Origin of the sequence: Acinetobacter sp. ANC 3882 (assembly GCF_022549545.1) — a bacterium.
Classification (GTDB): Bacteria; Pseudomonadota; Gammaproteobacteria; order Pseudomonadales; family Moraxellaceae; genus Acinetobacter.
This window is the reverse complement of record NZ_JAKZGB010000014.1, coordinates 1-57,671: the sequence shown is the minus strand read 5'-3', so window position 1 is coordinate 57,671 and position 57,671 is coordinate 1. Positions and strand designations below refer to the sequence as shown.

General features: G+C 41.3%; 57 protein-coding genes (1 of these 57 running past the window's edge). 28 read left to right on the top strand and 29 right to left on the bottom strand.

What is annotated here, in order from left to right; genetic code table 11:
- Positions 1-6,692, bottom strand: the 5' portion of a protein-coding gene (locus tag MMO42_RS17645; RefSeq protein ID WP_241321520.1) for an ESPR-type extended signal peptide-containing protein. Its footprint begins 3,361 nt before the window's first position; only the first 6,692 of its 10,053 coding nucleotides appear in the window; the start codon lies at positions 6,690-6,692; the stop codon falls past the left edge of the window.
- Positions 6,693-6,955: 263 nt separating this feature from the next.
- On the opposite strand from MMO42_RS17645, the gene MMO42_RS17640 reads away from it, so the two are divergent.
- Positions 6,956-8,038 (top strand): AraC family transcriptional regulator, encoded by a 1,083-nt coding sequence (locus MMO42_RS17640; protein ID WP_241321519.1) that lies wholly within the window; start codon positions 6,956-6,958, stop codon positions 8,036-8,038.
- Between the two features lie 222 nt (positions 8,039-8,260).
- Here MMO42_RS17640 and arsB read toward each other — a convergent pair whose 3' ends face one another.
- From arsB to MMO42_RS17620, 4 genes are all read right to left on the bottom strand, one after another.
- Positions 8,261-9,301 carry an ACR3 family arsenite efflux transporter gene (gene arsB / locus MMO42_RS17635; protein ID WP_241321518.1) on the bottom strand — a complete coding sequence of 347 codons (1,041 nt, stop codon included), beginning with the start codon at positions 9,299-9,301 and terminating at the stop codon, positions 8,261-8,263.
- Positions 9,302-9,306: 5 nt separating this feature from the next.
- The gene (locus MMO42_RS17630; RefSeq protein ID WP_241321529.1) at positions 9,307-9,627 is read right to left on the bottom strand and encodes a metalloregulator ArsR/SmtB family transcription factor; all 321 of its coding nucleotides are present in this window, start codon (positions 9,625-9,627) and stop codon (positions 9,307-9,309) included.
- 44 nt (positions 9,628-9,671) lie between these two features.
- Positions 9,672-10,100, bottom strand: a complete 429-nt coding sequence (gene arsC, locus MMO42_RS17625; protein ID WP_241321517.1) for an arsenate reductase (glutaredoxin) — start codon at positions 10,098-10,100, stop codon at positions 9,672-9,674.
- 201 nt (positions 10,101-10,301) lie between these two features.
- Entirely contained in the window at positions 10,302-10,529 is a 228-nt protein-coding gene (locus MMO42_RS17620) for a hypothetical protein (protein ID WP_005291710.1), read from the bottom strand.
- Between the two features lie 228 nt (positions 10,530-10,757).
- Here MMO42_RS17620 and MMO42_RS17615 point away from each other — a divergent pair, with 228 nt between their 5' ends.
- Positions 10,758-10,991: a hypothetical protein gene (locus MMO42_RS17615; RefSeq protein WP_005291708.1), complete on the top strand. Its 234-nt coding sequence runs from the start codon at positions 10,758-10,760 to the stop codon at positions 10,989-10,991.
- Between the two features lie 110 nt (positions 10,992-11,101).
- On the top strand, positions 11,102-11,548 hold the full coding sequence (locus MMO42_RS17610; RefSeq protein ID WP_241321516.1) for a GNAT family N-acetyltransferase: 447 nt from the start codon (positions 11,102-11,104) through the stop codon (positions 11,546-11,548).
- On the opposite strand, the gene MMO42_RS17605 is transcribed toward MMO42_RS17610, so the two are convergent.
- Both MMO42_RS17605 and MMO42_RS17600 read right to left on the bottom strand, forming a co-directional pair.
- Positions 11,545-11,742 carry a helix-turn-helix transcriptional regulator gene (locus MMO42_RS17605; RefSeq protein WP_005291705.1) on the bottom strand — a complete coding sequence of 66 codons (198 nt, stop codon included), beginning with the start codon at positions 11,740-11,742 and terminating at the stop codon, positions 11,545-11,547. The genes MMO42_RS17610 and MMO42_RS17605 overlap by 4 nt on opposite strands.
- Positions 11,739-12,113 (bottom strand): hypothetical protein, encoded by a 375-nt coding sequence (locus tag MMO42_RS17600; RefSeq protein WP_241321515.1) that lies wholly within the window; start codon positions 12,111-12,113, stop codon positions 11,739-11,741. Before MMO42_RS17600 ends, MMO42_RS17605 begins: the two co-directional genes overlap by 4 nt.
- 220 nt (positions 12,114-12,333) lie before the next feature.
- On the opposite strand from MMO42_RS17600, the gene MMO42_RS17595 reads away from it, so the two are divergent.
- Positions 12,334-13,476: an alpha/beta fold hydrolase gene (locus MMO42_RS17595; RefSeq protein WP_241321514.1), complete on the top strand. Its 1,143-nt coding sequence runs from the start codon at positions 12,334-12,336 to the stop codon at positions 13,474-13,476.
- 62 nt (positions 13,477-13,538) lie between these two features.
- On the opposite strand, the gene MMO42_RS17590 is transcribed toward MMO42_RS17595, so the two are convergent.
- From MMO42_RS17590 to MMO42_RS17575, 4 genes are all read right to left on the bottom strand, one after another.
- Entirely contained in the window at positions 13,539-15,602 is a 2,064-nt protein-coding gene (locus tag MMO42_RS17590; RefSeq protein ID WP_241321513.1) for an EAL domain-containing protein, read from the bottom strand.
- A gap of 489 nt (positions 15,603-16,091) precedes the next feature.
- Positions 16,092-17,108, bottom strand: coding sequence for a ketol-acid reductoisomerase (gene ilvC, locus MMO42_RS17585; protein ID WP_241321512.1), 1,017 nt, complete (start codon positions 17,106-17,108; stop codon positions 16,092-16,094).
- Positions 17,109-17,231: 123 nt separating this feature from the next.
- Complete coding sequence (ilvN, locus tag MMO42_RS17580; RefSeq protein WP_004804329.1) at positions 17,232-17,723, bottom strand: acetolactate synthase small subunit; 492 nt, start codon at positions 17,721-17,723, stop codon at positions 17,232-17,234.
- A complete protein-coding gene (locus tag MMO42_RS17575) occupies positions 17,723-19,447 on the bottom strand; it encodes an acetolactate synthase 3 large subunit (RefSeq protein ID WP_241321511.1) in 1,725 nt (574 codons plus the stop codon). The genes ilvN and MMO42_RS17575 overlap by 1 nt, the downstream gene beginning before the upstream one ends.
- 509 nt (positions 19,448-19,956) lie before the next feature.
- On the opposite strand from MMO42_RS17575, the gene MMO42_RS17570 reads away from it, so the two are divergent.
- The 8 genes from MMO42_RS17570 to MMO42_RS17535 all read left to right on the top strand — a co-directional run bounded on the left by MMO42_RS17570 (position 19,957) and on the right by MMO42_RS17535 (position 30,652).
- Complete coding sequence (locus MMO42_RS17570) at positions 19,957-20,298, top strand: DUF4124 domain-containing protein (protein WP_241321510.1); 342 nt, start codon at positions 19,957-19,959, stop codon at positions 20,296-20,298.
- A gap of 144 nt (positions 20,299-20,442) precedes the next feature.
- Positions 20,443-23,067, top strand: a complete 2,625-nt coding sequence (gene leuS / locus MMO42_RS17565) for a leucine--tRNA ligase (protein ID WP_241321509.1) — start codon at positions 20,443-20,445, stop codon at positions 23,065-23,067.
- Between the two features lie 97 nt (positions 23,068-23,164).
- On the top strand, positions 23,165-23,674 hold the full coding sequence (gene lptE, locus MMO42_RS17560; RefSeq protein WP_005291689.1) for an LPS assembly lipoprotein LptE: 510 nt from the start codon (positions 23,165-23,167) through the stop codon (positions 23,672-23,674).
- Between the two features lie 9 nt (positions 23,675-23,683).
- Positions 23,684-24,679 (top strand): DNA polymerase III subunit delta, encoded by a 996-nt coding sequence (gene holA, locus MMO42_RS17555; protein WP_241321508.1) that lies wholly within the window; start codon positions 23,684-23,686, stop codon positions 24,677-24,679.
- Between the two features lie 38 nt (positions 24,680-24,717).
- Positions 24,718-25,548 carry a Sir2 family NAD-dependent protein deacetylase gene (locus MMO42_RS17550; protein WP_241321507.1) on the top strand — a complete coding sequence of 277 codons (831 nt, stop codon included), beginning with the start codon at positions 24,718-24,720 and terminating at the stop codon, positions 25,546-25,548.
- A gap of 108 nt (positions 25,549-25,656) precedes the next feature.
- Positions 25,657-27,000 (top strand): MacA family efflux pump subunit, encoded by a 1,344-nt coding sequence (locus MMO42_RS17545; RefSeq protein ID WP_241321506.1) that lies wholly within the window; start codon positions 25,657-25,659, stop codon positions 26,998-27,000.
- A gap of 1 nt (position 27,001) precedes the next feature.
- Entirely contained in the window at positions 27,002-28,993 is a 1,992-nt protein-coding gene (locus tag MMO42_RS17540; RefSeq protein ID WP_241321505.1) for a MacB family efflux pump subunit, read from the top strand.
- A gap of 258 nt (positions 28,994-29,251) precedes the next feature.
- Positions 29,252-30,652, top strand: a complete 1,401-nt coding sequence (locus MMO42_RS17535) for an efflux transporter outer membrane subunit (RefSeq protein ID WP_241321504.1) — start codon at positions 29,252-29,254, stop codon at positions 30,650-30,652.
- 24 nt (positions 30,653-30,676) lie between these two features.
- Here MMO42_RS17535 and MMO42_RS17530 read toward each other — a convergent pair whose 3' ends face one another.
- Positions 30,677-31,093 carry a hypothetical protein gene (locus tag MMO42_RS17530; protein ID WP_005291683.1) on the bottom strand — a complete coding sequence of 139 codons (417 nt, stop codon included), beginning with the start codon at positions 31,091-31,093 and terminating at the stop codon, positions 30,677-30,679.
- A 337-nt stretch (positions 31,094-31,430) separates the two neighbouring features.
- On the opposite strand from MMO42_RS17530, the gene MMO42_RS17525 reads away from it, so the two are divergent.
- Positions 31,431-32,408 carry a hypothetical protein gene (locus MMO42_RS17525; RefSeq protein WP_241321503.1) on the top strand — a complete coding sequence of 326 codons (978 nt, stop codon included), beginning with the start codon at positions 31,431-31,433 and terminating at the stop codon, positions 32,406-32,408.
- Between the two features lie 56 nt (positions 32,409-32,464).
- Here the strand turns inward: MMO42_RS17525 and MMO42_RS17520 are convergent, their stop codons facing one another.
- From MMO42_RS17520 to orn, 3 genes are all read right to left on the bottom strand, one after another.
- Positions 32,465-33,268, bottom strand: coding sequence for an enoyl-ACP reductase (locus MMO42_RS17520; protein ID WP_241321502.1), 804 nt, complete (start codon positions 33,266-33,268; stop codon positions 32,465-32,467).
- Positions 33,269-33,410: 142 nt separating this feature from the next.
- Positions 33,411-34,145, bottom strand: coding sequence for a Bax inhibitor-1/YccA family protein (locus tag MMO42_RS17515; protein ID WP_005291679.1), 735 nt, complete (start codon positions 34,143-34,145; stop codon positions 33,411-33,413).
- Between the two features lie 126 nt (positions 34,146-34,271).
- Positions 34,272-34,832, bottom strand: coding sequence for an oligoribonuclease (orn, locus tag MMO42_RS17510; protein ID WP_005291678.1), 561 nt, complete (start codon positions 34,830-34,832; stop codon positions 34,272-34,274).
- 124 nt (positions 34,833-34,956) lie between these two features.
- Between orn and rsgA the strand changes: the two genes are divergently transcribed.
- From rsgA to MMO42_RS17485, 5 genes are all read left to right on the top strand, one after another.
- Entirely contained in the window at positions 34,957-36,015 is a 1,059-nt protein-coding gene (rsgA, locus tag MMO42_RS17505; RefSeq protein ID WP_005291677.1) for a ribosome small subunit-dependent GTPase A, read from the top strand.
- Between the two features lie 94 nt (positions 36,016-36,109).
- Positions 36,110-36,526: a rhodanese-like domain-containing protein gene (locus MMO42_RS17500; RefSeq protein ID WP_241321501.1), complete on the top strand. Its 417-nt coding sequence runs from the start codon at positions 36,110-36,112 to the stop codon at positions 36,524-36,526.
- An 11-nt stretch (positions 36,527-36,537) separates the two neighbouring features.
- Positions 36,538-36,798, top strand: a complete 261-nt coding sequence (grxC, locus tag MMO42_RS17495) for a glutaredoxin 3 (RefSeq protein ID WP_004804307.1) — start codon at positions 36,538-36,540, stop codon at positions 36,796-36,798.
- Positions 36,799-36,830: 32 nt separating this feature from the next.
- The gene (gene secB / locus MMO42_RS17490; RefSeq protein WP_005146893.1) at positions 36,831-37,289 is read left to right on the top strand and encodes a protein-export chaperone SecB; all 459 of its coding nucleotides are present in this window, start codon (positions 36,831-36,833) and stop codon (positions 37,287-37,289) included.
- Between the two features lie 87 nt (positions 37,290-37,376).
- Positions 37,377-37,865 (top strand): hypothetical protein, encoded by a 489-nt coding sequence (locus MMO42_RS17485; RefSeq protein ID WP_241321500.1) that lies wholly within the window; start codon positions 37,377-37,379, stop codon positions 37,863-37,865.
- A 16-nt stretch (positions 37,866-37,881) separates the two neighbouring features.
- Here the strand turns inward: MMO42_RS17485 and MMO42_RS17480 are convergent, their stop codons facing one another.
- The 6 genes from MMO42_RS17480 to coaBC all read right to left on the bottom strand — a co-directional run bounded on the left by MMO42_RS17480 (position 37,882) and on the right by coaBC (position 42,252).
- Entirely contained in the window at positions 37,882-38,490 is a 609-nt protein-coding gene (locus MMO42_RS17480; RefSeq protein ID WP_241321499.1) for an alpha-ketoglutarate-dependent dioxygenase AlkB, read from the bottom strand.
- The gene (locus MMO42_RS17475) at positions 38,477-38,722 is read right to left on the bottom strand and encodes an Ada metal-binding domain-containing protein (RefSeq protein ID WP_241321498.1); all 246 of its coding nucleotides are present in this window, start codon (positions 38,720-38,722) and stop codon (positions 38,477-38,479) included. Before MMO42_RS17475 ends, MMO42_RS17480 begins: the two co-directional genes overlap by 14 nt.
- Positions 38,723-38,725: 3 nt before the next feature.
- Positions 38,726-39,463 (bottom strand): 2OG-Fe(II) oxygenase, encoded by a 738-nt coding sequence (locus MMO42_RS17470; RefSeq protein ID WP_241321497.1) that lies wholly within the window; start codon positions 39,461-39,463, stop codon positions 38,726-38,728.
- Positions 39,450-40,295: a methylated-DNA--[protein]-cysteine S-methyltransferase gene (locus MMO42_RS17465; RefSeq protein ID WP_241321496.1), complete on the bottom strand. Its 846-nt coding sequence runs from the start codon at positions 40,293-40,295 to the stop codon at positions 39,450-39,452. The genes MMO42_RS17470 and MMO42_RS17465 overlap by 14 nt, the downstream gene beginning before the upstream one ends.
- 168 nt (positions 40,296-40,463) lie before the next feature.
- Positions 40,464-40,841 (bottom strand): cytochrome b562, encoded by a 378-nt coding sequence (locus MMO42_RS17460; protein WP_241321495.1) that lies wholly within the window; start codon positions 40,839-40,841, stop codon positions 40,464-40,466.
- A 154-nt stretch (positions 40,842-40,995) separates the two neighbouring features.
- Complete coding sequence (gene coaBC, locus MMO42_RS17455) at positions 40,996-42,252, bottom strand: bifunctional phosphopantothenoylcysteine decarboxylase/phosphopantothenate--cysteine ligase CoaBC (RefSeq protein ID WP_241321494.1); 1,257 nt, start codon at positions 42,250-42,252, stop codon at positions 40,996-40,998.
- A gap of 196 nt (positions 42,253-42,448) precedes the next feature.
- On the opposite strand from coaBC, the gene radC reads away from it, so the two are divergent.
- Together radC and MMO42_RS17445 are read left to right on the top strand one after the other, a co-directional pair.
- Positions 42,449-43,171, top strand: a complete 723-nt coding sequence (gene radC, locus MMO42_RS17450; RefSeq protein WP_241321493.1) for a DNA repair protein RadC — start codon at positions 42,449-42,451, stop codon at positions 43,169-43,171.
- A gap of 44 nt (positions 43,172-43,215) precedes the next feature.
- Positions 43,216-44,127, top strand: a complete 912-nt coding sequence (locus tag MMO42_RS17445) for a bestrophin family protein (RefSeq protein ID WP_241321492.1) — start codon at positions 43,216-43,218, stop codon at positions 44,125-44,127.
- A gap of 46 nt (positions 44,128-44,173) precedes the next feature.
- Here the strand turns inward: MMO42_RS17445 and MMO42_RS17440 are convergent, their stop codons facing one another.
- Positions 44,174-45,220, bottom strand: a complete 1,047-nt coding sequence (locus MMO42_RS17440; RefSeq protein WP_241321491.1) for an aldo/keto reductase — start codon at positions 45,218-45,220, stop codon at positions 44,174-44,176.
- A 103-nt stretch (positions 45,221-45,323) separates the two neighbouring features.
- Here MMO42_RS17440 and MMO42_RS17435 point away from each other — a divergent pair, with 103 nt between their 5' ends.
- On the top strand, positions 45,324-46,220 hold the full coding sequence (locus MMO42_RS17435) for a LysR family transcriptional regulator (RefSeq protein ID WP_241321490.1): 897 nt from the start codon (positions 45,324-45,326) through the stop codon (positions 46,218-46,220).
- Positions 46,221-46,251: 31 nt separating this feature from the next.
- On the opposite strand, the gene MMO42_RS17430 is transcribed toward MMO42_RS17435, so the two are convergent.
- Complete coding sequence (locus tag MMO42_RS17430; protein WP_241321489.1) at positions 46,252-47,115, bottom strand: PHP domain-containing protein; 864 nt, start codon at positions 47,113-47,115, stop codon at positions 46,252-46,254.
- 45 nt (positions 47,116-47,160) lie between these two features.
- Here MMO42_RS17430 and MMO42_RS17425 point away from each other — a divergent pair, with 45 nt between their 5' ends.
- From MMO42_RS17425 to mnmC, 4 genes are read left to right on the top strand one after another with little or no spacing between them, the layout of a single operon-like run.
- The gene (locus MMO42_RS17425) at positions 47,161-47,772 is read left to right on the top strand and encodes a septation protein IspZ (RefSeq protein WP_005146929.1); all 612 of its coding nucleotides are present in this window, start codon (positions 47,161-47,163) and stop codon (positions 47,770-47,772) included.
- 24 nt (positions 47,773-47,796) lie between these two features.
- The gene (locus MMO42_RS17420) at positions 47,797-48,099 is read left to right on the top strand and encodes a YciI family protein (protein WP_005291664.1); all 303 of its coding nucleotides are present in this window, start codon (positions 47,797-47,799) and stop codon (positions 48,097-48,099) included.
- Between the two features lie 3 nt (positions 48,100-48,102).
- A complete protein-coding gene (locus tag MMO42_RS17415) occupies positions 48,103-48,561 on the top strand; it encodes a hypothetical protein (protein WP_241321488.1) in 459 nt (152 codons plus the stop codon).
- Between the two features lie 15 nt (positions 48,562-48,576).
- A complete protein-coding gene (mnmC, locus tag MMO42_RS17410) occupies positions 48,577-50,475 on the top strand; it encodes an FAD-dependent 5-carboxymethylaminomethyl-2-thiouridine(34) oxidoreductase MnmC (RefSeq protein WP_241321487.1) in 1,899 nt (632 codons plus the stop codon).
- 82 nt (positions 50,476-50,557) lie between these two features.
- Here the strand turns inward: mnmC and MMO42_RS17405 are convergent, their stop codons facing one another.
- Positions 50,558-50,872 (bottom strand): rhodanese-like domain-containing protein, encoded by a 315-nt coding sequence (locus MMO42_RS17405; RefSeq protein ID WP_241321486.1) that lies wholly within the window; start codon positions 50,870-50,872, stop codon positions 50,558-50,560.
- 90 nt (positions 50,873-50,962) lie between these two features.
- Between MMO42_RS17405 and MMO42_RS17400 the strand changes: the two genes are divergently transcribed.
- Together MMO42_RS17400 and MMO42_RS17395 are read left to right on the top strand one after the other, a co-directional pair.
- Complete coding sequence (locus tag MMO42_RS17400) at positions 50,963-51,451, top strand: YajQ family cyclic di-GMP-binding protein (RefSeq protein WP_241321485.1); 489 nt, start codon at positions 50,963-50,965, stop codon at positions 51,449-51,451.
- A 14-nt stretch (positions 51,452-51,465) separates the two neighbouring features.
- The gene (locus MMO42_RS17395) at positions 51,466-51,960 is read left to right on the top strand and encodes a DUF4442 domain-containing protein (RefSeq protein WP_005210426.1); all 495 of its coding nucleotides are present in this window, start codon (positions 51,466-51,468) and stop codon (positions 51,958-51,960) included.
- 59 nt (positions 51,961-52,019) lie between these two features.
- Here the strand turns inward: MMO42_RS17395 and MMO42_RS17390 are convergent, their stop codons facing one another.
- The 4 genes from MMO42_RS17390 to MMO42_RS17375 form a co-directional block, all read right to left on the bottom strand.
- Positions 52,020-52,499 (bottom strand): GAF domain-containing protein, encoded by a 480-nt coding sequence (locus MMO42_RS17390; RefSeq protein ID WP_241321484.1) that lies wholly within the window; start codon positions 52,497-52,499, stop codon positions 52,020-52,022.
- A gap of 61 nt (positions 52,500-52,560) precedes the next feature.
- Positions 52,561-52,977, bottom strand: a complete 417-nt coding sequence (locus MMO42_RS17385; RefSeq protein WP_005291658.1) for an acyl-CoA thioesterase — start codon at positions 52,975-52,977, stop codon at positions 52,561-52,563.
- Between the two features lies 1 nt (position 52,978).
- Positions 52,979-53,416, bottom strand: coding sequence for a thioredoxin TrxC (trxC, locus tag MMO42_RS17380; RefSeq protein ID WP_241321483.1), 438 nt, complete (start codon positions 53,414-53,416; stop codon positions 52,979-52,981).
- A complete protein-coding gene (locus MMO42_RS17375; protein ID WP_005291656.1) occupies positions 53,417-54,313 on the bottom strand; it encodes an alpha/beta fold hydrolase in 897 nt (298 codons plus the stop codon).
- Between the two features lie 122 nt (positions 54,314-54,435).
- Here MMO42_RS17375 and MMO42_RS17370 point away from each other — a divergent pair, with 122 nt between their 5' ends.
- A complete protein-coding gene (locus MMO42_RS17370; RefSeq protein WP_005291655.1) occupies positions 54,436-54,771 on the top strand; it encodes a TIGR01244 family sulfur transferase in 336 nt (111 codons plus the stop codon).
- Between the two features lie 348 nt (positions 54,772-55,119).
- Here MMO42_RS17370 and MMO42_RS17365 read toward each other — a convergent pair whose 3' ends face one another.
- A complete protein-coding gene (locus MMO42_RS17365; protein ID WP_241321482.1) occupies positions 55,120-57,162 on the bottom strand; it encodes an Ig-like domain-containing protein in 2,043 nt (680 codons plus the stop codon).
- Between the last annotated feature and the right edge of the window lie 509 nt (positions 57,163-57,671).

Here is a 57,671-nt window from a genome sequence, read left to right as displayed (position 1 = left end):
CCAGCAACCATCGTGGTTGAACTACCGACCGCATCTTTAACTTCTACACCACTGTTATCTAAACGAGTATTGCCTGCAGTCACACTGTCCACTTTCAAGTCACGGTTCAAGCTGTACTTAATATCGTTGCCTTCTTTCGCTACTTGTAAGTTTTCTTCGCCATCTGCTGTACCAATGTCAACCGTATCACCAGCTTTCACCGCACCTGCATTAGCGCCATTGCTTTGTAGGGTCCAACCTTTGTCCAATTCAGTAATTGCATCACCAACATTGTTCATATCGTTGCCATTCACTGTATAGTTTGGCGCACTGACTGTCCCATCTGGATTGACTGTTGAACCACCGCCCAAAGCATCAGAGACACTTTGCGCATTCTTCGCCAATTGACTACCGTTAATGGCATCTTTCGAATCAGGGTTGATATCACCATCTGTCACACCTGTGATCTTGCCAGTCGCACCATCAACCGTAACATCGCCAACTTTCACTGAATCAAACGTAACGTCCTTAGCAGTTGCAACTTCATAATTGGTACTACCATCAGCATTTTTAGATTCAGTCACAACAATGTTGTCACCTTCCGATACTGTAGTTTTTGCTTCTCTTGCTGCTTGACCTAGACTACCAATGGCATCATTGATATTGTCTTTGCCTGTACCGCCAATATCAGGGTTGGTGTATTTGCCTGTGTTTGGATCATAAGCAGTGTCGCCACCGATAATGTCTTTCACACCTTCGCCTTGGGCATGTAACTGACTACCGTTAATCGCATCAGTTGAGTCTGGGCTGACTGTACCAGGAGCAACACCTGTGATTTTCTTGTTGCCAGCATTAATGCCGTCTTTGGTGACACTTGGACCATCAACAATTGTGAGTCCATCATTGTTGATCACGGTATCGCCCGCAGTCACGCTGTCCACTTTCAAGTCACGGTTCAGGCTGTACTTGATATCGTTGCCTTCTTTCGCCACTTGTAAGTTTTCTTCGCCATCCGCAGTACCAATATCAACCGTATCGCCAGCTTTCACTGCCGCAGCATTCTCTCCATTGCTTTGTAGTGTCCAACCTTTATCTAATGCTGTGATTGCATCACCCACATTGTTTACATCCGCACCATTCACTGTGTAATTTGGTGCAGTCACTGTGCCGTCTGGATTCACTGTTGAACCACCGCCTAAAGCATCAGATACGCTTTGTGCATTCTTCGCTAATTGACTGCCATTGATCGCATCTTTCGAATCAGGGTTGATATCACCATCTGTCACACCTGTGATCTTGCCAGTCGCACCATCAACCATAACATCGCCAACTTTCACTGAATCAAACGTAACGTCCTTAGCAGTTGCAACTTCATAATTGGTACTACCATCAGCATTTTTAGATTCAGTCACAACAATGTTGTCACCGTCCGATACTGTAGTTTTTGCTTCTCTTGCTGCTTGACCTAGACTACCAATGGCATCATTGATATTGTCTTTGCCTGTACCGCCAATATCAGGGTTGGTGTATTTGCCTGTGTTTGGATCATAAGCAGTGTCGCCACCGATAATGTCTTTCACACCTTCGCCTTGGGCATGTAACTGACTACCATTGATCGCATCAGTTGAGTCTGGGCTGACTGTACCAGGAGCAACACCTGTGATTTTCTTGTTACCAGCATTAATGCCGTCTTTGGTGACACTTGGACCATCAACAATTGTGAGTCCATCATTGTTGATCACGGTATCGCCCGCAGTCACGCTGTCCACTTTCAAGTCACGGTTCAGGCTGTACTTGATGTCGTTGCCTTCTTTCGCTACTTGTAAGTTCTCTTCGCCATCTGCTGTACCGATATCAACCGTATCACCAGCTTTCACTGCCGCAGCATTTTCTCCATTGCTTTGTAGTGTCCAGCCTTTATCTAACTCAGTAATTGCATCTCCGACATTGTTCATATCGTTGCCATTCACCGTATAGTTTGGTGCAGTCACTGTACCATCTGGATTGACTGTTGAACCACCACCTAAAGCATCAGAGACACTTTGTGCATTCTTCGCCAATTGACTACCGTTAATGGCATCTTTCGAATCAGGGTTGATGTCACCATCTGTCACACCCGTAATTTTGCCAGTCGCACCATCAACCGTAACATCACCAACTTTGACTGAGTTAAACTCAACATCGTCTGCTGTCGCAACTTGGTAGATGGTTTGGCCGTCTGCACCAGTTCTGCTTTCAACGGTAACGTTTTTACCTGCTTCAACTTCAGTTTTTGCTTTAGCTGACTCACCTTTAATTGCATCAGCTACAGTGTCATAACCTTGGTCATTTACAGTAAATGGACCATTTAACTTACCGCCTTCATTGGTTACACCACCACCAAGAATATCGCCAGTTGAACCGACGCTGTCATTGAGTTGACCGCCATTGACTGCATCTTTAGAACCCGCAGCAACTTCACCATCAGCGACATTGGTAATTTTTTGATTGCCCGCATCGATACCTGATTTAGTCACGCTTGGACCGTTGGCAATCGTTAAGCCATCTGTATTCAGAACACTATCACCCGCCGTTACACTGTTTACATTCAAGTCTTTGGCAAGTTCAATTGCAACTTTTCCGTCTTGGACTTTGGTGGTGATATTTTCATCTGCACCCACAACATCAACCGCTTCACCCAGTTTTTTCTGAACAGTGGTGCCGTCTTGTGCAGTTAAGCCAAAGCCTTTATCGGTTAAGTCTTGTCCTGCTTTATCTAACTGATCTTTATTGACTGCATCTGTGCCTGCAACACCAGGACCCACATTGCTAATGGTGTTACCTGCTGCATCAATACCTGATTTAGTGATGCTTGGACCATTGGCAATCGTTAGACCATCATTGTTAATCACCGTATCGCCAGCAGTGACGCTGTCCACTTTCAAGTCTCGGTTCAGGCTGTATTTAATGTCATTGCCTTCTTTCGCCACCTGTAAGTTTTCTTCGCCATCCGCAGTACCGATATCAACCGTATCGCCAGCTTTCACTGCACCTGCATCTGCACCATTACTTTGTAAGGTCCAGCCTTTGTCTAACTCAGTTAAAGCATCACCAACATTGCTGACGTCAGTACCATTGATATTATAATTCGGTGCAGTCACTGTGCCATCTGGATTCACAGTTGAACCACCACCAAGTGCATCAGAGACGCTTTGTGCATTCTTCGCTAATTGACTACCGTTAATGGCATCTTTCGAGTCAGGATTCACATCACCATCAGTAACATTGGTAATTTTATTACCCGCAGCATCGATGCCTGATTTGGTTACACTTGGACCATCTGTAATCGATAGACCATCGTTATTCAGTACAGTATCTCCAGCAGTGACGCTGTCTACGACTAAGTCTTTGGCTGTCGCAACTTCATAATTGCTGCTGCCATCAGCATTTTTAGACTCAGTCACAACAATGTTGTCACCTTCAGTTACCGTGGTTTTCGCTGCCGCTGCCGCTGAATCTAACTGATCTTTATTGACTGCATCTGTACCTGCTACACCTGGACCTACATTGCTAATCGTGTTGCCTGCCGCATCAATACCAGATTTGGTGATGCTTGGACCATTGACAATGCTTAGACCATCATTATTAATCACCGTATCACCCGCAGTGACACTGTCCACTTTCAAGTCTCGGTTCAGGCTGTATTTGATATCATTGCCTTCTTTGGTTACTTGTAAGTTTTCTTCACCGTCTGCTGTGCCGATATCAACCGTATCACCAGCTTTCACTGCACCTGCATCTGTACCATTACTTTGCAAAGTCCAACCTTTGTCCAATGCGGTGATGGCATCACCCACATTGTTTACGTCAGTACCATTGATATTATAGTTCGGTGCAGTCATTGTGCCGTCTGGATTCACCGTCGAACCGCCACCTAAAGCATCAGATACGCTTTGTGCATTGTTCGCCAATTGGCTACCATTAATGGCATCTTTTGAGTCGGGATTTACATCACCATCAGCAACATTGGTAATTTTATTACCCGCAGCATCGATACCAGATTTGGTCACACTTGGACCATTGGCAATCGTTAAGCCATCTGTGTTCAGAACACTATCACCCGCAGTGACACTGTTTACATTCAGGTCTTTGGCAAGTTCAATTGCGACTTTCCCGTCTTGGACTTTGGTGGTGATATTTTCGTCTGCACCCACAACATCAACCGCTTCACCCAGTTTTTTCTGAACAGTGCTGCCATCTTGTGCAGTTAAGCCAAAGCCTTTATCGGTCAAGTCTTGTCCCGCTTTATCTAACTGATCTTTATTGACTGCATCTGTACCTGCAACACCAGGACCCACGTTGCTAATCGTGTTGCCTGCCGCATCAATACCGTCTTTAGTTACACTTGGGCCATTGGCAATACTTAGACCATCATTGTTAATCACCGTATCGCCAGCAGTGACGCTGTCTACTTTCAAGTCTCGGTTCAGGCTGTACTTGATGTCATTGCCTTCTTTGGTCACTTGTAGGTTTTCTTCGCCATCCGCAGTACCGATATCAACGACATCACCTTTATTGACATCACCGGCATTGGCACCATTGCTTTGTAAAGTCCAGCTACCACCCGCATTCGCCATGGCTTCATCTAACTGGCTCTTGTTCACAGCATCAGTATCATCTGTACCTGCTGCGACATTGCTGATTTTATTCCCTGCAGCATCGATACCTGATTTGGTCACGCTTGGACCATTGGCAATCGTTAGACCATCATTGTTGATTACCGTATCACCCGCAGTTACACTGTTTACATTCAGGTCTTTCGCAAGTTCAATTGCTACTTTTCCATCTTGTACTTTAGTGGTGATATTTTCATCTGCACCAACAACATCAACGGCTTCACCCAGTTTTTTCTGAACAGTGGTGCCATCTTGTGCGGTTAAGCCAAAGCCCTTATCCGTTAATTCTTGATTGCTTTGATCTAATTGATCTTTATTAACCGCATCCGTTCCTGCGACACCAGGACCCACATTGCTAATGGGGTTACCTGCTGCATCAATACCTGATTTGGTGATGCTTGGACCGTTAGCAATCGTGAGACCATCATTGTTAATCACCGTATCGCCAGCAGTGACGCTGTCCACTTTCAAGTCACGGTTCAGGCTGTATTTAATGTCATTGCCTTCTTTCGCCACCTGTAAGTTTTCTTCGCCATCCGCTGTGCCGATATCAACCGTATCGCCTGCTTTCACTGCACCTGCATCTGCGCCATTACTTTGCAAAGTCCAACCTTTGTCCAGTTCTGTCAGTGCATCACCTACATTATTAACCTCATTGCCATTAATGTTGTAGGTTGGATTAGAAACCGTTCCTGTCGTTGGATCGTAGGTTGAACCGCCACCCAAACCACCAGCCGTCGTTTCACCCTGTGCATCAACTACATCTTTTACGGTTTTTAATTGACGGACATTGACCGCATCTGTATCTGCTGCACCATCTGAGACATGTTGAATACGACGTTCGGCACCTGCTTTGCCTACTGATACCACAGAAGCCGGTGCTGCTGTACCTGTTAAATACCCCGTACCCGTTGCGGTAGACGTTTCGCTACCTGCACCTAAAGCAACATCATCTGCATTAGTTGCAATTGCATTCGCCCCTAGGGCAACACTCCGTGCAGCTTTTGATTGAGACTTATCACCCACTGCGACCGCAGAAGCACCTTGTGCATCCGCTTCATTGCCATACGCTGATGAATTATCCCCACCAGCCTTAGCCTGACGTCCAACAGCCGTTGTTTGATTACCCGCTGCTTTTGCACCGGTGCCAACAGCAACCGAGTCAGTCCCATCAGCATTTGGTGCTGTGGCTGCATCATACACATTAGTTCCATTGGTACTGCTACCAATCGCAATACCACGTGTGCCTTTGGTCGTTGCAGATTGCCCCATAGCTATACCACCGGTCGCTCCTTCGGCAACTGTTGCAGTACTTCCCAGCCCAATTCCATAGTTAGCGTCAACATAGGTTTGGCGCCCAATTGCAATGGCAGTATTACTGCGTGCTCGGTTATCTACACCAATTGCAACATTCGAGTTTCCACCATTGGCATCATTCCCAATCCCAAGCGCAGTATTATAACCTGCACCACCAAGACGGTTCCCTTGTCCCACGCCGACATTATGAAAGTTTGCAGTACCGTCTGAAATGTTTGAAGTACCGACAAGCGTCGCACCACCTGGGTTTGAAACTTTATTATTTTTGCCAATCGCAGTAGCAGATGGTCCTATAGAAGCCTCCCCTGTCGGATAATTATTTACACCTGCTCCTCGACGATTATTCAGCTGTTGGTTTGTACCTGTCAAAGCACCAACACTGGTTCCACAACCAATCGCCATTCCGTTGCTACCATTCACGGTTGCCTGCCCATCATTACCACACTGCTGTGCAGTTGGGGACATAGCTAGACTGTTGTTTCCGTTATTACTGACTGTACCACCACCTGTATTAGTTGCAGCAAAAGCACCACTGCTCAAAAAAATTGAACTAATGGTCAGTGCCATTAAGCTGGGTTTAAGCTGAGATTGTTTATAGTTTTCAGTAGAAGAAGAAGCGGCTGTTATAACGGATGTATTTGCCACAACATTACGTTTTTTTGTTACGCCGCGCGCATTTTCTGAAACGACTGTCCATAGACTTAAGCTTTTGTTCCAGACCAATCTGTATATTTTATTCATTAAATAAGTGCCTATAAAAAGGATTCAAGCACCTATAAAACTAAGCAAATAAAGTCACTATACACTTAACAATTAATACTCACTTTTAACAATTAGATCACTTTTTATCAAAAAACTATTGATCATTCCCCAAAAGAATATTAATAAACATTTATATCAATAAAACTTAACAAAATAGGACTTTTAACAGCGAATCCTTAAAAATATATTAGGCTGCTGTATAAATATTTTTAGATTAATATTTATTTTTTATCACGGAAAGCATGAAAAAACAACCACTTAGCATTTATAATGATTATCTAAAAATACTTGTAGATACCGCAACCACCTTCGGCGTTCCTAAAAGCGAAATCATTCGGTATTGTCAAATTCCGCTATCATTGCTAACCGACAACAACACCAACGATCGTATTTTTTTTGATCAATGGATCGATATCGTTACCCGTATGTTAGAGTTAATTCCTAACAAAGGGCTCGGCTATCAATTTGGGCTAAACTGTAAACTGACCGTGCATGGTGCACTTGGTTTTTTAATCATTAGTAATAGTACAATTGGTCGCGTTTTAATTGATATGCAGAAATATTATAGTATGCGTATTCATAAAATGGACCTATCGATTCTAAATAAAAATAATAAAATTATTCTACGACTTACCCCACTTTATCAACTCCCTGCTTATCTAAATGAGAGTAAAAAGAACCTCGTAAATAAATTTTTCTTAGAAAGTGCTTTAGTAGACATTACCACCAATTTGCAAATGATCACCAATTATAACCTGACAGGTGTCAATATCCATGCAGCATGGGAACAAGAAGATTATCATCTGCTTTATGAAAAACGCTTACCTATTATTCACTTCAACCAAGACCATAATCAAATTAGTTTCGACCTTAAATGTTTAGATCTTCCTCTAACCTTTAGCTCTACAAGTGCCTATGCCCTTGCAATGGAGCTCGTTAACAAGGAATATCTTTTTTACCAAGATCAAGACAATAAAATTATTTTAAAAGTGAATCAGCAACTCAAATTCACACCTGGGTTAGGTTTTCCGAGCTTAGTTGATGTGGCGAGCAAATTAAAAATATCCGAAAGAACGCTAAAAAGAGAGCTTGCCAATTCAAACACCACCTTCTCTTCACTGCTGCAATCCAAGAAGTTTGAACTTGCAAAAAAACTGATCGATTCTAATCGTAATATTCAAGAAATATCAGACCTGTTGGGGTATAGCCATATCAGTGCATTTTCAAGAGCATTTTTTGGCTGGACTGGAAAAAAACCGAGTGAGTATATGCGAGAACAAAGAATATCTGTAAAAAACTATTATCTTAATAAGTCTAAATATTAGGATTAATATATTTAATCTACCCTTTATTTTTTAGAAACATTTTAATCCTAAAAAATATACATTTTATGTATTTTTAACAAAAAACGTTCTATTATTAAAAAAACAGAGCTAGATTATAAAAAAGCTTTCCTCCTCAGTTGCTGATACCCCGATTAGGCAACTGAGGCTTTTTATTTTTAAATACTCTATTTATGAATATATTAAAGTGATTTAAGCTCTATATTATTCCATCTTATTATAAAAATACTTTTTCCTTAGCCATAACGACACACTCACCAAAGCAATTAATACAGGTACTTCAACCAGTGGTCCAATTACTGTGGTAAATGCCACAGGTGAGGCCAAACCAAAAGTTGCAATGGCGACTGCCAATGCGAGTTCAAAATTGTTGCCTGCCGCAGTAAAAGAAATGGCCGTGGTTTTAGCATAATCATTGCCCATCCATTTGCTCATAAAGAAACTGATAAAGAACATCACCACAAAGTAGATGGTCAGTGGTATCGCTATACGGATCACATCTAAAGGCAAGCTGACCACATCTCCACCTTTTAGACTAAACATCGCCACAATCGTAAACAGTAATGCAAGCAAACTTAATGGGCTGATCTTCGGTAGAAAAATATTGTTATACCAATCCAGACCTTTGGCTTTTACCAACACCAAACGGGTCATAAAACCCAGAAAAAATGGAATACCCAAATACACTAAGACCGCATGGCTAATGGTCCAGAAATCAACATGGATCACTTGTCCAGCAATACCAAAATACGGGGGTAGATACGTCAGAAACAGCCAGGCGTAACTACTAAAAAATAGAATCTGGAAAATACTGTTAAATGCCACCAATGCAGCAACATATTGGTTATCACCACAAGCTAAGCCATTCCAGACCAAGACCATAGCGATACAACGTGCTAAGCCGATCAAGATCAGTCCAGTCATATACTCTGGGTGGCTATGCAGAAAAATAACTGCCAGTGCAAACATTAAAACTGGCGCAATCACCCAGTTCTGCAGCAGTGATAAAGCCAAGGTTTTTTTGTCTTGGAATACTTTTGGCAATGCAGCATAGTCTACTTTGGCTAAAGGTGGATACATCATCAAAATCAAACCGATCGCAATCGGAATATTGACGGAATCCATACTCATTTTGTCTAAGGTAGCTGAGGCTTGCGGGAGAAAAGTACCAATCGCAATCCCCACACCCATCGCAATAAAAATCCACAGCGTTAGGTTGCGATCTAAGAAAGATAAAGTTTTCATCAATTTTATTCACAACAACTTTTTGTGGCTAGGCTTTGTCGCATTGGAAATACCGTCGAGTTTTGTGCATTTAACACGGCTAAAATCTCTGCACACCATGTCGGTAATTGGTCAGCAATATGATAATAAATCCATTGCCCTTGACGGCGATCCTGTAATAATCCTGAAGTTCGCAACAAAGCCAAATGTCGAGAAATTTTGGGTTGGCTCAACTGTAGTTTTTCCGTCAGATCACAGACACACAACTCCTGATGTTCTGCAACCAGCATGACAATATTCAGCCTTGTTTCATCAGATAGGCATTTAAAAAAATTGACAGCTTCCATCATTCACATTCCTCTCGTGGTCTTCATAGATCACCATTCTGTATTTAATCTCGAATCTGCTGGCCATTTTGATCGATGACCTGTTCACCATCTTCTTTGCTAAAAGCACCCTTTTGCGCGACAGGCAGAATCTCCAGTACCACTTCTGATGGGCGGCAGAGTCGTGTTCCTAATTCGGTCACCACAAAAGGACGATTGATCAAGATTGGATATTGCAGCATGAAGGCTATGAGCTGTTGCTCCGACCAGTCTTCGCGCTCTAGTTGCAAATCTTGGTAAGGTTCAACATTAGAACGAATAGCCTCTCTCACCGTTAAATTCGAAGCTCGAATTAAAGCAATTAACTCCTTCTCTGTAGGCGGTGTTACAAGGTATTCAATGATGGTTGGCTCCACGCCCGTATTTCGAATTAAAGCCAAAGTATTCCGAGAAGTGCTACACGCTGGATTGTGATAAATTTTGATGTCAGCCATTACAGTTGATCTTCAACAAATGATTTTGAACTTTATATATGAATATCCGTATATATGCAAATCCATATATTTATTAAATAAGATTCAATAAAAAATAAATTATGAATATCAAAATGATATGAAAGTTATTTTTAAGAGAGACAGCGATTCATTTTTAAAATCATACTTTTTATAAGAGTGGCTGATGACATCAACCGATGACTAAAATGTACTAAATCTTTCTAACTCACCCATAAGTTGTTTCTTCAAGTCATCATCATAAAGTTTGAATTTGAGTGTTGCAGTATAATTCTCTACAAAGATCAACCGACTAAACTCACTATTGACCAACCCCTTGGCAGTTAAGAAGGCTTGATAAGCTGAAACCAAGACACTCAGGCGATGATTCAGTGGTTTTTTATCTCGTACTGTATCCACTTTATTCTGCATATAAATAACTCCTTGATCTTTAGTTCCCCTCTCTAGCACTCACACCTTATTTCGATTAAGTTTTGATGAATTTTTATTACAGTTTTTATTTTATTATATAAATCACGATAATGTTTTTAAATGACACTTTTATGACAAGGAAATATTAAATAAATCAATCAATATCAGCTAGATAAGTTTTCCTATATCGACTACGCTACATAAGCCACTTAAAAGTGAAATACAGCAATGAGCGATACCTGTCCTTTAACTGAATTAAATCTCATGATTGATTATTATGTGACGAGAAATGGACAGCGACCAACTCGGATTATTCTAGGTTACAAGGCCTATACTGCATTGATGCAAGACCCAAACTTTTCGGAGGACGTACTAAACTCTGCGCTCGATCCGAATAAACGTAAATATAAGAAACTTAAAATTAAAGTAACCAAAGACGATCATCAAATCGAGCTTGAGTAAGTGGTACGCCTGCATACAGAAATATCCACAGCAGCACACAGCAAGCCTAGAAATTTCGGATGAAATGCTAGAAAATTGAGCATCTTAAAGATCTTTATCAAAGTGACTACATGATTATCAAAGCGACCCAACCAGACTATTCGATGTTATTGGAAATATGGGAAAAATCGGTGAGAGCCACACATGACTTTTTACCAGAAGCCATGATTGATCAATTGAAACCATTGATCATGAATGAATATTTTCATCATGTTGAGCTAAATAAATATGTGATTAATCATGAAATTGTAGGCTTTCTTGGGACCAGCGACGATAATATTGAAATGCTATTTATCTTGCCAGAATATCGAAGATTGGGGATTGGTCAGGCTTTGGTAAATTTTGCAGTTCAACAACTCAAAATCTTTAAGGTCGATGTCAATGAACAGAATTTACAAGCAGTCAACTTTTATCAAAAAATGGGATTTCAGACCATCAGCCGCTCAGAACTCGATGGACAAGGCCATCCTTACCCACTTTTACATTTACAGATCACGCCAACAGAGGAAGAACATTAATCTTCCTCATAGATGAAGACTTGTTCAATACTCAAACCAAATGCATTCGAAATTTTAAAAGCTAAAGATAGACTCGGATCATAACGTTCCTTTTCAATCGCATTGATGGTTTGTCTGGAAACATTGACATGTTCACCCAAATCGCTCTGCGACCAGCCTTTGTCTTTTCTTAAGTTTGGTACATTATTTTTCATCGATATTTCCAAGTTCCAACCGCAGTAGCAATTGACCAAAGCATTGCCATCATCGGCCAAATGATAAACATGGTTAATTTGGGAAATCCAACATTTTCTAGAAAACCATAACTAAAGGTAATCAAGGAAGTTCCCACAAAGCTAATCGCCAGAGCCTGCAATTGTATCTTTTGTTGCAGCTCATCAAAATGCTTGAATTGCTTAATAATCACCAAAGCAATCATCACTGCGGGCAACATTGGCAGCAATGAAATGACCACTTTAAGCCACTGTGTATCGACAACATTTAAAATTTTCAACGAGCCAATCAGTACCACGACATACAGTGCAATTGCAGCAATCAACTCAAATAAGTTCCGAAAGTTTTTCATAATCCACCATGTAAAGTAAACTTTACATCAATATATGAGTTTGTCCATATAATGTAAAGCTTACTTTACATTATTTTATTTATAGACAGTAATCTAGTTATCCCGTTTTAGCCGAATTGATCATTTTGGAAGTGAAGTTCAGCAAATGAGTCACTGAGCAAATTTATTTTTTCTTCTAATATGCGGCTATTGAATAGCAACCTTAGAGTTTTAGGTTCACATGACTCAATTGCCAAAAGTTAAACGTGGTTTTCTCAACTCGAAAACGGCGAAAAAAATGCTCAATAGTCGTAGCGGGCTTCAAGCACGACATATCCTCTCGAATGCGACCGATCGTATTTTACGTGGACAACAACTCGCGCTCTCTGGGCGAACACCTTTTGATATTGTTTACCAACGTGAAATTATCAGCTTACGCCATTACCCAACAACGAATACCGAAACCAAACACCGCATTCCTTTGGTCATCGTGCCACCTTTAGCAGCCAATATGCTGATTTATGATTTATTTCCAAATCGTAGTCTGGTGCGTTATTTTTTAGCACAAGGTTTTGATATTTATCTGATTGATTGGGGCACACCTAGCCTGCGCCAAGCCAAATATAATTTAGGAACCTATGTAAAAACCTTTATGCCTGACTTTATCGAAAAAATTCGTGAGCATAGCGGCCAACAACAACTTTCTCTTTATGGCTGGAGCTTAGGTGGCGTACTGTCGCTCTGCTATACCGCTTTATTTAAAGATAAAAACATCCAAAACCTAATGATTTTGGCATCGCCAATTAATACTCATAAATCAGGTTATATGGGTAAGTTTTACCAACGCCTTACGGCTCCTGCACAATGGATCCGTAGCAATACTAAATTCCGTTTCCATCAGGTACCAAGCCGCGTATTCCATATTCATGGTTGGCAAAATACCTTGGGTTTTAAATTGACCGATCCGATTGGTAACATTAAAAACTATTGGGAATTATTAAGAAACCTAAATGACCGCCAATTTGTGATTAATCATGCCACCTCTAGTTCCTTTGTCGACAATATGCTGGCTTATCCTGGTGGAGTCATGCGCGATATTATTCTACGTTTCTGGATCGACAATGAATTATCTACAGGTTCAGTTCAATTTGGCGAGCAAAGCGCGAATTTAAAAGACATCGATTGTTCGTTGCTGGTCGTGGGTGGCAGCACCGATATTATCGTGACCGCAGAAGCAGTCCGTCCACTGCTGGATCTCGTTAGCAGTACCGACAAGCAATTTGAAATTGTTCCTGGTGGTCATATGGGCTTAGTGGCAGGTAACCAAGCGCCTCAGTCTGTTTGGCCTGTGGTTACGCATTGGTTAGCTCAACGATCCCGTTAAGCCCAAAGAAATGAAAAGGCTGCCATTTGAGCAGCCTTTTTTCTTAATTCATCACGAATCGATTATGCAAAATGCTGATAGCGATGCAGCACTAAGCCTTCAACATTGACAGGTGTGCCTAATAAATAGCCCTGTAATTGATTGCATCCCAAACTGGTCAAGATATCTGCTTGTTGTTGGGTTTCTACCCCTTCTGCTGTGACAACTAAACCTAATTTTGCAGCGAGATGGATAATACTTTCTAAAATTGCTTCTTCTTTTGAATTCGGTTTAAGGTCAATCAGGAAACCACGATCAATTTTGAGTTCATCAACAGGTAAGTCTTTAAGATATAAGAAACTTGAATAACCCGTCCCGAAGTCATCAATTGCAATGCGAATGCCGAGCTTACGTAATCGTTCTAAAGTACGAATACTTGAATCAATATGATGCATGGCTGTGGATTCAGTAATTTCAAGAATGAGATGATGCGGTTGAATTTGATATTGTTCTAGGAGTTGTTCTAATACGCCAAATAGTTTTTTATTTTCAAATTGGAGTGCAGATAGATTGACGGCAATTGGATAAAAAGGACTGTTACTTCGTTCCCATTTCTGGATTTGCTGACAGGCTTGTTCGAGTGCCCAATATCCCATTGGAATGATCAAGCCGGTTTTTTCAGCTCCTTCAATAAACATCTGCGGTGTCAGTAGACCTAAACTTGGGTGCTTCCATCGAATCAGTGCTTCAACACCGCACACCTCATAATTCGATGTAAACTTCGGTTGATAGAACAATACAAATTGTTGTTCATCAACCGCTTTGTACAGATCATTAATCAGTTTGGACTGACTGCGTACATCTTGCTGATCTGACATCGAGTGGAACATGGTATAGGTATTACGCCCCTGATCTTTTGAGATCAGCATGGCCACATCTGCATTAATCAGTAGATCCTGAACATTCAGACCATGTTCAGGATACATCGCAATCCCAACACTGGCAGAAATATTAATGTCTTTTGCGGCAATCAAATAGGTTTCTTGGATGTAATGTAAAATATCTTCTGAAAGCTGCATTGCATCATTCATATCAGTATTTTCAGAGATCAAAACAAATTCATCACCCCCAATACGAAATAATTTATGGCTGCTACCCAATTTATTATGTAAGCGGTTTGCCATCTGTATCAGTAGCTGATCACCAACATGATGACCAAAAGCATCATTTACAGATTTAAACCGATCTAAATCGATATATAGGAATGCTGCCTTCTGCTCATGTAGGCGATGATGGTTAAACACAACCTCTGCATGTTCAGTCAGATATAAACGATTCGGTAATTTGGTCAGTGTGTCATGTAAAGATTGTATGGCAAGTTCTTTATTGATTCGTGTGAGTTGCTCATTGCGTTCTTCTAAACGCGCTTCTAGCACTGCGACTGCAAAACCTGCAACTAAAACCAGACTGGTAATAAAAATTATCGTGAACAGTAAAACACTCTGTTCGGTCTGCTCAGATGTCATTATCTGCGCGAGGCTTTCATCAAAGTAAGTTGCTGCCATACCGGTATAGTGCATGCCCACAATGCTTAAGGCCATTAAAACCGCGACCACAGTTTTAAGTAAAGTACGGTAGGTCGCAGCATTTTTATATTTAAAAATGAAAAAGAAACTCAGTCCTGAGCCACTAATCGCGATGAGCACAGAACATAGCACCAGTAAGGGATCATAATGCATTGCATGCTGTTCAACAGTCAGTGCGGCCATACCCGTATAGTGCATACCAGATATGCCTAGCCCCATGAATACAGCACCGAGAATCAAACGCGGTATGGGTAAAGTCGGTCTTGAAGTCAGCCAAACGGCAAATATCGAAGCTGCGGCGCCGATTAAGTAGGACAGCACCGTTAAATTAACATCAAAATGATAGCCTTCTGGCAGATGGCTAGCCAGCATTCCCACAAAGTGCATTGACCATATCGCTAACCCCAAGATTAGCCCACTCGCAATTAAAATGCTTTTTTCAAACTTTTTATAAGCACCTTTAAAAACGAGTTCTTCCATCGAAACTGCAGCGTAACATGTCGCGACTGCAACCAAAATGGAAACGATGACCAATGTGCTATCGTAATCAACGTGAACCATAAAGGACTTCCATGATTATTCAGTACTTTTTTTTATATGATCAGCAAAGTGCTCGAAATCCGAACAACGTTTTACACACAAAGAAGCCATGAATCTTGTATCCATGAACTTTTCTTAACAATAACATCATCTAGCATAAGGTCAAGTCTTTTTCACTTTATAAATCAATAGAATAAAAGCACACAATCATTTCAAACCAATGAAAAATCTTGTTTTTTTATTACATTTTTTTTACCAAAAGACTCATTTATTTTTGCTAGATCATTTTAATTTTTAAGTCATGACAATTTCTTTGTTTTTAATCGTGCTGACACCCCAAAGCATGCAACACTTATTCCACTTAATCAGAAGCATAAACAATCAGCAACATGATTAAAACACAATCAATATAAGCTTATTTTTTAAGCTACATTGTTATAACTCTGTTATCAACCCACATAAAAAAACCTTGTCAAATAGACAAGGTTTTTTTAACGCAGCGAAAGAAAATTAGTTCTTCTCTTTATCTACGATTTTGTTTGCTTGAATCCAAGGCATCATCGAGCGTAATTTACCACCTGTTACTTCAATGCCATGCGCTGCGTTTTGACGACGACGAGCAGTCATTGATGGATAGTTCAACGCACCTTCTTGGATGAACATCTTCGCATATTCACCAGATTGGATACGTTTTAATGCATTACGCATTGCTTCACGAGACTGTTCGTTGATGACTTCAGTACCAGTCACATATTCACCGTACTCAGCATTGTTCGAAACTGAGTAGTTCATGTCTGCGATACCACCTTCGAACATCAAGTCAACAATTAACTTAAGTTCATGCAAGCATTCGAAGTAAGCCATTTCTGGTGCATAACCCGCTTCAACCAAAGTTTCGAAGCCCATTTTAACCAATTCAACCGCACCACCACAAAGAACTGCTTGCTCACCGAATAAGTCAGTTTCAGTTTCTTCACGGAAAGAAGTCTCGATGATACCCGTACGACCACCACCTACGCCTGAAGCATAAGAAAGTGCAACATTACGCGCATTACCAGAAGCATCTTGATGGATCGCGATTAAGTCAGGAACACCTGAACCACGTTGGTATTCAGAACGTACTGTGTGGCCTGGTGCTTTAGGCGCAACCATGATCACGTCTAAATCTTTACGTGGAACAACTTGGTTATAAAGAATAGAGAAACCATGAGCAAATGCTAAAGTCGCGCCTTCTTTGATATTTGGTTCAATCACATCACGATAAAGTTGAGATTGGAACTCATCTGGCGTCAAAATCATGACTAAGTCAGCTTGAGCAACAGCAGCTGGAACTTCAGATACTTTAAGACCAGAATTTTCAGCTTTTTTCCAAGAAGTAGAACCAGCACGTAAACCAACAGTTACGTCTACGCCAGAATCTTTCAAGTTAAGCGCGTGTGCATGACCTTGTGAACCATAACCAATGATTGCAACTTTCTTGCCTTGGATGATTGATAAGTCACAGTCTTTATCGTAAAAAATTTGCATCTGTTTTCTCCGCTAAAATTTTTGTCATTTCCCTTGTTCTGCAAGGACAGATCTTTTGTTGGCTCCCCCGCAATTACCTTTTAAGGTGATCCCCCTCTTTTCAAAGAGGGTTGGGGAAGATTTTTAAATTGTTAAAACTTTTTCGCCACGTGCAATGCCTGATACACCAGAGCGCACAACTTCAAGGATGGTATTTTCTGCAAGCGCATCAATAAAGCCATCAATCTTGTCAGTTGTACCTGCGATCTGAATGGTATAGGTCGTTGGTGTTACATCAACGATTTGCGCACGGAAGATGTCAGCTGTACGTTTAATTTCCGCACGGGCTGCACCCAAGGCTTTGACCTTAATCAACATCAGCTCACGTTCAATGTGTGAACCTTCTGATAAATCGACCACTTTTACAACTTCAACCAATTTGTTGAGTTGCTTGGTGATTTGCTCGATTTTATGATCATCGCCATAAGTCGTTAAGGTTAAACGAGATAAGGTTTCATCTTCGGTTGGCGCAACATTCAGTGTCTCAATGTTGTAATTACGTTGAGAAAACAATCCCACCAAACGAGAAAGCGCACCAGCTTCGTTTTCAACGAGTACAGAAATAATATGTCTCATTATGTACGCTCCCCTTTCCCTAACCACATATCTTGCATTGACTGACCAGCAATCAACATTGGATATACATGCTCTGTACGGTCTACCATGACATTAATGAATACACATTTATCATTAATTGCCATCGCTTCGGCTAATTTAGATTCCAACTCATCCGCATGGTTAATCTGAATACCAACGTGTCCGTAAGCTTCCATTAACTTGGCAAAGTCAGGTAATGAATCAACATAAGAACTTGAATGACGTCCTTCGTAGTTCATGTCTTGCCACTGCTTCACCATGCCTAAAGCTTGGTTGTTCAAGCAAAGAATTTTCACATTCAAGCCATACTGCTTACATGTCGATAATTCTTGGATACACATCTGAATCGATGCTTCACCTGTAATACAAACTACTTGTTGATCTGGGAATGCAAGCTTCGCAGCCATCGCATACGGTAAACCAACGCCCATGGTGCCTAAGCCACCAGAGTTGATCCACTGACGTGGACGCTTGTATCTGTAGTAGTTCGCGCCAAACATTTGATGTTGACCCACGTCAGAAGTAATGATGGCTTCACCATTGGTCACACGATCTAATGCCTCAACCACTTGCTGAGGTTTCATTACACCATTTTGGCCCGCTTCATAACGTAAACCATGTACTTTACGCCACTCATTAATCTGAGACCACCATGCCGCAATTGCTTCAGGGTTTGGCTTCGATACATTCATTTGTTTAAGCTGTGCCAACATTTCTTGAAGCACTGGCTCTACTGCACCCACAATCGGGATGTGCGCCATAATGGTCTTCGAAATGGTTGCTGGATCAACATCAATGTGAATCACTTTCGCATTGAGACAGAATTTTGCAGGGTTATTGGTTACACGGTCATCAAAACGCGCACCAATAGCCAAAATCACATCTGCATTGTGCATTGCCATATTGGCTTCATAGGTACCATGCATCCCTAACATCCCCACAAATTGTGGATCGTTACCAGGGAAAGCACCTAAGCCCATCAAGGTATTTGTTACTGGATAACCCAATAAATGAGCAAGTTCAGTCAATAAGCCAGATGCATTACCTTGAACAACACCACCACCCGTGTAAATCATCGGGCGTTTCGCAGTGATCAACTCATCAATCGCTTTACGGATTTGACCTGAGTGACCACGTGAAGGTGGCTGATATGAACGCATCTTCACTTTTTCTGGGTATTCGTAGGCAAACTTTTCTGCAGGATTAGTCGCATCTTTTGGAATATCAACAACGACTGGACCCGGACGGCCAGACGAAGCAATATAGAATGCTTTCTTAATAATGGCAGGAATTTCACTCGCGTGACGCACTTGGAAACTGTGTTTTACGATTGGACGAGAAATACCAACCATATCTGTTTCTTGGAATGCATCTTCTCCAATGAGATGGCTTGCAACCTGACCAGACAAAATCACCATTGGGATTGAGTCCATGTAGGCTGTTGCGATTGGAGTGACGGTATTGGTCGCGCCTGGTCCTGAAGTGACCAGTACAACGCCTGTCTTACCTGTTACGCGTGAGTATGCATCTGCCATATGACCAGCAGCTTGCTCATGACGTACGAGGTAATGATTAATTTTGTCTTGTTGAAATAGCGCATCATAAATATGTAATACAGCGCCGCCTGGATACCCAAAAACATGCTCTACGCCTTCGTCCGCAAGGGCACGAACGAGCATTTCACCACCAGATAAAAGTTCCAACGTGATTCACCCTAGTATTTGCACAATTTATGGGAGACATAAATTGTGTTTCATTCATTAACTTTATGCACTTTTTATAAGTGTGCGTATTCTACTCGTTTTTGCTGCAATAGGAAAAATTTTCTGAGACTCATCAGCCGTATAAACTTGATGACATCTCGAATCAAAATGTGCTGGGATAAGCATATTTCAAAACAGCATTCTCTCGGCTAGAAAGAATGTCCATTGCAAGCCATGACATTTATTCGAAGGGTGATCAAATAAGCGCATATAAAACTTGAGAAAGCATTCTTGTTTCTTTCATAAGCAAAGTCAAGAACAAAGAAAAGGTTTTTAACGAATATTTTTTAGCTGTTGTTTTTTTAAACACATTTCACGGAATAATTTGGTCTTTTAAAACGCCCATTTATCACAAAACTATTTTCTTTTTATTGAAAAATAGGCATTGTAAACTCCTTATCTAGGCACTTTGATCGAATATAGACAACATTCTCTTGGGGAGATCAAATATGAAGTCATCTTATTTAAAAACAAGCTTATACACTATTTCAACAGCGGCCCTTCTGCTCTGCTCCAGCCAGAATTATGCACAACAATATTACAAATGGGTCGATGCCAATGGTTCAACCCACTACACCACAACACCCCCACCGAAAGGTGCGAAGCGTTTGGATAAAGTTTCTACATATGGCAACAACCGCCAAACAACAAATCCATCTCATCAAAGCAATCAGGCTGCACCAGAGGCCACTCCAAATACAGAGCAGCATATACCGCAGGCTGCGCCTGAAGCGCCAGCCAATAGCGTTAAACCTCAGAGCCTAGCACCTACATCACAATCTAATCGATAATAAAATGCTAAGCCATTCTACAAGGCGACCTTCAATACGGGCCTTGTAGATAAAATCCCGATCTAAAAACTGACATTTCCTGCAATTTTGCGCTATGCTGTGCAGCAATCTTAACTTTACTTTTTTGTTGTATCGCATATCCCTATGACGACTTCTCACATTGACTCCGAATATCAAGCAAGTGCCATTGAGCCCCAAGTTCAACAAGACTGGGACAATCGCAAAGTTTTTAAAGTTGCAGACACTGTAGAGGGTAAACATCGCTATATCCTATCGATGTTCCCTTACCCAAGTGGCAAACTGCACATGGGTCATGTGCGTAACTACACCATTGGTGACGTGATCAGCCGTTTTTATCGCTTGAAAGGCGAAACAGTGCTACAACCAATGGGTTGGGATGCATTTGGCTTACCTGCTGAAAATGCAGCCATTGCACACAAAGTTGCGCCAGCAAAATGGACCTTTGAAAACATCGCTTATATGCGTGACCAATTAAAAAAATTGGGCTTGTCTGTCGACTGGGATCGCGAATTTGCAACCTGTACACCAGAGTACTATCACTGGGAACAATGGTTATTCGTACAACTATATAAGAAAGGCTTGATCTATCGTAAGCTTTCAACCGTGAACTGGGATCCTGTCGACCAGACGGTATTAGCCAATGAGCAAGTTGAAAATGGTCGCGGTTGGCGTTCAGGCGCATTGGTGGAAAAACGTGATATCCCAATGTATTACTTCCGCATCACCGACTACGCGCAAGAATTATTAGATGATTTAGATACCTTGAAAGATGGTTGGCCACAACAGGTCTTGACCATGCAACGTAACTGGATCGGTCGTTCGACCGGTATGGACATTACCTTCCCTTCTGCGAATCCAGCAATCTATGCAGATGGTTTAACAGTTTATACCACGCGTGCAGATACCCTAATGGGTGTGACTTATGTTGCTGTTGCAGCAGAACACCCTATGGCACTTAAAGCTGCTGAAAATAACCCTGAATTGGCTGCATTTATTGAAGAATGTCGTATGGGTTCAGTCGCAGAAGCCGATCTAGCCACTGCTGAAAAGAAAGGTATGGCAACTGGCTTGTCTGTTAAGCACCCCGTGACAGGTGAAGAACTCCCTGTTTGGATTGCCAACTATGTATTGATGTCTTACGGTTCAGGCGCGGTCATGGCTGTTCCTGCACATGACGAACGTGATTTTGAATTTGCCAATAAATTTAACTTGCCAATCAGACAAGTGATTGATGCCAAAGGTGCTGATGATGCTGAATATTCAGCAACTGAGTGGCAAGAATGGTATGGTTCTAAAGATGGCAAATTGGTTAATTCTGGCGAGTTTGATGGTTTAGCATTCCAAGCCGCTTTTGATGCCTTCCTTGCAAAATTAGAACCACACGCTTTGGCAAATTCTAAGGTTCAATTCCGTTTACGTGACTGGGGTGTTTCTCGTCAGCGTTACTGGGGTTGTCCAATTCCAATGATCAACTGTAACAGCTGTGGTCAAGTCACCGTTCCAGAAGATCAATTGCCAGTGGTATTACCGACAGATGTTGTTCCAGACGGTTCTGGTAACCCATTGAACAAGATGCCTGAATTCTATGAAACTAAATGCCCAAGCTGTGGCGGCGATGCACGTCGTGAAACAGACACCTTGGACACCTTTGTAGAATCATCTTGGTACTATGCACGTTATGCATCTCCAGACTTTACTGGCGGGATGGTAAAACCTGAAGCGGCGCAAAGCTGGCTTCCAGTGAACCAATATATTGGTGGTGTTGAACACGCGATTCTGCATTTACTTTATGCACGTTTCTTTCATAAATTGATGCGTGATGAAGGTGTAGTTCAAGGCAACGAACCATTTACCAACTTGTTAACCCAAGGCATGGTATTGGCAGATACCTTCTACCGCGAAGCAGAAAGTGGCAAGAAAACCTGGTTTAACCCTGCTGACATCGAATTAGAACGTGATGAAAAAGGCCGTATCCTGTCTGCGAAGTACTCAGGTGATGGTCAGGAAGTTGTGATCGGCGGACAAGAAAAAATGTCTAAGTCGAAAAACAACGGGATTGACCCACAAGCGATTATTGATCAATACGGCGCAGATACAGCACGTGTATTCATGATGTTCGCTGCCCCACCAGATCAATCATTGGAATGGTCTGATGCAGGTGTTGAAGGTGCAAACCGCTTCTTGAAACGCGTTTGGCGTTTAGCGGCTGGCTTCCTTGAAAAAGGTAATCAAGCGACTGCGATTGATACTGCGAACTTGTCGAAAGATGCACAAGACTTACGTCGTAAAACCCATGAAACCATCCAGAAAGTGGGTGATGACATCGAACGTCGTCATGCATTCAACACCGCAATTGCAGCATTGATGGAATTACTCAATGCCAGCAACAAGTTTGAAGCGCAAGATGACAATGATGCCGCTGTCGCACGTGAAGCAATTACCACATTGTTAACTTTACTTGCGCCATTTGCACCGCATTTAAGTCAAACGTTATTGACTCAATTTGGTTTGGAGCTCACCACTGTTGAATTCCCGCAAGTAGACGAATCGGCGTTAACCCGTAATACTCAAACGATTGTTGTACAAGTGAATGGTAAACTTCGTGGTAAGTTAGACGTCGCAGTCGATATCTCAAAAGATGACTTATTGGCTTTGGCAAAAGCATTACCAGAAGTTCAACAATTCTTGACTGGTCCAACCAAGAAAGAAATTGTTGTTCCAAATAAACTTGTTAATTTAGTGGTTTAACATCTCTCCTAGGGAACATCGTTCCGCAACTCTCGTTATTGAAGGGAGTTGCGCGCCTCGTTTCAAAGATGAGTTATTAATCAATAGAGGAATAAATATGCACTTAGCGCAACGTGCAGCTGCTATCGTTCTCACTTTAGGCCTAAGTGCAGGTTTAGTCGGCTGTGGCTTCCATTTAAAAGGAAGTAACCCAACAGCAGCACCACTGGTCTATAACAAGCTAACGCTTGCAATGCCTGCAAATACGAGCGAACTTGAGAATAAACTCAGTGTTTATCTTAGTGCTACCGGGGTTCAACTCAGTAACGCCAATGATGCTTATGTACTCCGCATTTTGGATTACACTCCTCGCCGCCAATTACTCAACGGTAAATTGACGGAAGTACTGTTGCGTTTAACCGTGACATTCCAGATTGAAGATCGTCAAGGTAAGAAAATTACTGAACCACGTACTTTAACAGCCTCACGTACCTACCAATACGACGTTGCAACGGTAAACACCGACAACCAACAAGAAGCTTATCTGAATCGTATTGTGATTGATGACGTGGCTCAGCAAGTGACTCGTCAAATTGCAGCCAATCGTTTACCTAAAGCTCAGCCATAATCACGCATTATGAAACTGGACTATGTTCAAGCGTTAAAACGTGTCGGTGAAGCTCGCGGTGCATGGATCATGCATGGACAAGAGCCTTTGCTTGAACAAAACCTGCTCGATACTTTCCGTAAAAGCTGGCAACAACAAGAAGTTGAACGCCAGCGCTACGACATCAGTAGCGTGAATGACTGGAAAAATGTCTTTAATGCACTGAATAGCCTGTCGCTGTTTTCGCAACAACTTGCGATTGAAGTGCACGGCAACATCAAACCTGATGCCAATGGTTTAAAGCTACTTAAAAGTTATATTCAGCATAATGAGCATAACTTATTACTGATTGTCCTACCGAAACAGGACAGCAGCAGTTTAAAGACAGCCTTTTTTCAAGTGGTCGAGGCCAATGGTGTAGTCGTTCCACTCACAGCAACCTACCCACAAGATCGTCAACGGATCTTAAGCATAGAAGCAGAAAAGCTCGGTATCCAGCTGAATAATGATGCTTGGCAATGGCTCATGCAGCACCATGAACATAACCTGCTCGCGGCAAAAAATAGCTTGATGCGGGTTGCAGATACCTTCCCCGATATTCAACAGATTCAGATTGAACAGTTGTATGCCTGTTTACAGGATCAATCTCGCTATACCACTTATGATTTAAGTGATGCCTTGCTTGCAGGAAACTTGGCACAGTCGGTCAAGATTTACCAATATCTAATTGCTGCGGGTGAGCCTGATAGTTTGATTTTATGGACACTGAGCAAAGAAATGCGCTTATTGATGCAGTTATTTGAGCAGCCGCACAATGCCATCCAGCTCGGGATTTGGAAAACTAAAGTCTCACAATATCAACAAACCCTGCGCCGTTTGAATCCAAGACAATTTTTAACTTGGCCTGATTTGTTATTGCGTATCGATGCTTCGATCAAAGGCATGTCAAAAGAAAATCCAGAACAGTTAATGTTGCAAGCTTTAGCTGAACTTTGCGGCACAACTTTATTTACGCAACCTGCTTAAACGCTAAAAATTAAATCATAAGAAGAATGGATTGCCCTATGCCATTTCATTTAAATCCAAACCAAATCGAATACATACAACGTCTATTTAAACATGCAGACAGCCTGATCATCAGCGCAGGTGCAGGTATGGGCGTCGATTCAGGTTTACCAGATTTTCGTGGCAATCAAGGTATGTGGCAAGCTTATCCCGAGCTTGGTAAACAACGCATTGATTTTACCGAGATTGCCAATCCAGCCGCTTTTAAACATCTTCCACGTTTAGCTTGGGGATTTTATGGACATCGTTTAGACCTCTACCGTCGAACCATGCCACATCAAGGATTTCATTTACTTAGACAATTAGCTGAAGCATTAGAACTGCCTTATTTTGTATTTACCTCAAATGTCGATGGACAATTTCAAAAAGCAGGCTTTGATTCCAAACAGATTTATGAATGCCATGGTTCAATTCATCATTTGCAATGCCTTGCCGCATGTAAACAAGACATCTGGTCAGCTGATGAATTAACACCAGACATTGATCACCAAGATTGCCAATGGCTAGGTCAACTCCCCTTGTGTCCAAACTGCAGACATTTAGCTCGGCCCAATATTTTGATGTTTGATGACTATGCATGGCTCAACCAACGCCAAAAACAACAAATGCAGCGTTTAGACACTTTCTTAAAAATACATCACCAACCACTGGTGATTGAAATGGGAGCTGGTACCGCAATCCCGACCGTACGTTATTTTAGTGAACGCTTTGCGCCTGATTTAATTCGCATCAATCCACGTGAATTTACACTGCCCGCTCAAGGAGGTATCGCACTTGCAACAAATGCTGAATCGGGCATCCACAGTATTTATCGGATATTTATAGAATAACTCAGCAGAAAAATAGAAAATAATTCTCATTCTAGATTAAAAATATTCACGCTTTATCCTTATTTCACTTTTATACTAAGTCCAGTTTTCCACTTTTGACCTGTCGCCATGCCAAAAACAACCATTAAAAAAATCCAGCCTCGCAAAATCATTATGATTGCTATCGGGGTACTGATCATCGCAGCACTCGGATGGATGTTCTTTAAACCGAAAGCTCAAGCACCACAATTTATTAGTGCCGAAGTCTCCAGAGGCGACATTGAAAACTCGGTATTGGCAACAGGTGTACTTGAAGCGACCAAGATGGTCAGTGTCGGTGCGCAGGTGTCGGGTCAGGTGAAAAAAATGTATGTGCAACTCGGCGACCAAGTCAAACAAGGTCAACTGATCGCACAAATTGATTCGATTCGCCAAGAAAACGAACTCAAAACAGCAGATGCCAGTATTAAAAACCAACAAGCACAGCTCGCAGTACAACAAGCCAATTTGGCAAAAGTTGAAGCAGAATATAAACGTCAACAAGCCATGTTTCGTCAAGATGCGACTTCGCGTGCTGAACTTGAAAGCGCATTAGCCAATTATAAAACTGCTCAAGCGCAAATCACGGCGATTAATGCGCAAATCGAACAGTCACGCTTAACACTCGCAACAGCTAAAGAAGATTTAGGTTATACCCGTATCGTTGCACCTATGGATGGCACTATTGTGGCGATTGTGACCGAAGAAGGCCAAACCGTAAACGCCAACCAAACTGCACCGACCATTGTGAAATTGGCTAAATTAGACACTATGACCATCAAGGCTCAGATTTCTGAAGCGGATGTTATGAAAGTTGAAAAAGGCCAAACCGTATATTTCACAACTTTAGGCAACAGTGATAAAAAGCATTATGCAAAACTCCGCCAAGTGGAACCTGCACCGAATTCAATTAATACCGAAACCAGCAGCAACAGCAGTTCATCAACTTCGAATGCAGCGGTTTATTACAATGCTTTATTTGATGTTCCTAATGAAGATGGTCAATTACGTATTGATATGACAGCACAAGTTTATATTGTGTTGGCAGAAGCAAAAAATGCACTGACCGTTCCTGCTGCAGCGATCCAAACTCAACGTGCTAACCGTGGTAAAGACCATCAAGGCAGTGCGACTGCATCACCCGAACAAGCGAAAAAATCAGATGGCGACAAAACACAACGTCCTAAACGCCTTGAACTGAGTGAAGAAGAAAAGGCACTGATTGCACAAGGTAAAGCATCAACAGGTATGGTTCGTGTATTACAAGCAGATGGTACAACTCAGCCACAGCCTGTACTGATTGGTCTGAATAACCGCGTGACAGCCCAAGTGCTTAAAGGTTTAAAACAAGGTGATCAAGTGGTCATTGCCGATGCTTCGGACAGTTCAAACGAAGCAGCGAAACGCAGTAATCAACGTGCAATGAGAATGTAATATGACGCAAAATCAAATACATTCATCACAGCCACTGCTTGAGGTCAGCAACCTCACTCGCGAATTTCCTGCGGGTGAAGGAACTGTACAAATCCTCAAAGGGATTGATTTAAAAATTTATGCAGGTGAACTGGTTGCCATTGTTGGTCAATCAGGTTCGGGTAAATCCACCCTGATGAACATCTTGGGTTGCTTGGATAAACCTACCGCGGGAAGCTATCGCGTCAGTGGTCGAGAAACGCGACAACTTGAACCTGATGAACTGGCACAATTACGCCGTGAATATTTTGGTTTTATTTTCCAGCGTTATCATTTGCTTGGAGATTTAAGTGCCGCAGGTAACGTTGAGGTCCCAGCAATTTATGCAGGCGTCGACAGCCATATTCGTCAGGAACGCTCTGCTGAACTGTTATCTGAGCTAGGCTTAGAAGAACGGTTGCATCATCGACCAAGCCAACTCTCTGGTGGTCAGCAACAACGTGTTTCGATTGCCCGCGCCTTGATGAATGGCGGTGATGTGATTCTTGCCGATGAGCCAACAGGTGCATTGGATAAGAATAGTGGTATTGAAGTCATGCGTATTTTGCGTGAGCTGAATGCCAAAGGTCATACCATTATTTTGGTCACCCACGATCTCAATGTTGCTAAAAATGCGACGCGTATTATCGAGATCAGTGACGGTAATATTATTTCAGACCGTGCCAACGTGCCTGAAAATGCAGATTCCGATTTAGAACATCAAACCCTGCAACGCACACCACAAAAGAAAACCTCGGCTTGGCGTTCTTTCTTTGATCGTCTCGGTGAAGCATTCCGCATGGCACTGCTTGCCATGAATGCCCACCGTATGCGGACTTTCTTGACCATGCTTGGGATTATTATCGGGATCGCATCCGTGGTCTCGGTGGTTGCGCTTGGGAACGGCTCACAGAAGCAAATTCTAGAAAATATCAGTAGCCTCGGTACCAATACCATTACCGTGTATCAGGGTCGTGGTTTTGGTGATAACTCGCGTGCTTCACAAGTCAAAACACTGGTGCCTGCTGACGCAGAAGCATTGGCAGAACAGCCTTACGTCGATGGGGTGAGTCCGTCCGCCAATACCAGTGTGACGCTACGCTACAAAGATACTGAAGCATCGGCAACAGTAAATGGTGTCAGTGCAGATTTCTTCTATGTCCGTGGCATGACCTTTAAATCAGGACAGCCTTTTGACAAAAACAGTGTTACTCAGCGCGCTCAAGATGTGGTGATTGATACCAATACTGAAAAAACCTTCTTTGCTGATGGGACCAATCCTGTTGGTCAAGTATTGTTATTGGGCAGTGTACCCAGCCGTATTATTGGTGTAATTGATGCCCAACAAGGCTTTATGGGAAGTTCAGACAGTCTCAATGTTTATCTCCCCTACTCCACAGTAATGAGTCGTATGTTGGGTCAATCCAATGTACGCAGCATTATTGTCCGGATTAAGGACGAATACCCAAGTAGTGCCGCTGAAAATGCGATTCTCACCTTGCTGGAACAGCGTCACGGCGCACAGGACGTATTTACCCAAAACTCCGACAGTATTCGTGAAACCATCCAACAGACGACGGCAACCATGACCCTGTTAATTTCTGCAATCGCGGTGATTTCTTTGGTCGTTGGTGGGATTGGGGTAATGAACATTATGCTGGTTTCCGTGACCGAACGAACCCAAGAGATTGGCGTACGTATGGCGGTTGGTGCTCGACAAAGTGACATTTTGCAGCAATTCCTGATTGAAGCAATTTTAGTCTGCTTATTGGGTGGTGTACTCGGTGTGCTGCTTTCTTTAGGGATTGGGCAAATTATTGGGCACTTTGCCAAAGGCATCATTGAGATGAGTTATTCAACCACATCAATCGTAGCGGCCTTTGTGTGTTCAAGCATGATTGGTATTGTATTTGGCTTCTTGCCAGCACGAAATGCGGCACAACTCGATCCAGTTGCTGCTTTAGCGAGAGAATAACCATCAAAAATTGATCTCAGAAATAAGATACTCGGGAATGTCATCCGCAACCTGCGTGGTATCAACAAGATATTGTTTCTGTGAAAAGTTAGATAAATGAAAAAATAGAACAGGTTTTGCGGATGACGATGGTTTTGCCTACTTTTCCCGAAAGAAAAGTAGGTCGAGCCGAAGGCTTAAACTGAAAATGGATGAGAACTCGATAAGACACTGTCTCGATAATCATGCTCTTTCAAATTATTAAGGGAATGACGATCAATGTTATTCAAACAACATAAAATCGCACTTGCACTTTGTCTCAGCACATCATTAGCTGGCTGTTCTGCTGTGGTGAAAACCCCCTATAACGCCCCAACAGTACAAGTACCTCAACAGTTTCAGTATGATGCGCAAAAAAATAAGAATGTGAATCTAACTGATCAGTGGTGGACACTGTTTAATGATGCCCAACTGAATCAATTGGTCGATCAGGTTCTCGCTAAAAATAGTGATTTAAGTGTTGCAGGGATTACCCTTAAACAAGCTCGTTTACAGGCAGGTTTGGCTGAAAATAAACAAGGTATTCGGACCAGTTCAAGTGTTTCAGCAGGTCATAACTATGACCTCCGTTCAGGCGATGGCTCTGACCGCGGTTTATCGACTAGCGTTGGCGTTAGCTATGAACTTGACCTATTTGGCAAACTCGCCAATCAAACTGAAGCTAGCCGCTGGGAGGCTTTGGCTAGTGAACAAGATTTGCAAGCCACGGCACAAAGTCTGGTTGGAACCACAGCGAAACTGTATTGGCAGCTTGGCTATCTGAACGAACGCTATCAAACCATTCAGCAGAACTTGGCTTCGACCCAAAAAATCTATTCTTTGGTGCAATCACAATATAAAGCGGGTGCGGTTTCAGGTTTAGATTTAACTCAAGCGGAACAATCGGTACAAAGCCAAAAAGCCAGCCTCAGTCAGATTGAACAACAACGTGTCGAAGCACGTACTGCTATTGCCGTATTGCTACACGAACCTGTACAACAACTGAATATTCAAGAGCCTGCACAGTTACCACGTAATGCCCTACCGAGTCTTGCAGTAGGTCTACCTGCCGATATTTTATCGCGCCGACCAGACCTACAAGCGTCTGAGTTACGCCTACGCAAGACTTTAGCGAATAAAGATGCGACCAAAGCCAGCTATTATCCATCGATTAATTTGACGGGAAATCTCGGTTCATCTAGTACCTCTTTAACACAACTGTTAAAGAACCCTGCTTTAACTTTAGGTGCAAGCTTAAGCCTACCTTTTCTTCAATATAATGATATGAAGAAAGATATTGAGATCAGTGATCTTGAATATGAAAAAGCCATTACTCAATATCGTCAAACCTTATACCAAGCTTTTGCCGATGTGGAAAATGCATTATCCAATCGCACTCAACTGAATCAGCAAGTACAGTTACAGCAACGTAATGTCGAGCTGGCAGATAAAACTGAACGTTTAACCGAAGTGCGCTATCGTAATGGCGCAATTGCCTTAAAGAACCTACTGGATGCACAAGAAACCACACGTAATGCACGGCTCAGCTTGGTTGAAACCAAGCAGAATCAATACAATGCGTATGTGACATTAATGCAAGCCATGGGGGGAAGCCCTGTTAAAGAACTGCCGAAGCAATAGCCCTCGCGCTATTGTTTTGCGCGTTTATTCTTTCACTAGATCTGGATTATTCTGGATCTGGTGAATACGTTTAATCTTGTCCTGATCATCAAAAACAACTTCATACGAAAGTTGCTGACCATTGAAATACATCTCGGTTGGAGAGCCAATTACTTCCCATAGACCAATGGTGGCAATATCCGCTGTTGTGTGCCATAGCGTTCGGCTGATTCTGGCTGCTTTTGAGTAGCCTTGCTGGAAGGTATAAATCTCTTTACGTTCGCCATTCACAGTTTCTGAAGTGACGGGTGCGCCCAATTCAGAAATCACATAATTTCGATGTTTCCCCACTTCTAAAACCGCCATATTCTTTTTATGCGGTTGATTACTTGCCATCACTGCGGCACAACCTTGAAGTGAAAGAAGAGTGACTAATCCCAAAACAACAGCTATTTTCTTCACGCTTTTTGACCTACCCCGAAAGCTAAAAAATAATATGTTTATCGACATCCTCTTTAGAATTTTCGATTAAACAAAAACCAGCATTAATTAGCATATAAATTATTCGATGACAAATGATTCCTTATATTTTTGATATATTGCTACTTACTAAATTGATCATAAAATTATTAAATAATGTTTCCCATCGTTTTTATATTGACGTAAATATTACTGTTTTATATGCTGATCAAAATATAATTACATTGGATAAGTAAAAAATTGATTATATGGCATTCTCATTTTGGTTATGCGGCAAATTTGCCATGTAACTGTAGTTATATTTTTGTGGTGATATCAGATGATAATTCCAAAGTCAGTACTTAACTTAGCTTTTCAAGGAAAAATCATAAATGAGTTTTCAGGTAATTCAGGTAAAGTGTATTTAGTAGAAAATAATGCTGCTGTACCTAAATATATAGCTTACAAAAGCTGTAAGGAGTTAAGCGAAAACTCACTTGCTCTCTTTAAAGAAGAAGTTTTAAAATGGAACTCAATTAACAGCAGATATACTGTTCCTATCTATTACGTTCATCTTATTTGCGGGGAGTACTACGCATGCATGAGAGCCTGTGATGGTAGTTTAGAAGATTTTCTTAAAGAGAAAATATCAGAAGTAGCTGCTTTTAATTATTCACTGCAAATAATTAAAGGGTTGATGGATTTAAATAGTAGTTCTATTAAGCATCATCAAGATTTCAACCCTCAAAATATATTATTCGAAGATTTATCTAGAAAGTTCGTAGGATTTCCTCCTGATCATATAGATTCATCGCATCGGTATAGAATGATGCTTTCTGATTTTGCTATGTCAAATTATTACCTGAAAGATAATGTTGCTGGGAAATCAGGTGGGAAATTCCCATTCAAGGCACCAGAACAGTACAAAGAATCAGAAATAACAGACTTTTATCCTGATCGATTTTCACTTGGCGTACTCCTCTGTCTACTTTTTAGCAACAAACACCCTTGTGGGTATTCAGCAGCGCAGGTTCTAAAGAAGAACCCGAAAAAGTTAAAAACTAGTTGGGAAACCTGGTCTAAGGAAGGTCAAAGAATAATCGATATCAGTAACTCAAAACTCAAAGATTTGATTCTTAGATTATTATCTGTCGAACCACTTTGCCGACCTAGTTACGAAGAGTGTTTTAGCTGTATAAAAGAGTTGTACAAAGATAAATATACAAATGATTTTGAAACATCTATGTTTTATATCGACTATTTTGACAAACAACATATGGACTGGCCGAGAGAAGAGTTAAAAGTTCGCGTAAATTAAAAATATAATAAAGCCGCTATAAAAGCGGCTTTATTAAAGAATTTAGATCAATCTAATTATTCATCATCCATCATGCTTTGGCTCATACCAACAGTATTAAAACCACCATCAACATACATGATTTCACCTGTGATGCCTGAAGCCCACGGTGAGCAAAGGAACAATGCTGCATTGCCCACTTCTTCAATGGTCACATTACGTTTAAGTGGAGCGATTTTTTCATTGGCATCTAACATTTTACGGAAAGACTTGATCCCTGATGCTGCCAAAGTACGGATTGGGCCCGCAGAAATCGCATTCACACGAATACCATCTACACCCAAACTTGATGCTAAATAACGAACGCCTGCTTCTAACGATGCTTTCGCCATACCCATCACGTTATAGTTCGGCATCACACGCTCAGAACCTTGATAAGTCAAAGTCAACAAACAACCTTGGCGCACTTGTAATAATGGTTTAGCCGCACGAGCCATGGCAATAAAGCTATACGCGCTAATGTCATGTGCAATTTTAAAACCTTCACGATCGGTCACGTCAGTAAAGTCACCATCAAGTGTATGTGCAGGCGCAAATCCAATTGAATGCACCACACCGTCCAAACCATCCCAGTGTTTTGCTAATTCAACAAAAGCATTGTCAATTTCTGCGTCAACAGCAACATCACAAGGAAAAACCAAAGTTGAACCAAACTGTGCTGCAAAATCATCCACACGCTTTTTCAGCTTTTCATTTGGATAAGTAAACGCGAGCTCTGCACCTTCACGGTGTAAGGCAGCGGCAATACCGAAAGCAATCGATAATTTACTTGCAATACCGGCAATTAAAAAACGTTTACCAGCTAAAAGTCCTTGTGACATCTTATTCTCACTCGAAAAATTTTCACCACATGATGCCAATAATCAGCGCATTGCGGAATTGCATAATCCATCTTTTTTACAATCTTGCATAAAAAAATCGCCTTCAATTGAAGACGATTTGTATTTTTACTTAAATCAGAACTTAATCATCGCCGCGAAGCAGACTCAATAAACGCAGGAATGAGTAATACATCCATACCAAAGTCGCCAATAAGGCAATGGCACAGATCCATTCAAATGCTTTTGGTGCACGTTGCGCAGCCGCATTTTCAATCAAGTCAAAATCCAAAATCAGGTTTAATGACGCAATCACAGCAACAAAAGCAGCAAAGCCAATACCTAACCAGTTACTTTCAAAGATATAAGGGATGCTTGAACCAAAAGCCAAACGCAAAATGATTTGCACCACAAACACCAATGCAATAGCGATCGTGGCAGACACCACAACAGCCTTAAATTTTTCCGTCGCACGAATCACTTGGAATTTATATAAAGCAAACAGAACCAAAGTGGTGACAAATGTTGCCAATAATGCCTGTAAAGGTACGCCTGGATATTTCAACTGGAAAATAAACGATACGCCACCAAGGAATGCGCCTTCAAATAATGCATAAGGAATGGCCAAAGCAGGTGCAGTATTAGATTTAAATGTGGTAATGAGTGCAAGAATAAGACCACCGACTGCACCAATAATGGTTGCAGCATAGGCAATAGAAAGATTCGCTGTGATGGCACAGTAGAAAAATAAGGCCATGCCTAAAACAGCTGCAATCACCGTTAAAAGTACAGATTTTTGAATCGCACCTTGAATGGTCATTGGTTCAGCAATATCTTGATAGGTTTCCACCCGTGTTAAAATAGGGTTGGTACTTTGCATATAGACTCTCTTTTTTTATAGTTTGCAATTAAAAGCCGAGTTTAAGCGATTTTTTGATCAAGCCCAAACTTTTTTAGCAGATTAAAAAGGAGCCTAAGCTCCTTTTATGTATCATTCAATAATCGATTACTTATCGTTATTCATGATAAAAAAGTATTCACGATAGTATTTCAATTCTGCAATCGAATCACGGATATCATCCATCGCCAAATGCGACGCATTTTTCTTTAAACCGCTCATAATTTCAGGTCTCCAACGTTTCGCTAACTCTTTCACCGAAGACACATCTAAATTACGATAATGGAAAAATTGTTCCAACTCAGGCATCAAACGATGCAAGAAACGGCGGTCTTGGCAAATTGAGTTACCGCACATCGGTGATGATTTTGGGTTCACCCATTTCTTCAGGAACTCAAGTGTCTGCTGTTCTACATCTTCAGCCTTTAACTTGCTACGGCGTACACGCTCAACCAAACCAGACTGGCCATGTTGCTTGGTATTCCATTCATCCATCGCATTTAAAATCAAATCAGATTGATGCACTGCTAGAACAGGCCCTTCAGCCAAGATATTCAAATGGTCATCTGTAATAATTGTTGCAATTTCAATAATCTTGTCGTTATCGGTATCGAGACCTGTCATTTCCAGATCGATCCAAATTAATCGTGTATCAGGGGTGCTACTCATGGATGGCGATTCTAAAGTGCTTAAAAACATCAATAGTAGCAAATTAATTACATCTTGGCTGTAATTCTATAGCGGCTTCGTGCTATTTTTGCGGTCTTCAAAGTGTGGATTTTTTGGGATATGAATGGCTTTAATTCGTAAGCGTCGTTTAACCGAACAACAGCAGCGTCGTATTGAGAAACAGCATAAATCGCGTCAAGACGACATTGACACATCGCAAGATTTAGATGGACTGGTTGTTCAGCATTATGGTCGTCAACTCGAAGTACAAGCCTTATCTGTGCCTGAACAGCACCCTGAAAAACCACAAGTGGCTGAAGGTGAGCCAGAACCTTTCTGGAAACCAATCGAACTCGACAGTATTTGGCGTTGCCATACCCGTACCAACTTAGAACTGTTGGTGACTGGTGATCGGGTGAAATGGCAAGCAGATCCAATTACAGGTTTAGGGATCATCACCGCAATTTACCCTAGACAATCGTTACTGACCCGCCCCGATCGCTATCACAAAGTGAAGCCTGTGGCAGCCAATATCAGTCTGATTGTGATTGTGTTCGCGCCTTTACCAGAACCTGCACCCACATTGATTGACCGCTATTTAGTGGCCTGTGCCGATGCCAATATTCCAGCGTTATTGGTACTGAATAAATCCGACTTGCTCACTGAAAATGATCCGATTCTTACCTTACTCAGTGAATATGAATCTCTAGGCTATGAAACCTTGATTTGCCATTCACAAGGTGACTTATCTGCGCTTTCAAATCGCATTGATAATGAAACCGTTGCCTTTGTTGGGCAATCTGGGGTTGGAAAAAGCTCACTGATTAATACCATCGTTCCTGATGCAGCACAGAAAACCAATATCATTTCTGAGAACTCTGCACTCGGACAGCACACCACAACCTCAACACGTTTGATTAAATTTGGAACAAACGGTGCGTTAATTGACTCTCCTGGAATCCGTGAATTCGGCCTATGGCATTTGAGTTTAGAAAAGGTCCGCACAGGTTTTCCAGAGATTGAAGCACATTTGGGACTATGCCAGTTCCGTAACTGCACCCACACGCATGAGAAAAATTGTGCGCTGAAACAAGCGGTTGATGCAGGTGAAATTTTACCGCGTCGCCTCGACAGTTATTTACGACTGCTCGATGAAATTCAAGAAGCGCAGCAAAAAAGTTAATTTTCTTCGCCATTTGCCCTTGAACTAAAGTTTTTGATCACCATTGAGATAAGTTATACTCAGGATCAATTTTGATTTTAACTTTAGGTGACTTGTGGAACGCTGGTTAGAGTTTATGGGGAATCACCCCTTCTTATTTGGTGCGCTCGGCGTGTTAATCGTGCTGTTCTTTGTTTTAGAAGGACAACGCAACGGTCGTAAAATTTCACCACAATCTCTAGGTATTTTGGTCAAGGCAAAAAATGCTATTTTGATCGATTTACGTGATGGAAAAGATTTCCGTGATGGTCACATCAGCGGCAGTCGTAACATTCCGTATAGCCAAATCACCAGTCATTTAGATGAATTAAAAGCAAGTGATCGTCCACTGGTCTTTATTTGTAACTTAGGGCAAGTTGCAGGCTCAGCATTGCAAAAAGTTGGTCATACCGACAGCTACCGCTTAGACGGCGGTATTAGCAATTGGAAGGCTCAAGGCTTACCTTTAGTGAAAAGCAAAACCAAAGCTTAAGGAGAGATAAAATGACTACTCAAAACGTCACCATTTATTCAACGCTTTCTTGCCCATATTGCGTACGTGCAAAACAATTACTTGAGCGCAAAGGCGTTGCTTATAAAGAAATTAATCTTTCCAATGAAGCACCAGAAGTTCGTCTTGAGTTAATGCAACGTACCAATCATCGTACTGTGCCGCAAATTTTTATCAAAGACCAATTCATTGGCGGTTTTGATCAACTTTATGCTTTAGAGCGTGAAGGCAAACTCGACCAATTATTAGCTTAACAACATCTAAATCCAAGATTTAAGGAAAAACAATGAGCGAAGAACAAGTTCAGCCACAACTCGCGTTAGAACGTATCTATACCAAAGACATCTCTTTTGAAGTTCCTGGTGCACAAGTTTTTACTAAGCAATGGCAACCAGAGTTGAACATCAATTTATCTTCTGCTGCAGAAAAAATTGATGCAACTCACTACGAAGTGTCTTTGAAAGTTGTGGTTCAAGCCAACAACGAAAATGAAACTGCATTCATCGTTGATGTCACTCAATCAGGTATCTTCTTGGTTGATGGTGTAGAAGAAGATCGTCTTCCATACATCTTGGGTGCATATTGCCCAAATATCTTGTTCCCGTTCTTACGTGAAGCGGTAAATGATTTGGTTACTAAAGGCAGCTTCCCGCAATTGTTGCTTACACCAATCAACTTTGATGCTGAGTTTGAAGCAAACATGCAACGCTTACAAACTGATGCAGACGCTCAAGGTCAAGCATAACGCTTGTTTCGAGAAGCAAAAAAACCACAGCATCTGCTGTGGTTTTTTATAATAATAAAAATAATATCAATAAAAAGAGAATCAGCCATGACCACGGCACTTTATCAGCTTTGCCATCAGGTCTTTCCTGAACTTGTCCAAGTTCCTGAGCCCACTCATCCACACAACTTTTATCAATTTATGAATTGGTCCAATACCTTGCACTCAAATATCCAATATGTTGAGTTAAAAGAATATTACGATAATGGCACGGACAAGTGTTATCAATTACAACAAGCTCAAGCTGATATCGAACAACTGAATAACCAGATTGAAGCAGAAGTTGAACAACTCTTTGCAGAATATACCGATACAACAGCGGATGAGCAAAATGAGATTGATTTTGCTGAACATATCTATGCCATTTTATTTGACAATATCTATGCGGTTGCGGAGCAACATGGTCTAGCGCTGTTGTTGATCTCGAATGAAAATCCTTATTGGATGCTGGTTCCCGACCATGCTGAACAGATCGATCGTCTGATTGAAGCATTTAATGCAACATTTTCTAATGTTGAGCTCTATCACTATGTTTAAGATTCGCGACAAATCATTATTTAACAATGGTCCTAAAGGTCAGATTCACCCGTGCAGTATTGACTTTCTTGGTCGGCGGTAATCGATGTAACCAGTAAGTTTGTGTGGTGTCTTTCATCACCAGCAAACTGCCATGCTCTAAATACAATTCTATTTTTTCTTTGCTCTGCTTATGTTTAAAAGCAAATTTACGCTCTGCACCAAAGCTTAAAGAGGCAATCGCACCATCTTTTTTGAGATCGGTTTCACCATCACTATGCCATGCCATTCCTTCATCACCGCTATGATAAAGATTCAGTAAGCATGAGTTGAAGGTTTCACCTGTCAGTTGTTCAACCAGTTGTTTTAATTCAAGCAATTCCTTGGTCCACGGCAAAGCATATTTATTCATATTGGAATAGGTATATTCAAAGCGGCGATCGCCATACCAAGCCACTTTACGCTTAGTAGTGAGCAAGCGCCCAAAAATGAGAGCCTGATCATTTTCCCATGCAATGCTATGTAACAGCTGATAAAAATAATGATCGGCTTTAGCTGTGTCTACGACCTTGCCATAGTACTGTACTGTCCCATCATAAGGTAAATGATTGTGGTTTGGATCAGCTTCAATATCAAATAGTTGCATCTTTCCACTTCTTATAGGCTTGCTTCATACAATGTCCGCAAGGCCGATAACCTTGCGTAATCGCCTCATTTTCATTCAGAAAAAATACCCGATTCTTTTTTAGCATGCGCTTCCCAGAACCACAGGTCAATCTGCCATAAATGTTAAGCTGGCTATTTCCTGCAAACAGAATCTCGCCGTCTTTCAATTTCTGATGTAACACTATCTGCTCTAATTCGCTATGCTGCCACATGGTCTAACTCACAGCATCATGGAAAATAATGCCGAGACTATAGCGTTCGCCTTGGTGAATTGGACTCACACCATGCTTGATATTGACCCGATAATAGCCCTGACTGCCTTTTTCAGGTTTAAATTGGGTGGTGAAAATCAACATATCGCCTTGTAGCGGCTGAATCACCACTGCCTTAGACTGTGCTCTTGGGTTTTGTTGAGTAAAGACCAGCTCTCCACCAGTAAAATCAATATTTGGCTGACTCAGCACAATCACCAACTGTAATGGGAAATAAACCTCACCATATAAGTCCTGATGCAGCGTATTAAATCCGCCCTGCCCATATTTCAAGATCAGTGGTGTTGCGAGCATCTGTCCATGTTGTTGGCACTGCTGTAAAAATTCAGGATGTGAAGAAGGAAATACGCGTTCTAACTTGAGTACCCGAAACCATGCATTGGCAATCGGAACCAAATAGGGATAGATTTCATGGCGTATCCGTTCAATCAAATTGGGCAAAGGGTAGTTAAAATATTTGTATTCACCTCGACCAAAACGATAACGCTGCATCTCGACTGTTTTACGATAAAGCACAGCTTGTGAATATGCGTGTTTAAGCAGTTCACATTGCTGTTGCGATAAAACCTTTTCAATTTTGGCAAAACCATGCTGATGTAGCTGTTCAGTGATGTCATCCCAATCAGTTGCTTGTATCTGATCAATCACCGCTTGGATTTGAGCTGGTTCAAATTGCTGCATGTGTTTGCACACCTTCCCAACCGATCAATGCTGTTTTGCGAATAGTCCCCCATTCGTATCCACCCAATGCACCCGTAGACTGAATGACACGATGACATGGGATCAAAAATGCCACAGGGTTACTGCCAATGGCTGTACCTACAGCACGTGCTGCTTTCGGATGATCAATGGCCTTCGCCAAATCTCCATAAGTCGCCAACTGCCCCATTGGGATTTTAAGTAAGCTTTGCCAAACCTTGAGTTGAAATTCTGTGCCTTTTAAATGCAGTTTAATTTCATCTAACTGTTGTTGATCCTTCTGAAACAAAGCCAAGGCACTTTGCTGAAAAATATCAGCCTGCTCAATAAATACCGCTTGCGGAAATTGTGCTTTTAACTGAGCGAAGGCATCAGTTCGATTCTCGACAAAACTTAATGCACAGATTCCTTTATGGGTCGATGCAATCAACACCTCACCAAATAAAGTTTCTGCAAATTGATAATGAATCGTGAGACTCTGCCCACCATGTTTATATTCGGCAGGAGTCATGCCTTCAATCTGAATAAACAGATCATGTAAGCGACTGGTGCTGGACAGTCCTGTGGCAAAGGTTGCATCGAAAATACTGCCCTGCTCTTGTTTCAAAATCTGCTTGGCATGTTCAATACTTATATACTGCAAAAACTTTTTGGGACTGGTGCCGACCCACTCAGTAAATAAGCGCTGAAAATGTGCTGGACTTAAATGAATATGTGCTGCGACTTCATCCAGTTGCGGTTGTTGCTGAAAATTCTGCTGGATATAAGCAATTGCCTGAGCAATACGATCATAATTACGTTGTTGTGAGGACATATCCATCACCTCTCTTTTTCATTATTTCACTGTAGCAACTTTGCCATGCAGTGAAAATCTGAATCATGCTCAGTCTTATTTTTATTATTCAACCTTCTGAAATATTGATAAAAAAGCTGCACTCCATGGAGTACAGCCCGATCATCTCAATGACGTCCCATTTAGAAATTAGTGGATATAGTATTTATGCCCCTGATCACGTAATTCAGCAATTTTTTTGCCTTGTTTTTTCGCTTCATCCAACTTACCTGCTTGAACCAACAGTTTAGCTTTATCAATCTCAACCACAATCTGGTCAAATAAAGACGTTGAACTTAATACTTTATCCGTGGTATTCGGAGCCAGTTTATACGATTTTGAATGGACTGCGGCAGTTCGCATATTATTCAAAGCCGCTGTTGCAACCTGTGGATTTTCAGCTTGGTTAAACGCCTTGTAATTCTTGCCCAGCGTTTTCATATCATCTTCCAATCCAGCAGCCATGGCAGTGTGGCTGAATGCAAAAGCAGAGAATAAGACAACAGTGGCTAAAGTTTTTTTAATCATTAGGATATCCTATCAAAAACTGTGGCTATGCTTTATTTGTGTCGGCAAAACATGTTGCTTTGGAGCAAAGTAACAATGATCATTGCTGCTTTAGCATACATAAAAAATGCAACGAAATCGTTGCATTTTGATAAATATGAATGGCCAGAATCACTTATAAACGGCGACGTAAAGCATCGGCAATCGATTCAACCAATTGCTGTGAAATCTCCTGTTTCGATGCTTTTTCGAGTTCACGCTTTTTCATATGATATGACTGCGCAAAGAACACCGTCATGGCATTTTCATCTGAGGCAAAACCAATATCTGGACGTGACACATCATTACACGCAATCATGTCTAGCTTTTTCGCCACCAGTTTGCCTGCTGCATATTCCTCGACATTTTGCGTTTCAGCAGCAAAGCCAACCATAAATGGACGTTCGTCTTGCTGAGCAATCGTCGCCACAATATCTGGGTTCTTGACCAACGCAACCGCAAGCTCGTCACCTGCCTTTTTGATCTTATGCTCGGCAACCTGAGCCACACGATAATCTGCCACTGCCGCAGTCGCAATAAAGATGTCACAGCCTTCTTTAAGCTGATTCATGCTGACATCCAACATTTGCATGGCAGAACTGACATTCTTACGTTGCACACCATTCGGTGTATCCAAACTGACTGGACCAGCAACCAAAGTGACTTTAGCCCCTGCGGCATAACACGCTGCTGCCAAAGCAAAGCCCATTTTACCGGTACTGTGGTTTGAAATATAACGGACTGGATCAATCGCTTCACGGGTCGGCCCAGCGGTAATGGTGACTCGCTTACCTGCCAATAAGCCAAACTTTTCAGCAAGCGCACGTTGCGCCTTATGGAAATAAGCCGCGACTTGGTGCGCCAAATCTTCAGGTTCAGGCATACGACCTAGACCGACATCCCCACAAGCTTGCTCACCTGCATCTGGCATGATCACATGGATGCCATCTTCAACCAACGTTTGTAAATTGCGTTGTGTCGCTTTGGCCGCCCACATTTGTTGATTCATGGCAGGCGCAACCCAGACAGGTGCTTTGGTTGCCAAATATAAAGTACTGAGCAAATCATCTGCCAAACCATTGGCAAATTTTGCAATCGTGTCACAGCTGGCAGGTGCAACCAGAACTAAATCTGCCCAACGCGCCAGTTCAATATGTCCCATCCCTGCTTCTGCTTCTGGATCAAGCAATTCGGTATGCACTGGATTGCCTGAAAGCGCCTGAAAAGTGAGGGGGGTAATAAATGCTTGTGCGCCATGTGTCATGACCACACGGACATCAAAACCGAAATCTTTTAAACGGCGAACCAGAATGGCGCTTTTGTAGGCAGCAATACCACCTGTAACCGCTAATATAATGTTTTTGTGGGGAATAACACTTAGATCGAAGCTCACAAACAGGATACCTTACTGTTGCAGTGGCGCTCACAATAGCATTAAATAAGTTGATACCCAAGTAGCACAATCAACATTTCCCCCAAACGGGCGATAGAGAATATTGTTTAAATGGCAAAACTTAAAAGGAAATTATCCCTGATATTTTTTGTCTAAAAAAATAATAATCATAATAAAATCAAAGGAAAATAAAACAGTGAGTCAATCAATAAAAACATGGCCAGAGCAAGAACGCCCAAGAGAGCGATTATTATCACAAGGCGCACAAAGCTTATCCGATGCAGAATTGCTGGCGATTTTTCTACGTTCAGGCTCAAAACAGCACTCTGCGGTGGAATTGGCGCGTATTTTGATTCAACACTTTGGTGGACTTAATTTGATCTTTGATGCCAATCTTGAGGATTTATCACAATTTAATGGGATTGCTTCAACCAAATATGCACAACTGATGGCAGTGAAAGAATTAGGGCGCCGTTATCTAAATAATCATTTCCATCAACAACGAGTTTGCCTCGATACATCAACACTGGTTCTCGACTATTTACGTTATGAGCTTCTGGGTGAGAAACAGGAAGTTTTTGCGGTACTCTGCTTAGACGCTGAACTCAGAAAATTACATTTTAAAAAGCTGTTCTTTGGCTCACAGCATTCCTGTAGTGTTTCACTTAATCAAACCTTGCGTTATGTACTGCAACATCAAGCCAGCCAAATCGTGGTCGCACACAATCACCCTTATGGAATTGCCCAACCGTCATCAGAAGATATTTATCTGACCCAGCAACTCAAACAAGCCTGTCAATTATTGGAAATCCATCTGATCGACCATTTTATTATTGCGCCCGAAGGACATTTTTCCTTTTCTGAACAACAACTGCTCAACCCTATTAAAATCAAGCAATCTAGCCTTGACAAAGCTTAAATCAAACAGGAATATCAAGACATAAAATTAATGATTCAAATAACATGATTGTCCGTGACCAGCCGAGTATTTTTAAAGTTTTATTCTCATGGCGAGGGACGATTTTACCCAAAATTTTACCCTCTCTCGGTTTCGTCATGTTGATCTCCGCCATTATTGGTGGCGTTGAATATGTCAATCTATATCGTTTCCCTGAAATCCCTTTAGTAGGCTTCACTTTAATCGGTGTGGTGCTGTCTATTTTCTTGGGATTTAAGAATACCGCCTGTTATGAGCGCTGGTGGGAAGCACGTAAACTCTGGGGCGTTTTAATCGCGACTTCTCGTCATTTCGATCGAGATTGCCGTGTGCTCAGCCAAGCACGACGCGAGCGTATCATTCAAAATGTCATTGTGTTTGCCAACGTTCTGCGTGACCGTCTACGCCATCAAACCGCTAATCCAACCGAGCTGACTGAAACCAGTGGCCTGAGCCAACAAGCCCTGACCCAACTGTATCAGCAGCACAATGCACCGCAATACACCTTGAGCCTGATTCAATGGGAACTGTTGCAAGCGATGAAAGAAGGTGAAATCTCGGATATCATTTATACCCAGATGAACCGTCATGTCGCAGCACTCAGTGAAATGCAAACAGGCTGTGACCGTATTGCCAATACCCCGATTCCATTTGCCTATTCGGTTTTGTTGAATCGTACGGTGTATTTCTTCTGTTTTATGCTGCCTTTCAGTCTTGGTTCGCTTTTAGGTTTGGTCACACCACTGCTGGTGGGTATTTTGGCCTATACCTTTTTGGGTCTGGATGCTTTAAGTAGTGAAATTGAAGAGCCGTTCGGAACACAAAGTAACGACCTGCCATTGGATGCGATGGTTCGTTCGATTGAAATTGAATTACTGGGCACATTAGGTCGCCCAACCCCGCCACCGATTCAGGCCCATGACCATAACTTACTCTAATTTCAATGCCCTCCAATGAGGGCATTTTTATGCAGGTTTAAATTGCTTATATAAATTGTGAATCGACGATGGATTTAAAGCGTTCCGTAAATTGCCCATTCCAATACGGATAATACGGATACGGCGGATAAATCGCGCTGACCTGATTTAAGCGCTCGGTCTGATCATCAGTCAGTTGAATCTCTTTGGCCTTGAGATTATCTTGCAGTTGGGTTTGATTACGTGCACCAATCAACACACTCGATACCGTCGGACGTTGTAACAACCAATTTAAAGCGATCTGAGGAATACTATATCCCGTTTCTGCTGCAACCTGTTTCAATACATCAATCACATTATAGAGATGCGCTTCATTAACTGGCGGTGCAAATTGTGCTGTATCGTGTAAGCGGCTTTGCGCTGGGATCGGATTTTCTCGGTCAAATTTTCCCGTTAATCGTCCCCAGCCAAGCGGACTCCATACCACCGCACCCATCTGTTGATCGTCATTCAAAGGCATCAGTTCCCATTCATAATCACGTCCAATCAAAGAGTAGTACACCTGATTGACCACAAATTTCTCATAGCCGTATTGTTCTGCAATCGCTTGTGCCTTCATCAATTGCCAACCCGAAAAATTCGAAGCACCGATATAGCGTACCTTACCGCTACGAACCAGTTCATCGAGGGTTTTCATCAACTGTGGTAATGCAGTAAAGCTATCAAACTGATGCAATTGCAGCACATCAATATAATCTGTTCCCAAGCGAGTTAATGACTGTTCAACCGCAGACAATAAATAACGCCGACTAAATCCAGCATCGTTCAGATGTTCTGAACTACGAATGCCCACCTTGGTTGAAATAATAGTATGTTGTCGTTCTGATGCTAAAGCCTTGCCCAACATGCGTTCAGACTCTCCATCCGAATACACGTCTGCCGTATCAAAATAATTAATGCCTGCATCTAAACCAGCACGAATCATTTGATTGGCTTCAGTTTGGCTGGCTTGTCCCCAAGCAGCAAAGATTTGTCCCTGCCCACCTAAGGTCCCTGCACCAAATCCCAACTCTGAAACTTTTAAACCTGAATTTCCTAAAAGATGATATTTCATGGCCTATCCCTTCAACATGTGATTGCTTAAATACAAAAATAGCGCTAGGGATTTATTTAAAAAACCACGATAATCAAAAAATACTTTTCTGATTTTATTGATAATGAATACAGAAGATTTCCAGTTTTTTATTCGAGTCGCAGACTTAGGTTCGATCAGCAAAGCTGCTCAGGACAACAATATCTCGGTTTCCGTCGCAAGCCAAAAATTGCAACGCTTAGAACAAAACCTACAATTGCGTTTATTTCACCGTACCACACGGAAACTGACATTGACTGATGAAGGTCGTGCTTTGCTTGAACATGGGCGACCTTGGATTACCAATTTTGTCAACTTACGAGAAACATTAATAGTTAAAGATCATGCCCTTTCTGGCACCTTACGGATTAGCACCTCTGCTACCTTTGGTAATCAAGTTTTAATGCCCGTTATTGCTTCATTTTCCCATTTACACCCTGGACTTAAAATTTATTTAGATCTCAATGACCAAAATATTGATCTCGTTCAACAGGGAATGGATTTGGCGATAAGAATTGGTCAGTTAAAAAGCTCAAGCTTAATTGCAAAACAACTAGCACCGAATCCACGCGTACTCTGTGCCTCACCAGCTTATCTACAAAAACACGGTCACCCTAAAACCCTAGCAGAACTCGAATTACATCATTGTATATTGCCACAACTAGGTGATGGTCTGATTGACCATTGGTACTTAACCAATGCAGCAGGAGATGTAGAACCGATTCGTGTTAAGGGGTATTTTGCAACCAACTCAGGCGAAGGTGTCAGGCAAGCCGCTTTAGCGGGTCTCGGAATTTCCAATCATTCGATGTGGCATGTGGTGGATGATCTTGCCACAGGAAAATTGGTACAGATCCTGTCAGATTATCCCGTTGCTACAACTGCCATTTATGCAGTATTTCCACATCGAGAATTGATCGCTCCCAAAGTCCAGCGCTTTTTAGATTATTTAGTCGACTACTTCCAACAGCGTGATCAGTAAAACTGTGTACGCGCAGTAAAGTTCTCATTTTTCATATGAGGGAAGGTTTAAAGTTTTCCCAAATTCCTTTTTGACCATCATGAACACGTGGCGTTTGTCCGAGTTTGATCCAAGGCATATTGTCACCATGAAAATCACTACCAATCGAAACTGCTAAACCAAATTGTTGAATCATACGATCTACCATTTGTCGTGTGGAAGCAGGTTCGATATTGGGGGGTAGTTCAACCGCATCACCACCCGCCTCAGCAAAAAGTTCAATCAAATAACGAATATTGGTGGCAGACAGATCATAACGGGTTGGGTGAGCCAATACAGCGAAACCTTGACTGGCATGAATGGTCTCAATCGTTTCTTTAAGCCCCATCCCTTCAAATTTCACAAAGGCCTTTTTTCCTTCTTTCAGAAAACGATCAAAAGCCTGTTGCGGACGACTGACAATATTTTTCTCAACTAAGGCTTTGGCAATATGGGTACGAGTCACCCGATCTGCCTGCCCATCGACCTGAGCAATCACATCTGGATAAATATCAAAATTGATACATTTTTCTAAGAGCTGACAAATCACTTTTGCCCGTTCAGCACGGACTTTTTTCTGTTGTTCCAACATGGCTCTGATTGGTGTTTCATCTTGCATGTTCAGGGCGACAATATGCACACCATAGCTCTTCTTGGTATTTGGCCTTGACCATTGACTGGATACTTCCACTCCAGAAATGATTTGAATATCATGATCTTGTGCATAATTCTGAGCGCGCTCCAAACCATCCATGGTGTCATGGTCAGTCACAGCCAAAGTGTGTATTTTTAGGTCCACGGCGGCCTGTACCAATTGCTCAGGAGAGAAAGTACCATCGGAAATGAGTGTATGTGTATGTAAATCGACACCGAACATGGTTTGTATTATGCTATCTGACCTATTTCATCATCGTACTGTAACATGAAAGCGTTGCTCGACTATCTTCCGATTATTATCTTCTTTTATTTTTATAAAACCACCGATCCTAAAGATAGTCATCATCCGTTATTACAGTTAGTGGGTAGTGCGGGAAATACTGATCAAAATCATATTCTTGTTGCGACATGTGCCCTCCTCATTGCCACATTGGTGGTTTATGGCTGCCTGTTCTTTTTCCAAAAATTCAAACTGGAAAAAATGCAGTGGTTTATTGTCGTAATGTCTGTCGTTTTTGGTGGAATTACCCTGATCTTTAGTGATGTGACCTACATCAAAATGAAGGCAATTATCATCAATGTCGGGATCGGTTTAGGTTTCCTCGTGACCCCACTATTTAATAAAGAACGTATGCCAATTATTCAAAAACTTTTAGGCTCACTGTTAGAGCTCAGCCCGAAAGGCTGGTTAAAGTTGAACTGGGCATGGTGTGGTCAATTCTTTTTACTCGCGGCACTGCATTTCTTCTTTGGTTTTGTCTATATGCAAGGAAAATATTGGGGCGAATTCACGGCTTTTGGCGATATTATCGTTTCTATCAGTTACCTAGCTGCTATACTCTTTTTCTTAAGAAAGCATTTTAAAACCACTGAATAGATTTTAAATCATCGAGCTACTGCCATGCCATATTTTGTGCTGACTTGTACTGATCGCGAAGGTACTTTGGAAAAACGTTTAGCAACCCGCCCACAACATATTGAACGTCTACAAAAGTTAGATGATGAAGGACGTTTAATTGCAGCTGGTGCGCATCCCAAAGACCCAAATGATCCGCAAGCTGGCTTCTTTGGCAGCACCATGATTGTTGAGTTTGAGAGTCGTGAAGCACTAGATGCATGGATTGAAGAAGAGCCATTTTTAAAAGAAGGGATTTACGCCAATATTGATGTAAAACCTTTCAACAAAGCTTTTCCAAAAGGGTAAATCATGCAGCTTATCCTTAAAAGCGTATTGGCATTATGCCTACTCAGTTCAACTGCTTGGGCCGTTGAACCTACGACACCTGCAGCTGCAACAACAACCACAGCGCAAACTCAACCCAATACCATAACCCCTGTTGCAGCCAATGCCACAGCAACAGTGGCTAAACCGTTGACTGCTGAACAAATTGCCAAAGCCAAGCAACAGCAGGATGCAAAAGTAAAAGCCATGATTCAAGATCAAGCCAGCCGCTTGAAACAGCTTGAACATGCCAATCTTGAAGCACTCTCGCAGAACCAAGAATTGCAATTAAAAAATGACAATTTAACCGTTCAAGTTCAGGTATTACAAAGTGAACGCAGTGCACAAATGTTTTTATACGGTGCGATGACCATTGCCGTCGGTGTCATTCTCGGTTTCTTGATCTCTAGTTATATTCACACTAAACGTCGCCGCCAGTGGTAAAATAACCCTCAATTTATGTCTCACTCAGCAAAATTACAAACAGCCGAATTAGACTGGGAACTGGTCGATGGTATCGAAGTTCCCATTTCTAAACAATTTGGTGATGTCTACTTTTCTAAAGATAACGGTTTACTTGAAACACGCCATGTGTTTTTAAATGGTAATGACTTAACTGAACGTCTATCACAACTCAATGATTATCAATATTTTTGTGTTGGCGAAACAGGCTTTGGCACAGGCTTAAATATTCTCACCTTGTGGCAGCTTTGGCAGCAGGTTCGTCCAGATAACCACAGTCATTTACATGTGGTCAGTGTAGAAAAATTTCCGCTCAGTAAAGCCGATCTGATCCGTGCACTCAATGTCTGGACGGAGCTAGAACCTTTAGCTGAAAAACTGATTCAACAGTATCCTTTGCCGATTGCAGGTTGTCATCGTCTCAGTTTTCCTGAAGAACGTTTTAGTATTGATTTGTGGTTAGGCGATGCACAAGACATTTTCCCTAGTATCCCTAAAACACAGGCGATCAATGCATGGTTTCTCGATGGTTTCGCGCCTTCATGCAACCCCGATATGTGGCAAGAAAATGTGCTGAATCACATTGTTCGTTTATCAGACTTTGGCACCACATTTGCCTCATTTAGTGTTGCTGGTGTGCTCAAACGTGGATTAAAACAACATGGTGTGCAAATTAGCCGCCCACGGGGTTTTGGTCATAAACGTGAAATGCTGAAAGCCATTTGGTTAGATCCTTCATCCACAGTGTCTGACCAAGCTGATTCAGAGCAAAACCATGTCACCTCGCCATCTGCCTTGCAACCCAAACAACGTCAAATTGCGATTATTGGCGCGGGAATCGCGGGTTTAAGCTCTGCATGGGCATTTGCTCAACGTGGTCATCAAGTCACGATCTACGAGCAAAATGAGCCTCTTTCAGGCGCATCGGGTAATCCCCTCGCCTTACTCAATCCAAAACTCTGCCCAATTGAGCAAGCACATGAACACTTAATGACCTTGAGCTGGCAACAGGCATTGAATTTCTATCCACGCTTTAACGCTTTTAGACCTATTCAAGTGCAGCAGCTTGCCTTAAAAAATGCTGATGAATTATTAGGCCTAGCAGAGCAATATCCTGAAACGGTGTTATCAGCACAGTTAAAGCAGCCACAAATACCCAATACTGAATTTCCAAGTTTAGTCTTAAATCAAGCTGGTGCAGTTTCGCCACAACAGCTACGTGATGAAATTTTACAGCACCCCAATATCTCTCTTCAAAAAGCAAAAATTTCACGTTTAAGCGCAACTGACAGCCAAACTGAGCTATGGCAAGAACAACAACTCGTTTCAATAGCCGATGAGGTAATTGTCTGTTGCGCCAAACAAAGTGCTGAATTATTTGAACACTACCCAGTGCTAAAGCCGATTCGCGGACAAGTCAGTTGGGTTGAGAATCGCGAGCAACCTTTAGCTTTAGATCAAGCCTATAGTTATGGCGGTTATTGTATGCAATTGGATGCAGCACAATTCATCTTAGGCGCCTCTTTTTATCCAAATCGAGATGATGTTAAGGTTTTGGCAGAAGATCATGTGCATAACTATGAACTTATCCACAGTGTCTTCCCTGAATATGCACAACAGCTTCCCTCAATAGACACTTGGCAAGGCCGCGCATCCGTCCGTGCCCAAAGCCTAGACTACTTTCCCTTAGTTGGAAAAATGCAAGACTATGAGCGCATCTATACGTTTGCGGGCTTAGGTTCGAAAGGATTTTTGTTTGCGCCATTATGCAGTGAAGTCTTGGTTGCATTGGTCTTGGGGGAGCTATGTCCAATTCCTCAAACATTATTGGACAAGTTAAATCCACAGCGCTTTCAAAAGAAAGTGAAAGCTAAAAAGCCTTATTATTCAGGTTAACTGTTTTATTTTTTTGAAAATAGAAAATTAAAATTTTGAATTGGCCAAAATAGCATTCTATTTTGGCCAATCTTTGAGTGCTTTAAGCGCCTTGTTCTAAAGGCAAGCCTGCATCACGCGCTGCGCGTGTGCCACCCATTAATACAACATATTCACGAGAACCATCCATACCGTCCAACAGCTCTGCTGCACGCGGTGCTTTACTTCCGCCACCACATAAAATATAAATCGGCTGATCCGCTGCAATTTGAGTCAAACTATCCGCAGTGATATCAGTAATTGGACGATTCACCGCCCCTTTAACATGAGCCTCTGTATACGCTTTGGTATCTCGGACATCCCAAATGACAGCGCCTTCTGGGAACTCAAATGTTGTAATTTCTTGTTTACGGATCATTGTGCACTCCTTTGATGTAAACAACACTTGGCAAATGAAGAAAACCCCCTTAGCATCTCAAATATTCTTTCCCTTTGTAAAGGTCTAACCATGCCTTCTTTTGATATTGTTTCTGAATTAGAGTTATTTGAAGTCAATCATGCTGTACAAAATACAGAAAAAGAGATTGCAACACGTTTTGACTTCCGTGGACAGGATGTTTCAATCGAGTTAAATGAGAAATCAAAAGAGATCAAGATTTCAACAGAAAGTGATTTCCAATGTGAGCAAGTGTATAGCATGCTCGAAAACCATTTCTATAAGCGTAAAATTGATGTACAGGCATTAGATCCACAAAAAGCGACAGCTTCTGGTAAGAATGTTGTACAAGTGATTAAACTTAAAGATGGTCTTGACTCAGATACCGCAAAAAAAATTAATAAAGCCATTAAAGAAAGCGGTATCAAAGCGCAATCTTCTATCCAAGGAGACAAAATCCGTGTCACGGATAAAAAGCGCGATACTTTGCAACAAGTGATGAACTTTTTACGTGAACAACAATTTGGTCTACCGCTCCAATTTAATAATTTCAAAGACTAAGCAATAGGTTCACTATGGCAAAAGATAACCGTCTTTATACGCTGGTTAAAACCACTTCTAAATTCCCAAAGGGTATTCGCAGTACCTTATGGAGTAAGGCCTTTGGACGTGTAGTTCCAATGGTTGGAACAGCAAATATTCGCTATTTAGAAGTGGATAAAGACCACGTCACTGTACGCATTGAAAACCAACGGAATATGCAAAACCATATTAAAGGGGTTCATGCTGCAGCGATGGCTTTATTGTCTGAAACAGCAACAGGCTTTTTAACCGGTTTACATGTCCCTGATGATCGAATTTTGTTGATCAAATCATTACATGTCGACTATTTAAAAGTTGCTCAAGGCGGTTTAACGGCAACAGCAACATTATCGGCAGATCAACAAAAGTTTATTGCCGATAATGATAAAGGCGAGTTATTGGTTCCAGTCACTGTCATTGATGATTCAGGCAACGAGCCAATCCAATGCCAAATGCTTTGGGCTTGGCTGCCAAAACGTAAAAAATAGTATTTGAATCAAGAAATAAAGCCCAACTTCATGTTGGGCTTTATTTTTACATCTCGCAGTTAAATAAATGTTTCAATCACGCTGATCAACTGTTTCAAGTATTCCGCATCAATCTCATCAAATTGATTCAACTCATCACTATCAACATCTAACACGCCAAAGCACTGACCGTTCTTCATGATTGGTAAGACAATTTCGGATTTAGATGCAGAACTGCATGCAATATGTCCAGGGAATTGATCTACATCTGGCACGATCATCACTTGCTGTTGCTGCCATGCTGCACCACATACCCCCCGACCTTTGGCAATACGGGTGCAGGCAATCGGACCTTGAAATGGTCCTAAAACCAGTTCACTGTCTTTTACCAGATAAAAGCCAATCCAAAACCAGTCAAATTGCTGTTTCAATGCCGCACAGATATTCGCTAGATTCGCAATCACATCCGTTTCATCTTCAACAATTGCCTGAATCTGTGGAATGATGCTTTGATATTGCTCAGCTTTATGCCCTTGCTGCAAAACTAGCTCTTCTGCCATCGTCTGTCTCTACCTTTTGAATAATAAATATCATTAAACTGAACAATCTTGCTGCCTAGTTTTATGCCGTTGCGATAAAGGCCTGTTTAATCTCTTCAGAGATCACGCGTTTGTTGCCCTTCACATCGACTGCAACAAACGTAAATACACCTTCGGTAATACGGACTGGTTCACGTGAATCATCATGGCTATTCCATACTTCGATTTGCACCTGTACCGAGCTGCTTCCAACTTTCAAAATTTTGGTGTAGCAACTAATTACATTACCAACCTTCACAGGAACGAGGAACGTCATCTGATTAATGGCAATCGTAGCACAACGACCTTTACTAAAACGCTCAACGTGAATGGCACCAGCGAGATCCATCTGAGAGACGATCCAGCCTCCAAAAACATCACCACTCCAATTGGTATCCGCGGGCATGGCAATATTTTGTAGAGATAAAATCCCTTCTGGATGATTTGGACGTTCAGTCATATCAATGTCCTTGATGCTGCTGTAATTGCTGGTCTAACCATTGCTGTAATTCTGGCGTACGTAATGCCCCACTGATTCTCGCCAATTCTGTGGTTTTATTCATGAGAACCAACGTTGGAATACTTCGTACATTAAATGCAGCACTTAAACGCGGATTGGCTTCTGTATCAATTTTTGCAAAAACCACGTAAGGATTCTGCTTGGCCACCTGGGCAAAATGCGGTGCCATCATCTTACATGGACCGCACCACTCCGCCCAGAGATCAATCAGCACAGGCAAATCACTATTGCTAATGAAATTGCTAAAGTTTTGCTCATTCAGCTCAACTGGGGTTTTGGTTAACAAGGCTTGATGACATTGCCCACAATTCGGATCTACTGCCAATTTTTCTTCAGGTACACGATTTTTTGCACCACAGGATGCACAGACAATAATCATTTACATCACTCCGATATGTTGATGTAAAAATTCTAATTGGGTTGTGACTGCTTTTTCAAACCAAGAATCATGATAAACATCAAAATGCTTCATTTCCCACTCATGATAGCTCACAAATGGCGCAATATTGGTCGCAGCTTCCCGACTAGATGCAATGGGAATCAAACTGTCATGCTTTGCAGCAATAAACAAAACAGGAATATTAATTTTACGGACAAATTGGATCGGTCGATAACGCATTAAGTTAAAAAAGACTCGCGCTGGAACTTCTCCACTCCAGTAATAATCTGGATTTACAATCGAGAGATAACCGTAATAACTGTCCGAGGTCGGTAGAAAGCACAATCGATATTGATCGACAACAGGTAAGGTTTTAGGAACCAAGCCCATTTTAGAACCCATATAGTCCTGACTGGAACGCTTCAATGCTTCAGGATAGCGCTGTAAAGGATAAAGCTTGGCCGTCTCAGCGCCATCGACATAAGGCACTTGCACCATCACCGCTTGAATATTTTTCAAGTCGGTTGCCAGACTTAGCGCATATCCACCACTGAGCGAGGTTCCCCATAAGACAATCCGTCGACTATCAATCAACTTGCAATTTGAAGCATATTGAACAATGGTTTTCCAATCATCAAGCTGAGCACTGAGTGAAACCAGTTCACGTGGTTTTCCTGTACTGCCGCCCCAATAGCGATAATCAAATAAAATCACCGCATAACCTGCTTGAGCAAAACGCTGCGCATATTGAACCAGTTTAAATTGACGCAAGCCCGCAAAGCCATGCGCCATAATAATCACCGCAGGTTTAATATTGGTTTTAGGTAGATAGAAATCCGCAGCGATGGTTTCATCACCACTGGCAACATACAACGGCTCAACAGTATAGGTGTGCATGCGCGCTCCATTGCGTTATCTTTTACTTATCATCATTTATTTACTACAGACATTTAAACTCAAGATCGAGCTTAATGCTATGATAGAGCATAAAATGTTTTGTTTGTTTTTGGAGTGACAAGATGACAGAGAATGTTGGTTTTGCAGGTCAAATCGGCCCTGAGCATATTGAGCAAGTGGTTGAAAAAGGATTTAAATCGATTATTAACAATCGTCCAGATCTAGAAGGCGGCCCTGAACAACCTACTAGCGCACAAATCGAAGAATCAGCGCGCAATGCAAATTTAGACTATGTCTATCAACCTGTTGTTGCAGGCCAAATCACAGAGTTAGACGTACGTACTTTTGCAAATCACTATAATGAATTACCAAAACCAATTTTAATGTTCTGTCGTACGGGTAACCGTTCAAATAATTTATATCAAATCGCCAAACAAATGGACTTACTGGACGATTAAATTCATTACATTTCATTACCTGATCAAAATAGTGAAACCCTTCTATTTATAAGATGATGGTTCTTTTTCTCAAGATAAAGAACCATGCACAAACTTGCCATTATTGTTTTATGTCTTATCTCACTTACAGCGTGTAGTTCTTTTCAAGTTCGCCCAACAGCAACAGTGAGTGTAGGAACTGCCCTATAAAAAAACAGCACCGAAGTGCTGTTTTTTGGCAAAACTATTCTTTATTAAGAGACAGCAAAAAATCATTAGAGCCTTACCATTAACCGGGCTAATGACTTAACTCGGTTTTATGACAATTATGCTAACTTAATTTGAAGTCAAATTTTTACGCTAAAATTATTACTTATAATTATTACAAGTACTGATATCTTGACCGTAAGGACTAGTCTCATCTGGTCTCCATTTTCCTTCTGTATCATCAACATCATCAGCTGCTACTGGTGGGACAAAAGATAAAGCTGTCATATTGTCTTTTGTCGAAACTGTCGTAGAAGCATTCAAATTCACGCGCAGCCAATTCGAATAATTACGACCGTAACGGACTTTAAAATCAAACTTACCCTGCGCATCTGTAGTAAATGTTGCTCTCGTTCCTAATACACCATTCTTAGTATCAAGAATCGCAACAGTATTAGGGAACTCATTTGAAGTACATTCTACAAATGTAGTCACTCTTTGTTTTACGCCATTCTCATAAGTTGTATAGTCACGAGACCAACGCAAGAAACTCAACCATGACCAAGAGCCATCTCCTGTTTGAGCATATGAATAATCACGTACCCAGTTAAATCTGCCTTTTAAAAAACTGCCTAGATCTAAAGATATGCTGATTTTTTGATTTGCAATTGGATTACCTGCCGTATCTACAACCGAAGCAGAGAACTCTTTATAGTAGTTCGTATTATCACTCGCATCCTTAAGAACTTCATGATTTTGTGACAATGTAATAAATGCGGATTGAGTAGAAACTGTTAATAACAAATTAGGTGAATAGACAGGATTTGGAACCGTAGCATTACCCGCTTTCGCTTGAATCGCAACACCACCACCTAGTGTTTGTGCTGTCCCTGCAGTATAAACAACCGTTGCTCGACCAGCACTATCTGTAACTGCTATAGGTTGTGAAATTCGACCAGAAACAGAAGTATCTTTAATAATTGAAAAACTTACTTCTGTATCAGGTATTGGCGTTCCATTCTTGTCTTTAACTAAAGCGATAACTTTCGTATTAGAACCAGGAGCCAATACACTAGATTCGGATTGTAAGGTAATAGATGCTGGAACACCTGCACTAATTTTCTGTGAAATATAAATAATATTAGTACCAAATTTTGCTGAAACAGTTGCCACTGAAGCAATTGTACCAATTAACTTTGTACTTGCATCGCCCACCCATTTTCCATTTTCCTGGCGAATATTAATCACAGCTGCTTTAGGATCCACAGAACCATTGGTTGTCGCAAACGTTACATCTTTTCCATCAAGATCAGCTTTTGTGTTTCCAGATACTTTTACAGTTATCGTTTTAGATTCATCTACACCAACAGGATTTGTATTAGAAATAAGCTGTAATACATTATTCGCAACATTTGCAGTTAAGATAACAGAATCTGTTGTTAACAAATTACTAATCGCTTGATTCGCACCATCTACCGTCAGTTTACCCGTTAATGTTAATTGACGATTTGATGTACCTGCTACTAAAGAATATGGAATTTGAAATATAGCCTTACCATCTTTATTTGTAGTTTTGATATCGCCTACAGGATTCCCACTTGAATCAACCAAACTTGCTTTTGCATTCGCTAAAGGAGTACCAACAGCATCTAATGCAGTCAAGGTAACATTAGCTGTTCCATCCTCTTCTAAGAGATTAATATCTGAGGAAATACTGATTGCTGTACCATTAACAGGAATCGTTAATTCTTGTTTTGCTTGGCCTGAAGTAACAATAACAGTGATTGATCTATTGATTCGCTGATCTAAAGTTGAGTTAATTAATGAAATTTTAGTTGTAACTAATCCATTATCACCACTAATTAAATCACTTGGTGTATCTAAACTTGCACCAGCATTTTGAGCATCTTTTATTTCAATTTTGACATTTGCTTTAGGAACAATACCGCCACTTTTATTTAAAGTACGAATGGTTAAAGTTAAGTTATCATCCCCACCAGCATTTAAACTACTTTTACTCTGGCCTACAGATAATAATTCAGCACTGACTTGACTCGGATTAGTAGTGTTTCCACCTGTACCCGTAGAACCATTCCCTTCATTATTCCCATAGTAACCACCACCCCCACCACCACAACTAGCCAATAATACGGCCATAGCAACTGTAGACAACTTTAATGTAAGTTGCTTTTTATTCATCATCATTCCTTTTATCCCCTATCAAGCCCCAGAATAGAACTAGAATTTTATTTATAAAAATATAAGCAATGTAACCACAATACATGTTTTGTGTAAATATACTTTATCTCGACGTAAAAAATATTAAAGTGAACCCAATCAAATTATTCTTTAAAATAGAGAAATTTGTTCTAAGTTTTAACAAATAAATGATCAATCAAGTCAAATTTATTTATATAAAATTTTTAGTATAAGTCTAAAGTAAAATAGAGGAATAATATTTAGTGCATCTAGTTTCTTCTAGTTTAAGTTTAAAGTTTAACTTCTATTTTTCATTACACTAAATTCTCTATAAGTAAGTAAATTTCCATTAAACTCTTAATATTTCAAATAATTCAATCAAGTTTAACTAATTTTTATTCAATTTCCTTTCATTTTCCTAATAAAAAACACCCCCTCTGCGTTAGCGGAGGGGGTGTTAGTATTTAAAAGCTGGCGATGACTTACTCTCACATGGCAAGTGCCACACTACCATC

Excerpts from the sequence above, each read along its gene's own strand:
- MMO42_RS17540 (WP_241321505.1), top strand. The coding sequence starts at position 27,002 with ATGACGCAAAATCAAATACATTCATCACAGCCACTGCTTGAGGTCAGC.
- MMO42_RS17475 (WP_241321498.1), bottom strand. The coding sequence starts at position 38,722 with ATGTGGCAGCATAGCGAATTAGAGCAGATAGTGTTACATCAGAAATTG.
- MMO42_RS17390 (WP_241321484.1), bottom strand. The coding sequence starts at position 52,499 with ATGGCAGAAGAGCTAGTTTTGCAGCAAGGGCATAAAGCTGAGCAATAT.
- MMO42_RS17470 (WP_241321497.1), bottom strand. The coding sequence starts at position 39,463 with ATGCAGCAATTTGAACCAGCTCAAATCCAAGCGGTGATTGATCAGATA.
- MMO42_RS17440 (WP_241321491.1), bottom strand. The coding sequence starts at position 45,220 with ATGAAATATCATCTTTTAGGAAATTCAGGTTTAAAAGTTTCAGAGTTG.
- MMO42_RS17545 (WP_241321506.1), top strand. The coding sequence starts at position 25,657 with ATGCCAAAAACAACCATTAAAAAAATCCAGCCTCGCAAAATCATTATG.
- MMO42_RS17415 (WP_241321488.1), top strand. The coding sequence starts at position 48,103 with ATGCAGCTTATCCTTAAAAGCGTATTGGCATTATGCCTACTCAGTTCA.
- secB (WP_005146893.1), top strand. The coding sequence starts at position 36,831 with ATGAGCGAAGAACAAGTTCAGCCACAACTCGCGTTAGAACGTATCTAT.
- MMO42_RS17535 (WP_241321504.1), top strand. The coding sequence starts at position 29,252 with ATGTTATTCAAACAACATAAAATCGCACTTGCACTTTGTCTCAGCACA.
- MMO42_RS17405 (WP_241321486.1), bottom strand. The coding sequence starts at position 50,872 with ATGATCCGTAAACAAGAAATTACAACATTTGAGTTCCCAGAAGGCGCT.
- MMO42_RS17600 (WP_241321515.1), bottom strand. The coding sequence starts at position 12,113 with ATGAAAAACTTTCGGAACTTATTTGAGTTGATTGCTGCAATTGCACTG.
- MMO42_RS17620 (WP_005291710.1), bottom strand. The coding sequence starts at position 10,529 with ATGCAGAATAAAGTGGATACAGTACGAGATAAAAAACCACTGAATCAT.
- MMO42_RS17520 (WP_241321502.1), bottom strand. The coding sequence starts at position 33,268 with ATGTCACAAGGACTTTTAGCTGGTAAACGTTTTTTAATTGCCGGTATT.
- MMO42_RS17570 (WP_241321510.1), top strand. The coding sequence starts at position 19,957 with ATGAAGTCATCTTATTTAAAAACAAGCTTATACACTATTTCAACAGCG.
- ilvC (WP_241321512.1), bottom strand. The coding sequence starts at position 17,108 with ATGCAAATTTTTTACGATAAAGACTGTGACTTATCAATCATCCAAGGC.
- holA (WP_241321508.1), top strand. The coding sequence starts at position 23,684 with ATGAAACTGGACTATGTTCAAGCGTTAAAACGTGTCGGTGAAGCTCGC.
- MMO42_RS17615 (WP_005291708.1), top strand. The coding sequence starts at position 10,758 with ATGAGCGATACCTGTCCTTTAACTGAATTAAATCTCATGATTGATTAT.
- MMO42_RS17375 (WP_005291656.1), bottom strand. The coding sequence starts at position 54,313 with ATGCACACCTATACTGTTGAGCCGTTGTATGTTGCCAGTGGTGATGAA.
- mnmC (WP_241321487.1), top strand. The coding sequence starts at position 48,577 with ATGTCTCACTCAGCAAAATTACAAACAGCCGAATTAGACTGGGAACTG.
- rsgA (WP_005291677.1), top strand. The coding sequence starts at position 34,957 with ATGGCTTTAATTCGTAAGCGTCGTTTAACCGAACAACAGCAGCGTCGT.
- grxC (WP_004804307.1), top strand. The coding sequence starts at position 36,538 with ATGACTACTCAAAACGTCACCATTTATTCAACGCTTTCTTGCCCATAT.
- MMO42_RS17590 (WP_241321513.1), bottom strand. The coding sequence starts at position 15,602 with ATGGTTCACGTTGATTACGATAGCACATTGGTCATCGTTTCCATTTTG.
- MMO42_RS17445 (WP_241321492.1), top strand. The coding sequence starts at position 43,216 with ATGATTGTCCGTGACCAGCCGAGTATTTTTAAAGTTTTATTCTCATGG.
- MMO42_RS17480 (WP_241321499.1), bottom strand. The coding sequence starts at position 38,490 with ATGCAACTATTTGATATTGAAGCTGATCCAAACCACAATCATTTACCT.
- MMO42_RS17630 (WP_241321529.1), bottom strand. The coding sequence starts at position 9,627 with ATGGAAGCTGTCAATTTTTTTAAATGCCTATCTGATGAAACAAGGCTG.
- MMO42_RS17420 (WP_005291664.1), top strand. The coding sequence starts at position 47,797 with ATGCCATATTTTGTGCTGACTTGTACTGATCGCGAAGGTACTTTGGAA.
- arsC (WP_241321517.1), bottom strand. The coding sequence starts at position 10,100 with ATGGCTGACATCAAAATTTATCACAATCCAGCGTGTAGCACTTCTCGG.
- MMO42_RS17515 (WP_005291679.1), bottom strand. The coding sequence starts at position 34,145 with ATGCAAAGTACCAACCCTATTTTAACACGGGTGGAAACCTATCAAGAT.
- MMO42_RS17370 (WP_005291655.1), top strand. The coding sequence starts at position 54,436 with ATGACAGAGAATGTTGGTTTTGCAGGTCAAATCGGCCCTGAGCATATT.
- MMO42_RS17465 (WP_241321496.1), bottom strand. The coding sequence starts at position 40,295 with ATGTCCTCACAACAACGTAATTATGATCGTATTGCTCAGGCAATTGCT.
- MMO42_RS17525 (WP_241321503.1), top strand. The coding sequence starts at position 31,431 with ATGATAATTCCAAAGTCAGTACTTAACTTAGCTTTTCAAGGAAAAATC.
- MMO42_RS17395 (WP_005210426.1), top strand. The coding sequence starts at position 51,466 with ATGGCAAAAGATAACCGTCTTTATACGCTGGTTAAAACCACTTCTAAA.
- trxC (WP_241321483.1), bottom strand. The coding sequence starts at position 53,416 with ATGATTATTGTCTGTGCATCCTGTGGTGCAAAAAATCGTGTACCTGAA.
- MMO42_RS17550 (WP_241321507.1), top strand. The coding sequence starts at position 24,718 with ATGCCATTTCATTTAAATCCAAACCAAATCGAATACATACAACGTCTA.
- MMO42_RS17640 (WP_241321519.1), top strand. The coding sequence starts at position 6,956 with ATGAAAAAACAACCACTTAGCATTTATAATGATTATCTAAAAATACTT.
- MMO42_RS17400 (WP_241321485.1), top strand. The coding sequence starts at position 50,963 with ATGCCTTCTTTTGATATTGTTTCTGAATTAGAGTTATTTGAAGTCAAT.
- ilvN (WP_004804329.1), bottom strand. The coding sequence starts at position 17,723 with ATGAGACATATTATTTCTGTACTCGTTGAAAACGAAGCTGGTGCGCTT.
- MMO42_RS17430 (WP_241321489.1), bottom strand. The coding sequence starts at position 47,115 with ATGTTCGGTGTCGATTTACATACACATACACTCATTTCCGATGGTACT.
- leuS (WP_241321509.1), top strand. The coding sequence starts at position 20,443 with ATGACGACTTCTCACATTGACTCCGAATATCAAGCAAGTGCCATTGAG.
- MMO42_RS17610 (WP_241321516.1), top strand. The coding sequence starts at position 11,102 with ATGATTATCAAAGCGACCCAACCAGACTATTCGATGTTATTGGAAATA.
- MMO42_RS17425 (WP_005146929.1), top strand. The coding sequence starts at position 47,161 with ATGAAAGCGTTGCTCGACTATCTTCCGATTATTATCTTCTTTTATTTT.
- MMO42_RS17605 (WP_005291705.1), bottom strand. The coding sequence starts at position 11,742 with ATGAAAAATAATGTACCAAACTTAAGAAAAGACAAAGGCTGGTCGCAG.
- MMO42_RS17460 (WP_241321495.1), bottom strand. The coding sequence starts at position 40,841 with ATGATTAAAAAAACTTTAGCCACTGTTGTCTTATTCTCTGCTTTTGCA.
- MMO42_RS17485 (WP_241321500.1), top strand. The coding sequence starts at position 37,377 with ATGACCACGGCACTTTATCAGCTTTGCCATCAGGTCTTTCCTGAACTT.
- orn (WP_005291678.1), bottom strand. The coding sequence starts at position 34,832 with ATGAGTAGCACCCCTGATACACGATTAATTTGGATCGATCTGGAAATG.
- MMO42_RS17435 (WP_241321490.1), top strand. The coding sequence starts at position 45,324 with ATGAATACAGAAGATTTCCAGTTTTTTATTCGAGTCGCAGACTTAGGT.
- lptE (WP_005291689.1), top strand. The coding sequence starts at position 23,165 with ATGCACTTAGCGCAACGTGCAGCTGCTATCGTTCTCACTTTAGGCCTA.
- MMO42_RS17385 (WP_005291658.1), bottom strand. The coding sequence starts at position 52,977 with ATGACTGAACGTCCAAATCATCCAGAAGGGATTTTATCTCTACAAAAT.
- MMO42_RS17365 (WP_241321482.1), bottom strand. The coding sequence starts at position 57,162 with ATGATGATGAATAAAAAGCAACTTACATTAAAGTTGTCTACAGTTGCT.
- MMO42_RS17595 (WP_241321514.1), top strand. The coding sequence starts at position 12,334 with ATGACTCAATTGCCAAAAGTTAAACGTGGTTTTCTCAACTCGAAAACG.
- arsB (WP_241321518.1), bottom strand. The coding sequence starts at position 9,301 with ATGAAAACTTTATCTTTCTTAGATCGCAACCTAACGCTGTGGATTTTT.